The sequence below is a fragment of the Marinobacter panjinensis genome (genome assembly GCF_005298175.1).
Taxonomy (GTDB): domain Bacteria; phylum Pseudomonadota; class Gammaproteobacteria; order Pseudomonadales; family Oleiphilaceae; genus Marinobacter; species Marinobacter panjinensis.
The window spans coordinates 3279564-3337234 of sequence record NZ_SZYH01000001.1; the positions used below are offsets into that span (position 1 = coordinate 3279564).

Annotated in this window: 53 protein-coding genes (2 of these 53 cut by a window edge); 36 read left to right on the top strand and 17 right to left on the bottom strand. The window is 57.4% G+C overall.

Translation table 11 applies throughout. From position 1 onward, the window contains the following. Positions 1-1292, top strand: partial view of an FAD-binding and (Fe-S)-binding domain-containing protein gene (locus tag FDP08_RS15005; protein WP_137436931.1) — the 3' portion only. It extends 1513 nt beyond the left edge of the window; the window shows 1292 of its 2805 coding nt (coding positions 1514-2805); the start codon falls outside the window, past its left edge; its stop codon occupies positions 1290-1292. Here the strand turns inward: FDP08_RS15005 and FDP08_RS15010 are convergent. Next, positions 1286-2359 (bottom strand): mechanosensitive ion channel family protein, encoded by a 1074-nt coding sequence (locus FDP08_RS15010; RefSeq protein ID WP_137436932.1) that lies wholly within the window; start codon positions 2357-2359, stop codon positions 1286-1288. The two genes, FDP08_RS15005 and FDP08_RS15010, sit on opposite strands and share 7 nt — an antisense overlap. A 141-nt stretch (positions 2360-2500) precedes the next feature. Here FDP08_RS15010 and FDP08_RS15015 point away from each other — a divergent pair, with 141 nt between their 5' ends. From FDP08_RS15015 to FDP08_RS15085, 15 genes are all read left to right on the top strand, one after another. Then, complete coding sequence (locus FDP08_RS15015; RefSeq protein ID WP_137436933.1) at positions 2501-3175, top strand: NAD-dependent epimerase/dehydratase family protein; 675 nt, start codon at positions 2501-2503, stop codon at positions 3173-3175. Between the two features lie 19 nt (positions 3176-3194). Continuing rightward, entirely contained in the window at positions 3195-3833 is a 639-nt protein-coding gene (locus FDP08_RS15020; RefSeq protein ID WP_137436934.1) for a hypothetical protein, read from the top strand. Between the two features lie 169 nt (positions 3834-4002). Beyond that, positions 4003-4803, top strand: coding sequence for an SDR family NAD(P)-dependent oxidoreductase (locus FDP08_RS15025; RefSeq protein ID WP_137436935.1), 801 nt, complete (start codon positions 4003-4005; stop codon positions 4801-4803). Between the two features lie 10 nt (positions 4804-4813). After that, complete coding sequence (locus FDP08_RS15030) at positions 4814-6019, top strand: acyl-CoA dehydrogenase family protein (protein WP_137436936.1); 1206 nt, start codon at positions 4814-4816, stop codon at positions 6017-6019. Beyond that, positions 6019-7044 carry a phosphotransferase family protein gene (locus tag FDP08_RS15035; RefSeq protein ID WP_137436937.1) on the top strand — a complete coding sequence of 342 codons (1026 nt, stop codon included), beginning with the start codon at positions 6019-6021 and terminating at the stop codon, positions 7042-7044. The genes FDP08_RS15030 and FDP08_RS15035 overlap by 1 nt, the downstream gene beginning before the upstream one ends. Continuing rightward, positions 7041-7412 carry a DUF6285 domain-containing protein gene (locus FDP08_RS15040; RefSeq protein WP_137436938.1) on the top strand — a complete coding sequence of 124 codons (372 nt, stop codon included), beginning with the start codon at positions 7041-7043 and terminating at the stop codon, positions 7410-7412. Before FDP08_RS15035 ends, FDP08_RS15040 begins: the two co-directional genes overlap by 4 nt. Beyond that, the gene (locus FDP08_RS15045) at positions 7409-9019 is read left to right on the top strand and encodes a long-chain-fatty-acid--CoA ligase (RefSeq protein ID WP_137436939.1); all 1611 of its coding nucleotides are present in this window, start codon (positions 7409-7411) and stop codon (positions 9017-9019) included. Before FDP08_RS15040 ends, FDP08_RS15045 begins: the two co-directional genes overlap by 4 nt. Before the next feature lie 133 nt (positions 9020-9152). After that, a complete protein-coding gene (locus FDP08_RS15050) occupies positions 9153-10376 on the top strand; it encodes an ABC transporter substrate-binding protein (RefSeq protein ID WP_137436940.1) in 1224 nt (407 codons plus the stop codon). Between the two features lie 78 nt (positions 10377-10454). Further along, a complete protein-coding gene (locus tag FDP08_RS15055; protein ID WP_137436941.1) occupies positions 10455-11324 on the top strand; it encodes a branched-chain amino acid ABC transporter permease in 870 nt (289 codons plus the stop codon). Continuing rightward, positions 11321-12268 (top strand): branched-chain amino acid ABC transporter permease, encoded by a 948-nt coding sequence (locus FDP08_RS15060; RefSeq protein WP_137436942.1) that lies wholly within the window; start codon positions 11321-11323, stop codon positions 12266-12268. Before FDP08_RS15055 ends, FDP08_RS15060 begins: the two co-directional genes overlap by 4 nt. Next, the gene (locus tag FDP08_RS15065; protein ID WP_137436943.1) at positions 12265-13047 is read left to right on the top strand and encodes an ABC transporter ATP-binding protein; all 783 of its coding nucleotides are present in this window, start codon (positions 12265-12267) and stop codon (positions 13045-13047) included. Before FDP08_RS15060 ends, FDP08_RS15065 begins: the two co-directional genes overlap by 4 nt. Then, entirely contained in the window at positions 13044-13748 is a 705-nt protein-coding gene (locus FDP08_RS15070) for an ABC transporter ATP-binding protein (protein ID WP_137436944.1), read from the top strand. Before FDP08_RS15065 ends, FDP08_RS15070 begins: the two co-directional genes overlap by 4 nt. 100 nt (positions 13749-13848) lie before the next feature. Continuing rightward, positions 13849-14493, top strand: coding sequence for a TetR/AcrR family transcriptional regulator (locus tag FDP08_RS15075; RefSeq protein WP_228263321.1), 645 nt, complete (start codon positions 13849-13851; stop codon positions 14491-14493). A gap of 39 nt (positions 14494-14532) precedes the next feature. Next, the gene (locus tag FDP08_RS15080) at positions 14533-16002 is read left to right on the top strand and encodes an NAD-dependent succinate-semialdehyde dehydrogenase (protein ID WP_137436945.1); all 1470 of its coding nucleotides are present in this window, start codon (positions 14533-14535) and stop codon (positions 16000-16002) included. A 24-nt stretch (positions 16003-16026) separates the two neighbouring features. Then, a complete protein-coding gene (locus tag FDP08_RS15085) occupies positions 16027-17250 on the top strand; it encodes a CaiB/BaiF CoA transferase family protein (protein ID WP_137436946.1) in 1224 nt (407 codons plus the stop codon). Positions 17251-17266: 16 nt separating this feature from the next. Here the strand turns inward: FDP08_RS15085 and FDP08_RS15090 are convergent, their stop codons facing one another. Further along, on the bottom strand, positions 17267-18061 hold the full coding sequence (locus FDP08_RS15090) for an enoyl-CoA hydratase/isomerase family protein (RefSeq protein ID WP_137436947.1): 795 nt from the start codon (positions 18059-18061) through the stop codon (positions 17267-17269). A 248-nt stretch (positions 18062-18309) separates the two neighbouring features. Here FDP08_RS15090 and FDP08_RS15095 point away from each other — a divergent pair, with 248 nt between their 5' ends. The 6 genes from FDP08_RS15095 to FDP08_RS15120 all read left to right on the top strand — a co-directional run bounded on the left by FDP08_RS15095 (position 18310) and on the right by FDP08_RS15120 (position 24945). Beyond that, positions 18310-19125 carry an ABC transporter ATP-binding protein gene (locus tag FDP08_RS15095; RefSeq protein WP_137436948.1) on the top strand — a complete coding sequence of 272 codons (816 nt, stop codon included), beginning with the start codon at positions 18310-18312 and terminating at the stop codon, positions 19123-19125. Beyond that, entirely contained in the window at positions 19125-20003 is an 879-nt protein-coding gene (locus FDP08_RS15100; protein ID WP_137436949.1) for a branched-chain amino acid ABC transporter permease, read from the top strand. Before FDP08_RS15095 ends, FDP08_RS15100 begins: the two co-directional genes overlap by 1 nt. 1 nt (position 20004) lies before the next feature. Next, positions 20005-21048, top strand: coding sequence for a branched-chain amino acid ABC transporter permease (locus tag FDP08_RS15105; RefSeq protein WP_137436950.1), 1044 nt, complete (start codon positions 20005-20007; stop codon positions 21046-21048). 71 nt (positions 21049-21119) lie between these two features. Then, positions 21120-22328 carry an ABC transporter substrate-binding protein gene (locus FDP08_RS15110; protein ID WP_137436951.1) on the top strand — a complete coding sequence of 403 codons (1209 nt, stop codon included), beginning with the start codon at positions 21120-21122 and terminating at the stop codon, positions 22326-22328. A gap of 8 nt (positions 22329-22336) precedes the next feature. After that, on the top strand, positions 22337-23146 hold the full coding sequence (locus tag FDP08_RS15115) for an ABC transporter ATP-binding protein (protein WP_137436952.1): 810 nt from the start codon (positions 22337-22339) through the stop codon (positions 23144-23146). Continuing rightward, complete coding sequence (locus tag FDP08_RS15120) at positions 23143-24945, top strand: AMP-dependent synthetase/ligase (RefSeq protein WP_137436953.1); 1803 nt, start codon at positions 23143-23145, stop codon at positions 24943-24945. Before FDP08_RS15115 ends, FDP08_RS15120 begins: the two co-directional genes overlap by 4 nt. A 35-nt stretch (positions 24946-24980) precedes the next feature. On the opposite strand, the gene FDP08_RS15125 is transcribed toward FDP08_RS15120, so the two are convergent. After that, positions 24981-25973 carry a lipid A deacylase LpxR family protein gene (locus FDP08_RS15125; protein ID WP_345789449.1) on the bottom strand — a complete coding sequence of 331 codons (993 nt, stop codon included), beginning with the start codon at positions 25971-25973 and terminating at the stop codon, positions 24981-24983. A gap of 414 nt (positions 25974-26387) precedes the next feature. Here FDP08_RS15125 and FDP08_RS15130 point away from each other — a divergent pair, with 414 nt between their 5' ends. Next, a complete protein-coding gene (locus FDP08_RS15130) occupies positions 26388-26840 on the top strand; it encodes a TM2 domain-containing protein (RefSeq protein WP_228263323.1) in 453 nt (150 codons plus the stop codon). A 141-nt stretch (positions 26841-26981) separates the two neighbouring features. Here the strand turns inward: FDP08_RS15130 and FDP08_RS15135 are convergent, their stop codons facing one another. From FDP08_RS15135 to FDP08_RS15150, 4 genes are all read right to left on the bottom strand, one after another. After that, entirely contained in the window at positions 26982-27833 is an 852-nt protein-coding gene (locus tag FDP08_RS15135; RefSeq protein WP_137436955.1) for a hypothetical protein, read from the bottom strand. Further along, positions 27830-29398, bottom strand: coding sequence for a hypothetical protein (locus tag FDP08_RS15140; RefSeq protein ID WP_137436956.1), 1569 nt, complete (start codon positions 29396-29398; stop codon positions 27830-27832). Before FDP08_RS15140 ends, FDP08_RS15135 begins: the two co-directional genes overlap by 4 nt. Positions 29399-29448: 50 nt before the next feature. After that, positions 29449-30840, bottom strand: coding sequence for an OmpA family protein (locus tag FDP08_RS15145; protein WP_137436957.1), 1392 nt, complete (start codon positions 30838-30840; stop codon positions 29449-29451). Between the two features lie 276 nt (positions 30841-31116). Beyond that, positions 31117-32007, bottom strand: coding sequence for a LysR family transcriptional regulator (locus tag FDP08_RS15150; RefSeq protein ID WP_137436958.1), 891 nt, complete (start codon positions 32005-32007; stop codon positions 31117-31119). A gap of 124 nt (positions 32008-32131) precedes the next feature. Here FDP08_RS15150 and FDP08_RS15155 point away from each other — a divergent pair, with 124 nt between their 5' ends. Genes FDP08_RS15155 through FDP08_RS15180 form a run of 6 tightly spaced genes read left to right on the top strand, consistent with a single transcriptional unit; the run spans position 32132 to position 39158 of the window. Then, positions 32132-33574 (top strand): aldehyde dehydrogenase family protein, encoded by a 1443-nt coding sequence (locus tag FDP08_RS15155; protein WP_137436959.1) that lies wholly within the window; start codon positions 32132-32134, stop codon positions 33572-33574. A gap of 10 nt (positions 33575-33584) precedes the next feature. Continuing rightward, on the top strand, positions 33585-34586 hold the full coding sequence (locus FDP08_RS15160) for a membrane dipeptidase (RefSeq protein WP_137436960.1): 1002 nt from the start codon (positions 33585-33587) through the stop codon (positions 34584-34586). 47 nt (positions 34587-34633) lie between these two features. After that, positions 34634-36256, top strand: coding sequence for a BCCT family transporter (locus FDP08_RS15165; RefSeq protein WP_137436961.1), 1623 nt, complete (start codon positions 34634-34636; stop codon positions 36254-36256). A gap of 3 nt (positions 36257-36259) precedes the next feature. Continuing rightward, positions 36260-37990 (top strand): protein kinase family protein, encoded by a 1731-nt coding sequence (locus tag FDP08_RS15170; RefSeq protein WP_137436962.1) that lies wholly within the window; start codon positions 36260-36262, stop codon positions 37988-37990. After that, positions 37987-38754 (top strand): DUF3726 domain-containing protein, encoded by a 768-nt coding sequence (locus FDP08_RS15175; protein ID WP_137436963.1) that lies wholly within the window; start codon positions 37987-37989, stop codon positions 38752-38754. Before FDP08_RS15170 ends, FDP08_RS15175 begins: the two co-directional genes overlap by 4 nt. 14 nt (positions 38755-38768) lie before the next feature. Beyond that, a complete protein-coding gene (locus FDP08_RS15180; RefSeq protein WP_137436964.1) occupies positions 38769-39158 on the top strand; it encodes a RidA family protein in 390 nt (129 codons plus the stop codon). Positions 39159-39195: 37 nt separating this feature from the next. Here the strand turns inward: FDP08_RS15180 and FDP08_RS15185 are convergent, their stop codons facing one another. Next, entirely contained in the window at positions 39196-40296 is a 1101-nt protein-coding gene (locus FDP08_RS15185; protein ID WP_137436965.1) for an oxidoreductase, read from the bottom strand. 168 nt (positions 40297-40464) lie between these two features. Between FDP08_RS15185 and FDP08_RS15190 the strand changes: the two genes are divergently transcribed. The 5 genes from FDP08_RS15190 (at position 40465) to FDP08_RS15210 (ending at position 47627) form a co-directional block, all read left to right on the top strand. Then, positions 40465-40674: a DUF3565 domain-containing protein gene (locus tag FDP08_RS15190; RefSeq protein WP_137436966.1), complete on the top strand. Its 210-nt coding sequence runs from the start codon at positions 40465-40467 to the stop codon at positions 40672-40674. 657 nt (positions 40675-41331) lie between these two features. Then, positions 41332-43443: a putative bifunctional diguanylate cyclase/phosphodiesterase gene (locus tag FDP08_RS15195; RefSeq protein WP_170979043.1), complete on the top strand. Its 2112-nt coding sequence runs from the start codon at positions 41332-41334 to the stop codon at positions 43441-43443. A 74-nt stretch (positions 43444-43517) separates the two neighbouring features. Further along, positions 43518-46241, top strand: a complete 2724-nt coding sequence (locus FDP08_RS15200) for an EAL domain-containing protein (RefSeq protein WP_137436968.1) — start codon at positions 43518-43520, stop codon at positions 46239-46241. Next, positions 46238-47005, top strand: coding sequence for an FkbM family methyltransferase (locus tag FDP08_RS15205; RefSeq protein WP_206077298.1), 768 nt, complete (start codon positions 46238-46240; stop codon positions 47003-47005). The genes FDP08_RS15200 and FDP08_RS15205 overlap by 4 nt, the downstream gene beginning before the upstream one ends. Before the next feature lie 82 nt (positions 47006-47087). Next, a complete protein-coding gene (locus FDP08_RS15210; RefSeq protein ID WP_137436969.1) occupies positions 47088-47627 on the top strand; it encodes a cytochrome b in 540 nt (179 codons plus the stop codon). Positions 47628-47635: 8 nt separating this feature from the next. Here the strand turns inward: FDP08_RS15210 and FDP08_RS15215 are convergent, their stop codons facing one another. The 9 genes from FDP08_RS15215 to FDP08_RS15250 form a co-directional block, all read right to left on the bottom strand. Then, the gene (locus FDP08_RS15215; protein ID WP_137436970.1) at positions 47636-47890 is read right to left on the bottom strand and encodes a sulfurtransferase TusA family protein; all 255 of its coding nucleotides are present in this window, start codon (positions 47888-47890) and stop codon (positions 47636-47638) included. Continuing rightward, the gene (locus tag FDP08_RS20590; RefSeq protein WP_257791961.1) at positions 47883-48008 is read right to left on the bottom strand and encodes a hypothetical protein; all 126 of its coding nucleotides are present in this window, start codon (positions 48006-48008) and stop codon (positions 47883-47885) included. Before FDP08_RS20590 ends, FDP08_RS15215 begins: the two co-directional genes overlap by 8 nt. Beyond that, positions 48005-49177 (bottom strand): formate dehydrogenase subunit gamma, encoded by a 1173-nt coding sequence (locus FDP08_RS15220; protein WP_137436971.1) that lies wholly within the window; start codon positions 49175-49177, stop codon positions 48005-48007. Before FDP08_RS15220 ends, FDP08_RS20590 begins: the two co-directional genes overlap by 4 nt. Before the next feature lie 85 nt (positions 49178-49262). Beyond that, a complete protein-coding gene (fdh3B, locus tag FDP08_RS15225; protein WP_099617849.1) occupies positions 49263-49871 on the bottom strand; it encodes a formate dehydrogenase FDH3 subunit beta in 609 nt (202 codons plus the stop codon). 18 nt (positions 49872-49889) lie between these two features. Then, positions 49890-52775, bottom strand: coding sequence for a formate dehydrogenase subunit alpha (locus FDP08_RS15230; protein ID WP_137436972.1), 2886 nt, complete (start codon positions 52773-52775; stop codon positions 49890-49892). 90 nt (positions 52776-52865) lie between these two features. After that, complete coding sequence (locus FDP08_RS15235) at positions 52866-53057, bottom strand: twin-arginine translocation signal domain-containing protein (RefSeq protein WP_137436973.1); 192 nt, start codon at positions 53055-53057, stop codon at positions 52866-52868. A 42-nt stretch (positions 53058-53099) separates the two neighbouring features. Further along, positions 53100-53711, bottom strand: a complete 612-nt coding sequence (locus FDP08_RS15240) for a TorD/DmsD family molecular chaperone (RefSeq protein ID WP_137436974.1) — start codon at positions 53709-53711, stop codon at positions 53100-53102. Positions 53712-53837: 126 nt separating this feature from the next. Next, complete coding sequence (locus FDP08_RS15245) at positions 53838-54479, bottom strand: DUF3306 domain-containing protein (protein ID WP_137436975.1); 642 nt, start codon at positions 54477-54479, stop codon at positions 53838-53840. Continuing rightward, complete coding sequence (locus FDP08_RS15250) at positions 54479-55057, bottom strand: DUF3305 domain-containing protein (protein ID WP_137436976.1); 579 nt, start codon at positions 55055-55057, stop codon at positions 54479-54481. Before FDP08_RS15250 ends, FDP08_RS15245 begins: the two co-directional genes overlap by 1 nt. 170 nt (positions 55058-55227) lie before the next feature. Here FDP08_RS15250 and FDP08_RS15255 point away from each other — a divergent pair, with 170 nt between their 5' ends. Next, a complete protein-coding gene (locus FDP08_RS15255; RefSeq protein ID WP_137436977.1) occupies positions 55228-57207 on the top strand; it encodes a 4Fe-4S binding protein in 1980 nt (659 codons plus the stop codon). 20 nt (positions 57208-57227) lie between these two features. Further along, on the top strand, positions 57228-57671 hold the 5' portion of the coding sequence (locus FDP08_RS15260; RefSeq protein ID WP_137436978.1) for an Mrp/NBP35 family ATP-binding protein. 402 nt of this gene lie beyond the right edge of the window; the window shows 444 of its 846 coding nt (coding positions 1-444); the start codon lies at positions 57228-57230; the stop codon falls past the right edge of the window.

Below are 57671 nucleotides of genomic sequence, written 5' to 3' on the forward strand. Positions count from 1 at the left end.
AGAACCTGCTCAATCCGGATGTGGTTCTTTCCCGGGATCCTGATATTCACCTGAAAAACCTAAAGCCGCTGCCCGCCGCCGATCCTTTGATCGACAAATGCATAGAATGTGGTTTCTGCGAGCCGGTGTGCCCGTCCGAAGGGCTGACCCTGTCGCCGCGCCAGCGCATTGTGATCTGGCGGGATATCCAGGCAAAGAAACGGGCGGGGAAAGATACCTCGGAACTGGAAGCGGCCTACCAGTATCACGGTATCGATACCTGCGCCGCCACAGGGTTGTGCGCTCAGCGCTGCCCGGTGGATATCAACACCGGCGACCTGGTGCGCAAGCTGCGGGCGCAGCAAACGGGCCACCCCGGCACGGCGAACTGGGTGGCCGACCATTTTCGGACGGTACTGCGTGGGACACGCTTCGTGCTGACCATGGCATCCGGTGTGGAAAAACTGCTGGGCGCGCCCAGACTGGCCAAGTTGAGCGCGGGTTTAAGTAAAGCGTCCGGGCAGCGGCTGCCGCAGTGGGACCCGACCATGCCGCAGCCCATCCGGTTTGTGCCACCTTCGCCGGCCCCGGAGAGTGACGCCCCACGAGTCGTGTATCTGCCAGCCTGCGTTTCCCGGGTCATGGGGCCTGCCAGTGGCGACGCAGAACAAACAACGTTGCAGGACAAGACCCGCCAGTTATTGGAGAAAGGTGGCTACCAGGTGGTTCATCCCCACGGGCTGGATGCCCTGTGCTGCGGCCAGCCCTTTGCCTCGAAAGGGTATCCGGAACAGGCAGAGCGCAAGAAATCCGAATTGCTGCAGGCGTTGCTCGCGGCCACCCGTAACGGCAAGGACCCGGTGTACTGCGACACCAGCCCCTGCACCCTGCAGATTCAGGAGGCAGCGCGTGAGCTGGGCCTGGACCTGTACGACCCGGTGAAATTCATTCGTGAGAAGCTGGCGGACCGCCTGGTGTTCAAGCCTGAAGACACGGCGATTGCTGTCCACGTGACCTGCAGCACCCAACACCTGGGTGAATCTCAGGGGCTGATCGACATCGCGCGGCGCTGCAGCACCAATGTGGTTATTCCGGAGGATATTCACTGCTGCGCCTTTGCCGGCGACAAGGGCTTCAATGTGCCGGAGCTGAACCGTCACGCCCTGCGGACGCTGCCACGCCAGATAGAGGGATGCACGGAGGGGATCTCCACCAGCCGCACCTGCGAGATCGGCCTCAGCCGCCAAGGCGGAATTGATTACCACGGGCTGGTCTACCTGGTGGACCGGGTAACGGAGGCTGCGCCTTACTGATCGGGTTGCTCTACCAGCCTTGCACGAACGCGGGGCAGTTGGTCAGGGAACTGCTCCTGAATGAAGGTGATCATGCCTTCGCGAATGGCGCAACGGAGATCCCATAGCCCGGAGGAGTCTTTGGCGCTCATCAACAGGCGAACCTCGATGTTGGTGTCGCCGGCATCAGTGACCTGAACTGTGGCAGTGTGTCCGTTCCACTGCGGTGCCCGGTGTAGCAAGCGGTTGAATTCTGTTCGCAGCGGTTCAATCGGCATGGAATAGTCCACGTGGATGAACACCGGCCCCGTCAGTTCGGTGTCGTTTCTCGACCAGTTCTGGAACGGGTTCTCGATAAACCATTGCAATGGCACCACCAGACGCCTCAAGTCCCAGACCCTCAGTACCACGTAGGTAGCAGTCACTTCCTCCACCCAGCACCACTCACCCTGTACATGCAGGACGTCGTCTATGCGGAAAGGCTGGGTCAGGGCGATCTGCATGCCTGCCAGTAGATTGCTGAGCACCGGCTTGGCGGCAAAGCCGAGGATGATGCCGCCAATACCCGCCGAAGCCAGCAGGCTGCCGCCAAGGTGTTGAACCGGTTCGAAGGTCATCAGGGCGGCACCCAGGCCCAGGATAACGATGAGAATATTCAGTATCCTGACCAGAAACCGGGTTTGCGTTTCCACCTTGCGGGCGCGTTTCCACTGGCCCTCCAGTACCGGATTCATGGCAACAATCACATTGCCGATGGAAGACGTGCACCGGACGACTGCCCAGGTGAGGGCAATAATCAATAACAGCGTCGCTGCATGTTGAACGTGGCTCAGCAACGGTAGTTCGGGAGAAGCGGTCTCCAGAACGCCATTGAGGACCAGGAGCGCGATAACGATGCCCAGTGCCGTGGCAGAAGCGTCCAGAAAAATCCGCGGGACGGTTTTGCTGCGGGTGAGGCGTTGAATGATTGCCAACACACCCTTGTACACCACAAAGGTAACAACCACGGAAAGCAGGGCAGTGACACCGGGCCGAAACCAGTCTTCAAGGCCTGCCTGGAGCACGTTCAGGGTTTCAAAATCATTCATGGGTAACCGGCATTGAATCAGCGGGTGGGTCAGCTTTTTATTGTGGTCAGTTTAAACTGCTTTTTAACGTCGTGATATGGTTGCGGCCTGTTCCCTGGCACTAAACTGCATATATGAAACGTCGTGGTTGAGGAAGATCGTATGAAAGTGATGCTACTGGGTGCCACCGGCCTGACGGGTGGCAAGGTACTGGAAGGGTTGCTGTCCAGGGATGAGGTTGCATCCGTGGTTGCGCCGGTGCGGCGGAAACTGCCATTGAACCATGCAAAACTCGAACAGCACGAGATCGATTTCGACCGCCTGGACGAGCACGGCGAATTGTTCGCTGTGGACGCTATTATCTGCTGCCTGGGTACTACCATCAAAAAGGCCGGTTCCCGGGACCAGTTCCGCAAGGTGGATTTCAGTTACCCCCTGAAAGCGGCCGAGCTTGGCCGGGCAAAGGGCGCAACGGCCTTTGTGTTGATGTCAGCCATTGCTGCTTCGTCATCGTCCACCGTTTTCTACAACCGGGTGAAAGGGGAGCTGGAAGACGCGGTGAAAGCGCTTGGTTACCCTGTGCTGGCGATCTACCAACCCAGTCTTTTGCTCGGGGAAAGGGACGAGCAGCGCACCGCCGAAGCCCTGGGAATGAAAGCCATGCCCCTGATCAACCGCGTACTGATTGGCCCGCTGGAAAGGTTCCGGGGCATTGAAGCGGCGACCGTGGCCAGTGCGATGGTCAACGAGGTATGCGCTCTCGCTCAGGAAACGCCCGCTGCGCCAGTGGTCCGGGTACACGAGTACCCGGACATTGTGGCGTTGGCCAAGGTTTGAAGAGGAGGGAGAAGGTCAAATGGACTACATCGGACCCATCAGCAGCGCCGTTATGGCCGTCATCTGGATTGTCTATTTCCAGTTGTTCTTCTTCCAGTACAAACGCAACAACCGTCCCTACCTGGTCATTCACCACGCCCAGAACGAGAACCCGGATGCCCTGTGCCTGCTCGTAAATATGGGCAAGGAAACCGTGCATGTGCAGTGTGTGCAGGTGGTACTGCGAACTAGGGCCGGCGAAGAGAAAACGCTGACGGTAACCGAGTATCGCCGGGTTGGCGCAGACGACAGCAATGTACACCAGGTGCTGCGGCAGGGGCCGTTGCAGTCCGGTGGCTACCTGGTGCTGGGCTCGTTCCGCAATATCATTCTTGGCCGGCGAAGTGAGGATAGCGACAGCGACTACCTGTTTGAGGACATCACAGCGGTAGAGATACGCGCTGCCGTGGTTCATGGTCCCAGCCGATACCCGGTAGGCGTGCGCAGGAGCTTCCGGTTGGAGCACGAAGGGGAAACGGAAATATTTCCCCGCAACATCCACAGCGAACAGCTTAACCGCCGCCGCGACCGGCATGAGATTCGCCGCTGGCTTGAGTCAGAGCTTTGCCCCGAGAGGAAAGGGCAGTCGGAGTCTGACAGTTCTGATCAATCCGGGTAGTCTGTTTGGCGGGGCAAGGAAGCTGTCGTTCCCTTTAATCGTCTAATCGTCCGAGAATAACCCTCTCCACTAACTGGGCTGATGGTGAGATGCACCGGTTGGTCGATTTTTAACCTTTTTCTTGAATATTTCGAGCGCTCGTTCTATTTTGTATGAAGGAGGTCGGAATATGAACAATTACAAGAACACGAACCCTGGCAACACAAACTGGTCCCTGGGCGTCGATGGCAAGACTGCGCTTGTCACCGGTGCCGCTGGCGGCCTGGGCCACAGCTTTACCCGGTGCCTGCTCGAGGCCGGCGCAGAGGTCATTGTCAGTGGCCGCCGCCGCGAGGCGCTTGAGTCCCTCAAGGGTGAATTTCCCGAGCATGCCGACCGGATCCATGTCGTTACCATGGATGTCACCGATGAGGCCAGCGTCACTGAAGCGTTCGACACGATGGCGGATGACATCGCCGTTCCGGATGTGGTGGTTTCCAATGCCGGTGTAGCCACCAGCAAGAAATCGTTGGACCTGAAGAGTGCTGACTGGGACCAGGTGATCGACACCAATCTCAAGGGCTGCTGGCTGGTGTGCAATGAGGCCGCTCGTCGCCTTTCTGCGATCAACCAGGGCGGCAGCATCATCATGATCTCTTCCATTCTCGGCCATCGCGTGGCCGGCAACGTGGCGCCCTATGCTGCCGCCAAGGCCGGCGTTGAGCAGCTGACCCGTGCCCTGGCGCTGGAATGGGCCCGTTACGGTATCCGCGTCAACGCGCTGGCACCGGGTTATATCGAAACCGACCTGAACCGTGAATTCTTTGCCAGTGAACCTGGCCAGAAAATGATTCGCCGCATTCCCCAGCGTCGTCTGGGGCAGGCCGATGATCTGAGCGGTCCGTTGCTGCTTCTGGCTTCAGGACTTTCTGACTACATGACCGGCAGCACCCTCGTGGTGGATGGCGGCCATCTTCAATCCTCGCTGTAAGGAGTGGGCTGTGGACTTCAATTTGACCCCCAGGAACGAATCGTACCGAAAAAGAATCCGGGACTTTGTGGAACAGGAGTTGCTGCCGCTGGAGCAGAATCCCGAGGCCTACGATGAGCATGAGAACATTGCGCTCGATCACCTTGAGCAGGTGCGCGCCAAGGCAAAGCAGCAGGGCCTTTGGTGTCTTCAGCTCCCTGAGCACCTGGGTGGCCAGGGGCTCGATGTTTCCGGCATGGCGGCCAGTTACGAGGAAATGAATCGCTCGATATTCGGTCCGGTGGTGTTTAATTCCGCGGCGCCGGACGACGGCAACATGACCGTTCTGGCGAAGGTGGCGACTGAGGCACAGCATGAGCGCTGGCTCAAGCCCATCGTAGAGGGAAAAGTCAGTTCGTCGTTTGTCATGACTGAGCCGCCCCCTGGCTGCGGCTCGGACCCCGGCATGATGCAAACCACGGCTACACGCAAGGGCGACCGGTGGGTCATCAATGGCCACAAGCACTACATTACCGGCGCCGCCGCGGCATCCCACTTCATCCTGATTGCGCGGACGTCTGACGATACCCGCAAGGGCCTGAGCGCCTTCATGTTCCACAAGGATGATCCGGGCTGGGAAATCGTCCGGCGGATTCCGATCATGGGGCCGGAAGAGCACGGTGGCCATTGTGAGCTCCGGTTTGATGGCCTGGAAATCCCGGACGAGAACCGACTGATGGAAGTCGGTGATGGCCTCAAGCTCACGCAGATCCGCCTGGGCACGGCCCGTCTGACCCACTGCATGCGCTGGCTGGGACTGGCGCGCCGTTCCCTGGAGATCGCAACCGAATACGTGGACACCCGGGAGTCCTTCGGTCAGACACTGGCTCAGCGCGAAGGTGTTCAGTGGTTACTGGGCGAGGCTGCGATGGAGATCCAGGTCGGCCGGCTGCTGACCATGCACGCGGCCTGGAAGCTGGACCAAGGTGATTTCGCCCGGAAGGAGGTTTCCATGGCCAAGGTCGCGGTGGCCGACACTCTGCACAAGGCGGTGGATACGGCCATTCAGCTGTGCGGTGCCCGGGGATACTCCAAGGATACCCCGCTGGAATGGATTTACCGTTATGCCCGTCAGGCGCGTTTGGTTGATGGTGCCTCGGAAATACACAAGATGGTGTTCTCGAAGACCCTGCTGGCGGAGCGGGCAGACTTCTGGCACTGGGGAGTAAAGGCCTGATGTCTGCGCTTGCCGACACCTTCAGCGCCTTCATTGCCCGGCAAACCGGTGCCCGGAGTGCCCGCGTTATTGATTTTGACAAGCTCTCCGGAGGCGCCATCCAGGACAACTTCGGGTTGACCCTGGACCTGGAGGGCGGAAGCCGCCCGGATCGGCAGGCATTTGTGGTCCGGCAGGACGCTCCCTCCGGTGTAGCGGAGAGTTTGTCCAGGTCGGAGGAATTCCGAGTTCTTCAGGCAGCGTTCAAAGCCGGGGTTACGGCTCCAGAACCACTCTGGCTGTGCGAGGACCCTGAGGTCAGCGGGCGGGTGTTTTACGTCATGACCCGGGCAGCAGGGAGTGCGTCTCCGCGCAAGCTGGTCAAGGCGGATTTCACCGAAGAGCAGCGTCGGAACATTGTGCGTCGGCTGGGTGCCGAGCTCGCCAGGCTGCACAAAGTGAGACCGCCACAGGAGTCCCTCAAGTTTCTGGCGTTACCTGACCCGGACAATGCGGCCCTGAGTCGGGTAGCGCTGTATCGCCGCTATCTGAAAGAAATCGGTGAACCTCACCCCGTGCTGGAGTGGGCGTTGAACTGGCTGGAGGATCATGCGCCGGAACCGGGCCCGACGGTGCTTTGCCACTGCGATTTCCGGACCGGCAACTACATGATGAACGGTGACGAGCTGACCGCCGTCCTGGACTGGGAATTTGCCGCATGGAGCGATCCCGGTGAGGATCTGGGCTGGCTCTGTTGTCGCAGTTGGCGGTTCGGGGCTGATGATCGGGAAGTCGGTGGCATCGGAGACAAACAGGATCTTCTGGACGGTTACCGGGAGGCAAGTGGCATCGACCTTGACCCGGCGGCGGTGAGCTATTGGGAAGTCATGGGGCTGGTGCGTTGGGCCATGATTGCGTTGCAGCAGGCGCGCAGGCATATGTCCGGCGAACAGCGTTCGCTGGAGCTGGCACTGACTGGCCGCATGGTGGCCCAGATGGAATTCGACCTGCTGAACCAGATTCAGGAACTGGAGGACGGGCAATGATCAATCAACCGGAAACCCAGGATCTGCTGACGGAGGCCCGCCAGGTGTTGCTGGATTCAGTGGCACCAGAGCTTTCGGGCGAGCGCAAATATCAGGCACTGATGGTTGCCAATGCTATGGGTATGGCAATCCGGGAACTTGAACAGCGCGAGCATGGCCAACCAGAGCAGACCGACCGGACAGTACGGGCATTCCTGGTGGAGCGATCCCTTGAGGCTACCACCGGTGATGCCGAGGAAGGTCTCGCCCGGGCCATTCGCGAGCATCATCTGGATGGGGCCGATCCGGCCCTGCGCTCCGTGCTCCGAACCCTCACGGAGGCCCGGTTGCAGATCAACAACCCCCGCTATCTGAAGCGTGAATCATGAATAAGTATGACAGCCTCGAGAAGAAAACCGCCAACCATTCTGCGCTGACACCGCTGAGTCTGCTTCAGCGCTCGGCACAGGTCTTTCCGGAAAAATGTGCAGTCATTGACGATGACCGGTCATTGTCCTACCGGGAGCTCTACCAACGTTGCCGCCAGGTGGGTGATGGGCTTCGTCATCGCGGCATTAAACCTGGTGATACGGTTGCCATTCTGTGTCCCAACAGCCATGAAATGCTGGAGTCCCATTATTCCGTCCCGATGGCCGGCGCGGTGCTGAACTCGATCAATATCCGCCTTGATGCAGCAACGCTGTCGTTCATCCTGGCTCATGGTGAAGCCCGGGTGCTGTTCTATGACACCCAATGGGAGAGCGAGGTGAGGGCGGCCATAGCCGAGCTGGAGCTGCCACCTTTGCTGGTTGCGATTGAGCGCAAGGCGGGCGTGAGCGACGGCCTGGCGGACCTGGACTACGAGAGTCTGTTGGCGGAGGGTGATCCGGAGGCTTCCTGGCAACGTCCGTCCGACGAATGGAGCGCCATTTCTCTGAATTACACCTCCGGTACCACCGGTAATCCCAAAGGTGTTGTCTACCACCATCGGGGCGCCTACCTGGCGGCCATGACCAACGCGATGGTGTTCAACATGACCGCCGAGACCGTCTACCTGTGGACCCTGCCGATGTTCCATTGCAACGGCTGGGCCTATACCTGGGCGATCACCGCCGTGGGCGGTACCCATGTCTGCCTGCGGGAGGTGGACACCAAGGTAATCTACCAACGGATTGAAGACCACGGTGTGACCCACATGTGTGGCGCGCCAATTGTGATGAACCTGCTGCTGCAGGACCTGGGGCGTGAGGGCCTGACCCTTTCCCGGCCTGCCCACTTTGCCCTGGGTGGTGCGGCGCCCCCCAGCAGCGTTATCCGTAAGGCAGAGGAAATCGGCTTCCAGATTACCCACCTGTATGGACTGACAGAAACATTTGGACCATCGACGCTGTGTGTGCCCCAGCCGGAATGGCAGCAGCTCCCTCTGGAAGAGCGGGCGATGAAAATGTCCCGTCAGGGCGTCCCCACCCACGGTCTGGACGAGGTCACGGTGCTGGATATGGCCAGCGGGGAACAGGTACCCGCCGATGGCAATGCCCTGGGCGAGATATGTATCCGCGGTAACACCGTGATGAAGGGCTACCTGAAAAATGCGGAAGCCACGAATGAGGCCTTCAAGGATGGCTGGTTCCATACCGGTGACCTCGCCGTCATGCACCCGGACCACTATGTTGAAATCCGGGACCGGGCCAAGGACGTGATTATCTCTGGTGGCGAGAATATCTCCAGTCTGGAGGTAGAAGAGGTTCTCTACCGGCACCCGAAAGTTTCCGAGGCGGCGGTGGTTGCCATGGCCGATGAAAAGTGGGGCGAAGTGCCTTGTGCCTTTGTCAATCCGGTCGACGATGGCGAGAACCCAACCGCCGAGGAGATCATCGCTTTTTGTCGGGAGCACATGGCGCACTTCAAGGCGCCGAGGAAAGTGGTGCTTGGTGAGTTGCCCAAGACCGCCACTGGGAAGATCCGCAAAAACATTCTCCGGGACTCGCTGTCCTGACGATTGGGCTGGCCATGGTCAGCAGGAGGTTGCCATAACGCGAATAACGAATTCGGAAAAACGAAACCGGCCCAGATGAAAATGGGCCCGCAAGTTCCAGTGACAACAAAGACAAGAAAACAGGAGCACAACCATGAAAAAAACAAGCATCAAGAATCTGCTGGTTGCGATGACCGCAACCGCGACGCTTGGTACCGTCAGTGTCAGCTATGCCGAGGATCCTATCCGGATCGGCGGTCTCTACATTCTCTCTGGCAGTGCCGCCACTTACGGTGAGTTTGCCCAGAAGGGCATCGACCTGGCAGTGGATGAAATCAATGGCTCCGGTGGCATTCTGGGTCGCCAGGTCGAAATGGTTTATGAGGACAGCCAGGGCAAGGCCTCGGTGGCCATCCAGGCAGCCCGGAAACTGGTTTATTCCGAGGGTGTCGACGCCCTGGTGGGTCTGGACAGCTCGGGTGTTGCCCAGGGTATGGTTCCGACCATGCCGGAGCTGCAGAAGCCACTGATCATCACCCACGCCGCCACACCGGACGTCACCGGCAATCTGTGTAATGCCTTTACCTACCGCATCAGCGTGAACGTGGCCCAGAACATGAAGGCTGCGGCCCTGGTGGCTGCAGAAACGGATGCCACCAACTGGACCACCATCGGCCCGGACTACGCCTTTGGGCACCAGTCCTGGGAGTTCTTCGGCAATTACCTCAAAGAGCTCAAGCCGGATGTGAACCTGATGTCGGAGACCAATTTCCCGCGCTTTGGTGCCGAGGATTTCACCCCGTTCATTGACCGGGTCATGGACTCTGATGCCGAAGGTGTGCTGATTTCGGTCTGGGGTGGTGATCTGGTCAACTTTATCCGCCAGGCCAATACCCGTGGGTTCTTCGAAAAGGACATGGAGGTGATGTTTACTGTGGGTGCCGCGACCGAGGTGCTCTCTGCTCTGGGCGAGGAAATGCCAGAGGGTGTGCATCTGTCCACGCGCTATTGGTATGAAGCCTATGACAACCCCGTGAATGATCGCTTCGTTAAGGCGTACATTGACGCCTACGGCACGCCCCCGAGCTACAACGCCGAGGGCGCCTACGCAGCGATCTATGCCTATAAAAAGGCCATGGAAACAGCCGGTACCACCGAAGGTCCTGCCGTCGCCAAGGCGCTTAGCGGTATGAGCCTGGAGGCACCGAACGGTACGGTGACGTTCCGAGAGGGTGATCACCAGGCGATGGTCAGCCCGAACTGGGGTGTTTCCGGCCCCATGCATCCGGAGCACGGCATTCGCACGCTGACGAACCTGCAGATCTTTGACGGCGAAAAAGTAGCCCGAACCATTGAAGAGACTGGTTGCAAGCTTTGATCTGATTGTTGATTTTTTCGCTTGCCGTGGCGCCCTCCGGGGCGCCACGAAACCGGCTTAAATCTAATGAGGTAATCCATGTCTGGCATCGGAGCGGCGTTGCTGAACAGTCTCGATATCGGCCTGCTACTGTTCATTATCGCAGTGGGCCTGAACATCGTGTTCGGTGTACTGAATATCATCAACTTTGCCCACGGGGCACTTTACATGCTGGGGGCCTACCTGGCCTTCACCCTGATTAACATAGCGGGAATGCCCTTCTGGGCGGCTCTGCTCCTGGCTCCGGTTGGCGTTGCCATTCTGGCGGTGGTCATCGACCGGGTCTTGTTGCGCTTCATCTATTCCAGGGACGTGGCAGACAGCCTGCTACTGACTTTCGCTATCCTGCTGATCATCAACGAGAGCGTGAGAATGATCTGGGGTAGTGGTATCCATGTCGTCCAGCCGCCGGATTTGCTTTCAGGTTCGGTGCGCTTGCTGGGCAGTTCCGTCGCCACCTACAGCCTGTTTGTGATCGTCATCGGCCTGTTGCTGCTGGCCGGTCTCTGGTACCTGTTCAACCGCACCCGCGTTGGCCGCATCATGCGAGCAGCGGCACTGGACCGCGATATGGCCGAGGCACTGTGCATCAACACCCGGCTGGTGGTGACCGGCGTTTTTGCCTTTGGTGCCTGGCTGGCAGCTGTCGGTGGTGTCATGGCCGCACCCATGCGGGCACTTGATCCCGGTATGGGGGACAAGATCATTATCGAGTCGTTCATCGTAGTGGTGATCGGCGGCCTTGGGAGTTTCCCGGGTGCCTTGTTTGGCGCCATCATCCTGGGCCTGATTCACGGCTTTGGAGGCCGCTACCTGCCGGAAGTGAACCTGTTGTTGCCGTTCGTGGGTATGGCACTGGTTCTGTTGTTCAAACCAAACGGCATTATGGGCAAGGGGGCAAACGCATGAAGACCAAGGTTCTGATGGCCATTCTGGCTGTGGTGATTGCCGGGCTGATTGCGGTGCCCTGGATCGCTTCCTATTTCTATGTGTTTATTTTTACCGAGATCCTGATTTTGGGCCTTTTTGCGGCCAGCTTTAACCTGATTTTCGGCTATACCGGTATGTTAAGCTTCGGGCATGCGGCTTTCTTCGGCATTGGCTCTTACGCCACGGCCCTGGTACTGATCCACCTGGAGTGGCCGTTCCTGGCTTGCCTGTTGGTCTCCATGGGCGCGTCCGCACTGCTGGCGCTGGTGATTGGCTTTATGAGCGTCCGGCTCAACGAGGTGTACTTTGCCATGCTCACCCTGGCCTTTGGCATGATGGTCTTTGCCATCGCCTATCAGTGGCGTTCGGTGACCAACGGCAGTGATGGTCTTGCCGGGTTTACCCTCGGCTCATTCGGCCTCGGCCTTGATCTGACGCTGGCTAATCCATCGGTCTATTACCATGTGGTGCTGGCTATTGTGGCCATCGCTTCGGTAGTGCTCTACGTGATCTGTCGCAGCTCCTTCGGCATGATTCTCAAGGCCATTCGGCAGAATCCCGAGCGAGTCTCCTTCGCCGGGTTGAACGTGAGGACCTACCGTCTCGTGGCTTTCGTTATTGCCGGTACCTTTGCAGGCCTGGCTGGTGGTCTGATCGCTCCGTTCCTGCGGGTAGCAAGCCCGGAACTTCTCCATTGGTCCATGTCCGCCGAACCCATCCTGATGGCTATTCTTGGTGGCACCGGGTTTTTCCTGGGCCCATTCATCGGTTCTGCGGCGTTCGTATTGCTGGAAACCTGGATCACCACTTATACCGAGTCCTGGATGCTGGTTCTGGGGATTATCCTGGCAATGATGGTGATCTTCTTCCGCAAGGGGCTGCTGGGCACCGCCATTGACTGGTGGATGGAGGTGAAGAAATGAGTAATCCGGTTCTCACGATTTCAAACCTTACCAAGCGTTTTGGCGGAGTTACCGCGGTTTCCGATATCAACCTGGAAGTCATGCCCAAGGAAACCATCGCAATTATCGGTCCCAACGGTGCCGGCAAGACAACCTTCTACAACATGGTGTCCGGCCGGATGCAGCCGACTGAAGGCAAGATTATGCTGGACGGCAAGGACATCACCGGCATGCCGCCTCACAAGATCAGCCGGCTGGGAGTATCCCGGTCGTTCCAGATCAATAACATCTTCCCCGAGATGACGGTGCAGGAGAATGTGGAAGTGGTGCTGTCGGCCTACCACGGCCACAGCCGCAAGCTGTTCAATATTGCCTCCCGCAATACCGGAATCCAGCAGGAGGCGGTTGAGTTTCTGAAGCGTCTGGGCATCGACAGCCTGAAGGCGCAGCGTGCTGAAGTGATCAGCTACGGCGACAAACGATTGCTGGAAATCGCCATGGTGCTGGCAACACAGCCCAAGCTGGTGCTGCTGGACGAACCCACCGCCGGCATGACACCGGATGAAACCCGGCGCACCACGCGGCTGATCAAGAAGCTTGCGGACAGTGGTGACTATACGTTCATGATTACCGAGCATGATATGGACGTGGTCTTCAACCTGGCGGACCGCATTCTGGTCATGCACCGTGGCGAAAAGCTGTTTGCCGGTTCACCCGAGGAAGTGAAAAACCACCCTGAGGTTCGTGTCGCCTATCTGGGTGAGGAAGAGGACGAGGCGGTCGAGGAGGCCAAACCATGATTCTTGATGTCCGCAATATTCAGACGTTTTACGGTGAGAGCCAGGCGCTCCAGGGTGTTACCCTTCAGCTCGAAGCCGGTGAGACGGTTTGCATCCTCGGCCGGAATGGGGCGGGAAAGAGCACCACCCTGAAAAGTATTATGGGTCTTACGCCCCCGCGCTCCGGAGAGGTCATCTATGATGGCAAGGCTGTACAGGGCTGGCCAGCGCACCGGATTGCCCGCGCAGGCATCGGTTATGTACCGGAAGACCGCCGGATCTTTCCCGGACTGACAGTGCGGGACAACCTGGATGTGGCCTCCTATCAACGCAAAGGCAGTACCGCCCGCTGGACGGTGGATGGCATCCTCAAGAAATACGAGATGCTGGGCGAACTGGCGGACCAGGACGGTGCCACCCTCTCCGGTGGCCAGCAGCAGATGCTGGCGGTGGCGCGCTCGCTGATGATCCAGCCACGGCTGTTGTTGCTGGACGAGCCCAATGAAGGTCTGGCGCCGGTTATCGTGCAACAGATTGGTGAGCTGATTGATGACCTGAGCAAGACCACAACTATCCTGTTCACCGACCAGAGCGTGCGGTTTGCCCTCAAGCACGCACAGAGAGCCTATATCCTTGAAAAGGGCCAGGTAGTGCATGAGGCAACCAGTGACGAGTTGCGCACTGATCAGGCCACACAGGACCGGTATCTCTCGGTAGCATAGTCTGGCGGTGGCATAATCTGGCTTATAATCACCGCCGCAGGAGCAGGCAGTCGTGGTACCAATGATTGAAAATTATGAGGCATTTCGTGACGAATTGAGCATGTCTAAGGAGGACGTGGTCCGGGAGGTGTACCGCCAGAACAAGGACAGAATCAGCATCAAGAAAGAGGCAACGGCGGTCAAGAACCTGATCCGGATCATCGAATCGACGTTGAGACTGGCCAACTCCAAGGGCTTCCACGCCATGACCCTGAGAGATCTGTGTGCGGATTCGGGCATGAGCATGGGGGGGCTGTATGCCTACATTCGCAACAAGGACGACTTGATCCACCTGATCCAGAGCCATGGATTCACCATTACCCGCCGCACCTTGTTGCACTACACTGGCGGGGTGGACAACGTACGTGACAAGCTGTTCTCTGCGATCAAGGCGCACCTGTACCTGAGCGAGCTGATGCGGGCCTGGTTCTATTTCTCCTATATGGAAGCGAAGAGCCTGCCGGCGCCGGAAAAGCGCGATGCGGTCGCCATCGAGCTGGAGATCGAGGATATCTTCCTGAGCGTCATTGAGGACGGCATCAAGGCAGGGGTGTACCGGCCAAGGAACGCCCGCCTCGTAGCTTCAATGATCAAGGCCCTGTTGCAGGACTGGTACCTGAAGCGCCGAAAATACCGTGACCAGAATGTTGCCGTTGATGACTATGCGGCGTTTGTCAGAGATGTAATTGAAAGCTATCTGCTCTGAAGGCGCTGGTTCCTTCCTTTGAGGATCGAGAGGACTGAAATGACTGTCGGATTGACGAACCCGGAACTCTTGCGCGAAAGCGCGTACATTAATGGCGAATGGGTCCAGGCGCGTTCTGGTAACCAATTGCCGGTCACCAATCCTGCCAGTGGCGAGCACCTGGCAAATGTGCCGGACATGGGCGCAGAAGATGCCCGGCGGGCCATCGCAGCGGCTGAGGCCGCGTGGCCTGAATGGCGCGCGCGCCCGGCCAAGGAGCGAGCTGGCGTTCTGCGTCGTTGGTTCGATCTGGTGATGCAACATCAGGAAGACCTGGCCCGGTTAATGACGGCGGAGCAGGGCAAGCCGCTGGCGGAAGCACGCGGTGAGGTAGGTTACGGCGCCAGCTTTATTGAGTGGTTTGCCGAGGAAGCAAAACGCGCCTATGGCGATGTGATCCCGGGCCATGGCAGGGATAAGCGAATTGTTGTGATCAAGCAGCCCATCGGGGTAGTGGCGGCGATCACGCCCTGGAACTTTCCGGTGGCAATGATCACCCGCAAGGTGGCCCCGGCTCTCGCCGCCGGCTGCCCGGTGGTGGTCAAGCCCGCGGAGGATACCCCGCTGTGTGCCCTTGCCCTGGCGGTGCTGGCAGAGGAGGCCGGTGTTCCCCCGGGAATCCTCAATATTATCACCTGCTCAAAGGCCCGGGCGCCGGAGGTGGGCGAGGAACTGAGCACCAATCCGGTGGTTCGCAAGGTGTCGTTCACCGGCTCTACCCCAGTGGGCAAACTGCTCATGCGTCAGGCCAGCGGCACGGTCAAGAAAGTGAGCCTGGAGCTGGGTGGTAATGCCCCCTTTATTGTGTTCGACGATGCCGATCTCGATGCCGCTGTGACCGGACTGATGGCCTCCAAGTACCGGAATACCGGTCAGACTTGTGTCTGCGCAAATCGCGTCTATGTTCAGTCCGGTGTGTATGACCAATTTGTTGAAAAGCTCAAAACAGCGGTTGGTCAACTGGTGGTGGGCGCCGGTCTTGAAGGCGAGACTCAACAGGGCCCACTAATCAACCAGGCGGCCCTGGATAAGGTCAAGCGACACATCGCCGATGCGACCAACAAGGGCGCCAGGGTGGTCCTGGGGGGCAATGCACACGCGCTGGGTGGCACCTTCTTCGAGCCAACCATCCTCACTGATGTCACTCAGGATATGCTGGTGGCCAATGAGGAGACGTTTGGGCCGGTGGCGCCGCTGTTCCGGTTTGATACCGAGGAGCAGGCGATCGCCATGGCCAATGACACGGAATTCGGTCTGGCCGCCTACTTCTACAGCAATGACATCCGGCGCATCTGGCACGTGGCTGAGGCCCTTGAAACGGGTATGATCGGTATCAACGACGGGATCATTTCCACCGAGACCGCACCCTTCGGTGGCGTCAAGGAAAGTGGCCTTGGCCGGGAAGGTTCCCGGTATGGCCTGGACGAGTTCATGGAACTCAAGTATCTGTGCCTGGGCGGCATGCGCTAAGCCCTCGTTGGCAAGGAGAGTCGAATGGCAGGCCCCCTGTCTCATCTGCGCATCCTCGATCTTTCCCGGGTTTTGGCCGGCCCCTGGGCCGGTCAGGTCCTCGGAGACCTGGGTGCGGAGGTTATCAAGATCGAGCGTCCGGAAACCGGCGATGACACCCGCTCCTGGGGACCGCCTTATCTGCAGGGGACCGATGGCAGCTCTGAGCTCTCCGCCTACTTCCTGGCTGCCAACCGGAACAAGCAGTCCCTGGCGATCGATATCGCCCATCCCGAGGGGCAGGAACTGGTCCGCAAGCTGGTGGCTGAATCGGATGTTGTACTGGAAAACTTCAAGGTGGGCGGCCTCAAGCGCTATGGTCTGGATTACGACAGTCTGAAGCGAGTTAACCCGAAACTCATCTATTGCTCGATTACCGGATTCGGCCAGGATGGCCCCTATGCGAACCGGCCCGGTTATGATTTTCTGATCCAGGCCATGGGCGGGCTGATGAGTATAACGGGGCAACCAGACGGCGAGCCCGGGGAAGGGCCAATGAAGGTCGGTGTGGCGCTGACGGACATCGTGACCGGGCTCTACGCCACCATCGGTGTACTTGCCGCTCTCAGCCACCGGGACCGGACCGGGGAGGGCCAGTATGTGGAGACCGCCCTACTGGATGTGCAGGTGGCCTGCCTGGCCAACCAGGCCATGAATTACCTGACCACAGGTAAGGCACCGACAAGGATGGGGAACGCTCATCCCAATATTGTGCCTTATCAGGATTTTCCCACGGCAGACGGCAATATGGTGCTGACAATAGGCAATGATCAGCAGTTTTCCCGGCTGGCTGATGTGCTCGGGCACCCGGAGTGGGCGGGCGATGATCGCTTTGCGACGAACCGCGCCCGGGTGGCCAATCGCAAGGAACTGATCCCGAAGCTACGGCAGGCTACAGTGATGCGTTCCACCCGGGAGTGGGTCGAAATCCTCGAGCGGAAAGGCGTGCCCTGCGGGCCAGTGAATACCCTGGATCAGGTATTTGACGACCCCCAGGTTCTCGCGCGGGGCATGAAACAGACGGTGTCCCATCCGGATCTGGGCGAGGTGCCAATGGTCGGCAATCCAATCAAGCTGAAACTGACACCCGTAACCTACCGCACGGCACCGCCGCTGTTGGGGGAGCAGTCGGATCATGTCCTGCGTCAGGTTGCGGGCCTTTCTCCCGGGGAGATCAAAGTACTAAGGGAGCGGGGGGTCGTCTCTTGACCCACACCATGCATCTTTAAAGTCCCTGGAAATGCGCAGGCCGCTTGGCCAGAAACGCTGACACACCCTCTGCAAAATCCTCAGTCCGGGTCATTTCCAGAAAGGCCGCTCGCTCTGTTTCCAGGTGGGCGGCCAGCTGATTGCCGTTGGCCCGGTCGGTAAGCTGGCGGAACGCGCCAAAGGCACGGGTAGGTCCGCTGGCAACTTTGCCGGTGATCTCGGTCAACAGATTTTCATAGCTGTGCTCCGGGGCAAACTCGGTAATCAGGCCCCAGTCTTTGGCTTGCGCAGCACTGAGAGTTTTCCCCAGCAACATCAGCTCCGCTGCCCGACCAGCGCCGATCCTGTGGGCCAGAAACCAGCTGCCGCCACAGTCAGGTACAGCGCCGATGCCGTTGTAGGCCACCAGGAATTTTGCATCCTCCCGGGCGATCACCAGGTCTGACATCAGCGCCAGGCTGAGCCCCGCGCCAGCGGCGACGCCCTTGACCGCGGCGATCACCGGAGCATCCATGCTGCGCAACAGCAGGATGGCCGGGTTGACCGCATCCAGGATGGCACTGATGGCATCACCCGCCTGCTCTGGAGAGCCTGCCATACTGGATACATCACCGCCTGCCATAAAGGCACGCCCCGCCCCTGTCAGAACAACACATCGCAGGCCCGCTAAGGATGTCAGCCCCTGGACAGCGGCCAGAAAGGCCTCCGCCAGGGGCACATTGATCGCGTTCAGGGCCTCCGGCCGGTTGAAGGTCAGTGTTGCTATACCGGTCTCAGGGTCAAAATCGGTGGTTACCAGTTGTTCTGCCATATCTGATTTTCTCACGCCATGGTGCATCTGAAGGTCAGTTCCCTGCGTAATGTCGTTATCAGTCCTCAGGTAACAGCGTAGAAGGGTTTGCCTAATGGTGCCTGCATGGACTACTTTAAGTCTGGGTCGGGGCGTGCCCTGATCACAAGAAAAAACAAGAATTACAATCATCTTTAGGCGTAAATGGGGTAGCTGCAAGGCGTGTTCACATGCCTGTGTTCCCGTCGCCAGGGGTGCCAGGAGGTGAAGTGAGCATCCTCGATATCAGCAACCTGTCCCTGTCGTTTGGTGGTGTGACGGCCTTGCAGGACGTCAGTTTCCGCGTGCCTGAAAGCACCATCACCACCATCATCGGCCCGAATGGCGCCGGCAAGACGTCACTTTTCAACTGTATTTCCGGTTTCTACAAACCCCAGCAGGGCACGATCAGCTACGAGGGCCAGGTGCTTTCAAGCGCTATCAAGCCGCCGCGCCGGGCCGCACTGGGCCTGGCCCGAACCTTTCAGAACATTGCCCTGTTCCGCGGTATGACCGTTCTCGACAACATCAAGCTCGGCGCCCACGTTCACATGAAAAGCGGCTTGTTGAGCGCACTGGCCTATTTTGGTCCGGCGCGCCGGGAAGAGATGGCGGTTCGCAAGGATGTGGAACAACGGATCATCGACTTCCTGGAAATCGACCATATCCGTCGCCAGCCGGTAGCGAGCCTCTCCTACGGATTGCAGAAACGGGTGGAGCTGGCCCGGGCACTGGCCATGCAACCGAAAGTGCTGATGCTGGATGAACCGGTCGCCGGTATGAACCGGGAGGAAAAGGAGGATATGGCCCGTTTTATCCTGGATATCCGGGAGGAGTGGGGCATTACCGTGCTGATGGTGGAGCACGACATGGGCATGGTGATGGATATTTCCGACCACATCGCGGTGCTCAATTTTGGTCAGGTTATTACCGAGGGCCTGCCATCGGAGGTTCAGAAGAACCCCGAGGTGATCAAGGCCTACCTGGGCAACAGTGACATCGACAGCCTGCGCAAGAAGCTCAATCCGGAAGAGGAAGCCGCCTGATGGATTGGATCTTCTTTGGTGAGATCAGCCTGGCGGGTCTGGCTATGGGCGGCTTGTATTCGCTGATCGCCCTGGGGTTTGTGATCATCTACAAGGCTACTCGGGTGATCAATTTTGCCATCGGCGAAATCATGATGTTTGCCGCCTACCTGTTCCTGGCCTTTGCTGGCGGTATGGAGATGTCGGCCTGGATTGCGCTGCCGCTGGCGGTGATCGGCGGCAGCCTTCTGGGCGGGGTGATCGAGAAAACCATGATCCGGCCGATGCTGGGTGAATCGCCCATTTCGGTCGTGATGGTGACCATCGGTATAGCCAGTATCCTGGTGGGCCTGGTGGAATTTATCTGGACCGCCGACCCGCAGTTGCTGCCCAGCTTCCTGCCCCGGGAGCCGGTGTTTATCGGTGAACTCTATCTGGCTCCGAAAATCGCCTACGGCTTCCTGATCGGGGCTGCCCTGTTGATTATTTACCTGCTCTATTTCCGTTTCTCGCGGGGTGGAGTCGCGCTGAGGGCGACGGCCTCGGACCAGGCGGCGGCCTATTCCATGGGTATTAACGTGCGCCGGGTGTTCAACATGGCCTGGGTGTTCGGTTCCCTGGCCGCGTCGCTGGCCGGTGTGCTGGTGGCCGCCACCGGCGGCCTCAGCCCGCAGTTCGGGATCATCGGGCTGAGTGTGCTGGTGGTGGTGATTGTCGGTGGTCTGGACAGCATCCTCGGAGCACTGATCGCTGGTGTATTCATTGGCTGGCTGGAGACCGTGGCTGGTGCCTATCTGGGTGGCGAATACCGGATGCCGGCGACCTTCCTGGTGCTGGCAGTGATCCTGGTGATCCGGCCCTACGGCCTTTTTGGCACCCACGAAATAGAGCGAGTGTAAGATGCGCATCGGTGACGCAAAACAGAGTTATGAGGCCGATGAGGCGATCTGGACCACTTCAACCCAAAAACTGTGGTTTGGTCTTTTCCTGCTGATTCTGCTGGTGTTTCCATTCATGGCGGATTCCTATTTGCTGTACCTCGGATGCCTGGTTGGCATTGCCGTGATCAGCACCACTGGCCTGAATATCCTGACCGGCTTTACCGGCCTGATTTCCCTGGGGCAGGCGGGGTTCATGGGCGTTGGTGCTTATACCGTGGCCTGGCTCTCCGTTAATACCGGCCTGCCATTCCCGATAACCCTGGTATTGGCCGGGCTCATGGCAGCCGCGGTAGGTATTCTGGTGGGCCTGCCCTCGCTGCGGGTCAAAGGGTTGTACCTGGCCATTGCCACCCTGGCGGCCGGTGTTTTCCTGCATTTCATCTTTGCCGAGTGGGAATCAGTCACCGGCGGTATGGGCGGCCTGAGCCTGGAGCCGGCGCATCTGTTCGGGCTGAGTTTCCAGAGCGATTTCATGATGTATTTCATCATCGTGCCGCTGGCGGTGCTGATGGTACTTGCCGCCGCGAATGTGTTCCGGACCCGTATTGGCCGGGCCTTCATTGCCATACGCGACCGGGATATTTCTGCCGAAATTCTGGGTATTGATCTGCTGCGCTACAAGCTGATGTCCTTCGCGCTCAGTTCGTTCTATGCCGGGGTAGCCGGTGGTCTGTTCGCCTATTTTTACCGGGTGGTGACGCCGGAGAGCTTCCCGCTGTCCATGTCGATTTTCTATCTTGCGGCGGTAATCGTGGGCGGCATGGGCAACCTGCTGGGAGGCATACTCGGCGCGGCCTTTATGACTCTGGTGCCGGAAGCGCTGAAACTGCTGACCGCAGCCCTGACGCCGTTTTACCCCAACGCCCCCGTGTTCATGTCGCCAATGCTGGAGATTATCTTCGGCGCGCTGATTGTGGGCTTCCTGATTTTTGAACCCCATGGCCTCGCGGAGATGTGGCATCGCATCCGCCGTTTTTTCCGCCTGTGGCCCTTTAAAAACTAACGGTTTCTCAACGAGCCTTTCACCAGGAAACCGTGCAACACCAACAACAAGAAGCAGCAAGGAGAATCAATATGTTCAGAAACATCCTCAACAAAGGTCGCCGGCTTGCCGGGCTTGGTAGCCTGGTCGCTGCATTGACCGTGGCCACCCCGGCCATGGCCCAGGACAAGGAACCCATCGTCTTCGGTGGCTCCATACCACTGTCCGGCGTATTTGCTTTTGCCGGCATTCACATCCATGCAGGCCTGACGGATTACACCGACTGGATCAACAGTGAAGGCGGTATCAATGGCCATCCGGTGAAGTACGTGATGGAAGATACCGCGTACGAGGTGGACCGTTCGGTGGCTGCTTTCAAGAAGATTTCCGGCAGTGAATCTCCGGCCACCTATTACGGTGACAGCACCGGTTTTATGAAGGCCATTGCCTCGGAGCTGAACAGCCAGGGGGATACACTGATGAGTGGCGCGTCGTTTGCCACCGCGCTGACGGATAACGAGCAGTACCCCTACCAGTTCATCCCGGGTCCCAACTACAGCCAGATGTTCGGCATCATCCTGGAGTACATTGCAGACCAGGGTAAGGACGGCGACATGCCGACCGTTGCCTTCGTCTACAGCGATACCGAGTTCGGCAAGGATCCCATCGAGAATGGCAAGGCCCGGGCCGCGGAGCTGGGTATAGAAGTGGTTGAAGATATCGTCACCAAGCCCGGCAGCGTGGACGTGTCCGCAGAAGTCCTGAAGTTGCGCCGGGTACGCCCGGATTTCGTGGTGTTCCACGGCTATGTGCTGTCGCCGATCAACGAGTTCATGGTGCAGATGCGCCAGATGGGGCTGGACACCCAGTTCATGGGTACCTTCTGGTCTTCTGACAAGCTGATCATCGACAAAATGGGCGCGGATGCGGACGGCTACATGGGTGTTATGCCCTACAACTACTATGACAGCGAAGAAAGTGGGCCGATGCTGGACGCACTCAGGGCTCAGGCCGAAAAGAGTGACCCGGAGGCCGATTACCGCCCGACCGGCTACATGCAGGCCTGGTTCAACGCCATGGTGTGGACCGAAGTGATCAAGCGCACCCTTGACGCCGACAAGGAGCTGACCGGTGAAAACATGGCCGCGGCACTGGCCTCGATTGAGGACTGGGACACCGGCGGCATCATCGGTATTCCGGTTACGGTCAGGGACATGTCCTTCCCGGTTGGCCGTATCTGGCGGGTCAATGCCGAAAAAGGCCGTTACGAGCCGGTATCGGACTGGATTCACCTCGACTGAGGGGCTGTATGGAAGCCTTACTGGAAATCGATAACATCGAGGTGGTCTACAACAAGTCGGTGCAGGTCCTCCGGGGCCTGTCACTGCGGGTGCCGGAGGGTGCCATTGTGGCGCTCCTCGGCTCCAACGGCGCCGGCAAATCCACCACCTTGAAGAGTGTTTCCGGCCTGTTGACCCTGGAAGACGGCGAAGTGACCGCCGGAGAAGTCCGTTTCCGGGGCAAGGATGTGAAGGGAACGCCGCCTGAGAAGCTGGTGCGCAATGGGTTGTTCCATGTGATGGAAGGTCGCCGTGTGTTCGAGGACCTGACCGTCGAGGAGAATCTGGTTGCCGCCACCTATGCACTCAGTGGCACCAAACCCTCCCTGAGTGACAGTTATGAACTGGTTTACAACTATTTCCCGCGACTGAAAGAGCGTCGCAAGCAACTGGCGGGGTACTTGTCGGGCGGGGAACAGCAGATGCTGGCCCTTGGCCGGGCGCTGATTGCCCAGCCGAAGCTGATCATGCTGGATGAACCTTCGCTGGGGCTGGCGCCGATGCTGGTGGAGGAAATCTTCACCATCGTGGCGCGAATCAATCGCGAGCAGGGCACGGCCATTCTGCTGGTGGAACAGAATGCTGCGGTCTCACTGGCGATAGCCTCTTACGGTTACATCATGGAGAACGGCAAAATCGTGATCGATGGCCCGGCGGACAAACTGACCGCCAACGAGGATGTGCGGGAGTTCTATCTGGGGGTGGGTGGCAAGGAAGGCGAAGCCCGCAGTTACCGTGACATCAAGCACTACAAACGCCGTAAACGGTGGCTTTCATGACAACACCATCCATACCCGAACTGACCCTGACGCAGATGTTGCGGGCCCATGCCAAAGAGCGGCCCGAGAGATTGGCACTGCGCCAGAAAGACTTCGGTATCTGGCAGGCTTACTCCTGGCAGGATTACTACGAGCGCGCCCGGCATTTCGGGCTGGGGCTCCGTGCCTTGGGGCTGAAGGAAGGTGGCCATGTGGCCATCATCTCGGAAAACCGGGTGGAGTGGGTCATTGCCCAGATGGGTATCGGCATGGTCCGGGGCATCTGTGTTGGCGTTTACCCGACCAGCCCCTGGAATGAGGTGGCCTACGTTCTTGAGCACAGCGATGCAGAGTTCGTGGTGTGCGAGGACCAGGAGCAGACCGACAAGGTGCTGGAAGCCTGGCCGGAACTGCCCAAGCTGAAGCACAACATCGCCATTGATATGAAGGGGCTGCGTTATTATCCGGAACCGCCAGCGGCGTTCGAGGATATCGAGGCCAGGGGCCGGGAATTCGAGAAAGCGCACCCGGGGCTGGTGGATGAATTGCTGGACAGCCAGCAGATGGATGACACCGCCCTGATGATCTATACCTCCGGCTCGACTGGTCGCCCGAAGGGCGCCATGATCAGCTGGGGTAACCTCCATGCCGCGGCGCCCGGCCTTATTGAGCTGCTACAGGCAGACGAGCATGGTTCCAGTCTGTCCTATCTCCCGCTATGCCATGTGGCGGAGCAGGCGGTTACCAACATTGCGCCGGTTTATGTGGGCAGTACGGTCAGCTTTGGCGAGAGCCTGCGGACGATCCAGGAAGATCTGCGTGAGATCGCACCGACCTTTTTCCTGGGGGTGCCCAGAATCTGGGAGAAGCTGCATTCCTCCATTTACATCAAGATCCAGGAAACCGGACGGGTCCGGCAGGCGTTATTTAACCGGACAATCCGGGCTTGTGCGCCAATGGCGACCAAATCCCGGACCCAATGGAGCCTGAAAGAAAAGTGCCTCTTCAGCCTCAGTTACTGGCTGGTGTTCCGTGCGCTACAGAATTTCATCGGCCTGCGCCGGTGCACCCTGGCGATGACCGGCGCTGCACCCATTTCCACCGGGATTCTCGAGTTTTTCCGGACTATCGGTGTTCCCCTGGTGGAAGTCTACGGCCAGACGGAAAGCACCGGTGTTGCAACGGCCCAGCAGGTGGATGATGTACATCTCGGAACCGTGGGCGTTGCCGTCTCCGGCGTGGAGGTCAAGCTCGGTGAACACAACGAAATCATCATGCGCGGCGGCAGCATGTTCAAGGGTTATTACAAGAACGACGAGACAACCGCCGCAACTCTGAAAGACGGCTGGCTGCACACCGGGGATGTGGGTGAATGGCGGAGCGGCCAGCTCAAAATTGTTGATCGCCTGAAAGACATCATCATTACCGCCGGGGGCAAGAACCTCTCACCCACCGAGATTGAAAACACCGTCAAGGCCAGCCCTTACATCAAGGAATGCATCGTGATTGGTGAGGCCAGGAAGTATGTCTCTGCCCTGATCCAGATCGACTTCGACACGGTGGCCAAATGGGCCGAACAGGAGCGGATTGCCTACACCACTTTCCGCAGCCTGACCGAGCACGAGCGGGTGAACGAACTGATTGAGGCCGAAGTGAACAAGGCCAACGAACAGTTGCCCCAGGTGGCGCAGATCAAACGTTTCCACCTGCTCACCAAAGAGCTCGACCACGACGATGATGAAGTGACGGCCACCATGAAGGTGCGCCGCAGCAAGATCTATGAAAAATACACCGATGTCATTGAGTCGCTATATGCCTGACGGGTGTGCGTCCTGAAACACCCATCGCGGTTACATCAAAGGGCCCATGTCATCGAGAGGCTGCCAAAGTTGAAGTTGTCTTTGTTGGAATCTTCCTCGCCAGTCGTTGCTCGCAGAATCAGGGCTAACTGCAGCTGATTCCACTGCCAGGTTCCGCCGATGCCAGCCTGACCCTGGACCAGGCTTTCGTCGAACTGGTAGGGAGCGGAGTTTGCATCAAGATAGGAATAGGGCACAAATTCCAGCCCCAAACCGATAAATACGGACCATCCGTGGCGCCGCGCACTCAAAGCTCCCGGCAGCCCTATCGTGGAGGCTGTGCCGGCGTAGTCGGGTACGAAATTGACCGGCAGGTGCTGCCCGATACGCCAGACCACTCCGACCCTGCCGTCCGTTCTGAAGCTGGAGAGCCTGGCCGAGCTGATCAGCGAAACCTCCTGCTCCAGGCCATCTGGTGAACCGCTTTGCGCTACTTTTCTGGCATGTGCTGCCTGCACGCCGCCAACGACATCGGTTCCGAGTTGGAAGTCCCAGCCGTTGGGTTCTTCACTTCCAGTCAGCTTGTGCACCCACTTCTGGGATGCTGCCGCGCCGCTTTCCGGGCCTACAACGCCGAGGTGGGCACCGTAACCGGTAATACTGTTGGTATCCCAGCTCCATAGTGTGGTGCTGACAGCGAGATACCCTGCATAGGGGAGGTCGTTCAACCGGGGCTCATTGGCGCTGATATCCTCCGGAGTGACTATCAGCTGTCTCAAGCTGACGGCAAGCGCCTGTTTCTTTTCGAGCTGGTCTATACCGGGCAGGAAGCCGAGGGAATCCGATGCGTAACGTGCAAGTCTGGAAGATTTCCTTTGCCGGTTATCCGCGGTTGCCGTCAGGTAGGAGAGCTTTACACCATTGGTGTATCCCCTGTCTGAGCCGGTAAGTAAGTCGTTATCCCAGGCAATGTTGAAAGTGTCGGCCTGAGCGGTAACCGAAAACGTCAAGAGTGCCAGGCTTACAAATAAAGTTGGCGAGGCTCGCATTAGCACATGCGAGAGAGATAAAGGGGGCTTCAGGGGCACGGAGCACTCCAACGTAACATCGATTGGCATTTTATAACGTAGTCATTGGATTAAATCCAGGCATTGAGCCTCGAGTGTCAATGGCTTAATGACTTGTTTATGAACTGAGGTGTTTTGGTTGAATGTTTCCTTTCAAGGGGCTTTTTATATTTGTTCGCCAAATTTTTAAATTGCCTGGTGAAGTTCTATTTTTCAATAGTTTACATTTAATTTCAGACATATAGTGTATTGTCTGACAGGCCTGTTTTGGCGTTATATTTTTTGGGGAAATAGTTCTCAAATAAAATTTGTGTCAATGCTAATGTGTTTAAAATATTAGAGTATCTAAATACTTCTGATCTGTTTTAAATGGAAATCTACCAATAAAGAAGGATGATGACATTGAAAGGTAAAATTCTTGACTTTAATAGTGAAGATCGGACTGGTTTGATTTCCGGGGATGATGGCAACCGTTACAAAGTTGATATCGCTCATTGGAAAGGGAATGCGCTGCCTGCCCAAGGGACTGTTGTGGATTTCGGAGTTAATGGCGAATACGCGGAAGATGTTTATCCCGATGGTGGCGTTGCGTCAAAAGGGTCGTCGAAGAAAATCGGTGCGGCGCTGTTTGCGTTTTTCCTCGGAGCATTTGGTGCTCACAAGTTCTATCTTGGCTACACCAAGCAGGGTGTGATCATGCTTCTGACTTTTCTCTTTGGCCTGATTCTCTTCGGGATTCCTTCAATGATCATTGGGGTAATCGCCTTTATCGAATTTGTTCTGTATCTCGTTAAATCGGATGAAGAGTTCGAAAGGACTTACGTGACTGGAAATAAAGCCTGGTTTTAAATCCCTGAAAACGGATTTTGATAACTGTTTTTCCGTTCATCGGTGACCGCACAAGCGGTCACCGATTTTATTATGAACTCTGAAGTTGTGGCGTTGGATTCAGATATTAAATTGCTCGTTGTGGTTCGCCGGGCCGGGGCCTCAGCGTAGGGCTTCAAAAAGCTCTGGCTGCCCCCAGCCGGTGAGGGTTCCTCCGGATCGCTCGAAATACCCGGACCAGAAATCTTTCATCTTGCGCATGGTCGACTGGCTGAGATAACCGTCGTTACCTGAGATTCCGGCACCCACGATATTGACACTGGCACCGCCAAGGTTTGAAAGAAGGCCATGCTTGGAAGCTTTCTCCAGGCTCGACTGGACATTGAGATTGTTAATGCCCCCGGCGCCATAGAAGGATATCGTTTCTGAGTTTTCCATCATGTCAGATACAAGCAAAACCACCTTCCGCTCTGCTTCCGACTGGCTGATGACCCCGTTGCTGAAATTTGCCAGCGAGCCCATCAATTCAGTTTTCGGCAGATCAGTGCTGGCTTGCTCGAACGCTTCCTTCATGCTGGCGTCGATACGTTTGCGCACAAACATGTTTTGCCTGGCCATGCAGTCATCGAATGCTCGGAGCTTCTTTGTGCCAATCACATATCGTTGATCATCTGCGAGTGCGTAGTCGATCTTTCCGGTCACTGGCATTGATGCATAGCGGCCTTCGGCATAGGCACTGAATGTCAGTAGTGTGAAACGATCACCCGGATTCAAAAACTCATGGATTTTCTGATGGGAGTGTCGTTTCAGATCGACATCCAGCTTCAATGTCTGGTCAATGATCACAAACAGCTCGCGTGCTGGCGCTTTCGATTCAGGTGCTTGATTGCCGAGCACTGAGTAGCAGCTTGGAAAGTCATCCCTTGGACTGGCAGTAGCGACTGACGTCGATACTGCCAAGGCTACGAATGAGAGAGTTCGACCAGTGATCGTCAGAAGATCTCTGAAGCTCATTTGTCTGCAGCCTCAAGCATGCGTAACGCTTCCTCTTGGGATACGGCCGGCTTTTTTGCCTGCTCCTTCTGTTGCTGTTTCACCAGTAGGGCGACCGTTTCCTCTCGGCCCCACCCCAGCTTATCCATCCACTCCTGTATGGCCTCTTCCGGGATTTGAGACTCACTGGTAGCAGAAGACTGAGAGGAAGGTTCCTCTACCTTTGGAGCGCTCTGAGTCGGCGCATCATGCGTCGGTTGTGGCTTCTGGATACTGGCCATCTCTTCATCCCGAGCGTGGCGACCCTTGGAGGAATCAACGTGGTCGGAACTATGATCCTTGCGCACAGTTTGGGCATAGGCAAGGAACGTTCTTCCGTTGCCAGACTCAAGTGCCTTGAGCGTAGAGGTATCGATCGCCGTGTCTGACAGCTTCTTCGCCATCTTGCCCTGCAGCTTGGTCAGGTTGCGCTGCGCAATTTGAGAAACGACATTCCGTTTACGCTCCTGGTAGACCTGGAATTCCTCCCGATTCTTGAATTTACCGGTGAACTTGGCAGCCACGGCTGATTCGGATCCGGCAAAGCCCTTTTTGATGCCGATCAGAACACCCACGATCTGCAGAAAAATAAAGATGACAGCAAGCACGATGAAGGTGCCCCAGCCGCCCTTGAGCGTGGCGTCTTTGATGGTTTCGTCAACTCTGCTGTCCACTTCTTCCTGGCTGGACCTCAGCTCAGCCGGGATCGCATCTGCGTAAGGATCAGCAGATTGTGAGCTGGCAACTGGATCGTGGGCACCAGCCAGCTCGGACTCAAGCACCTGGCCGCGAACAAACGTTGCCCCCAGTGCGATAAGCACAACCATTATGCCGGTCATGACCGTCACCTTGTAAGACGGAGTAACGCTGTGGTTTGCGTCAATGCGGCTCAGCAGTTGGCGCCAGGCGGGCTCATTGTCATCAATCTCGTTATTGTCGAGCGAAACTTCCGTGTTGGGCATCATGGCTTTATGCTGACCGTTCTCACTCTGCCGGAACCATGCACGTACCTTCTTCACCATTTTGTTGTGGTGAAGCTCATGACCAGTAGCGTGAGTCATAAAGACCAGCAGCATGGAGATCAGCAGGGCAATACCAACGGCCCCCTGTTGTTTCAGCGCCTCACTGGCTCCCGGAATGGTGAAGCCTGCCAGAACGTAGGAGAAACCCATCGCCTCGATGAAGACCATTACAGCGATGGCGACCCAGCCGAAAAAGCCCAGCTTGGAGCGGCCCAGCTCGGTTACCTTTCGAAGATAGCTTCGACAGCTATCAAAGAAATCCGGTCCTTTATCAACTTCCTGGAAATACGGCTGAAACTCACTGCACAGTGACTTTTCGGCGGAAAACCAGCCAGAGTCTTCCCGACTTCCGCTGTTGGAGAGCCTGGCGATTTTGCCAAAAACTGGCATGTTCATGCGTAGACGCAGTATGAAGAACGAGACTTCATCCCAGTATTTCCTGATGAGCAAAGTCGCCAGAATGGTCAGGACAATTGCCCCGAGGATTATTCGGTACTCATCAATTGCGGTCAGAATTGATTCCATGGTGATACCTTTTCCTTATTATCTGATATTTGCGTCTGGTCGAGAGCTGTTCAATTCAGCCGCTTGAGTTGGATATTCTGTTCGAGCAGATGGTCGCCTGCCGAGTAGTAGAGCTTTCCTTCCTTCGCTGCTTTCAGGCTGGTGTTGCCCATCACTACGTCCATGCATTGAACCGCCCGGGCATCGTGGAAGTATGCTCTGACCAGAAGGCCGGCCTCTCCTGGATAGGCCTCTACGTGCGGCTTCAAGGTGTGGTCGGCTGTCTTGTCACTGGCAACGTTTTCGTACACGGTTACCGTTGGTGATCCCTGTGGCGCTCCGGTTTCGCGCAGAATGTACAGGTCCTGAATCGCAACCATGTGTCCATTGACCGTATCGAGCCAGACACTTCCATTCAGGCCGGGCCAGTAGTTCGACATTTCTCGCTCTTGAATGCCGAGCTTCTTCCCCGACGCGAGATTTTGTATGTCACCGATCTTGCGTGGGCCATCCATGAAGCAGGGAGACAGCTCCACTGGTTCGCTCGCTACGGCTTTCCTGAACATTGAGAAACCAATGCCACCTTCGTCGCTTGCCGGTTGGCCAGTGGCTTGAAGGATTGTGTTGAAATCGGATGTTGCCTGGGTACCACCAAAATCAACGGCTGCATATTTGGCGAGGTCTTCCGCTCGCTCCTGCTGCGAAGGTTCTGGTGTTTTCTCAACACGCTTCAGAATCTCGGTTTTTTCCTGACTGGTCCGGTTGGAGTGTGCAAGGTAAGCTCGATTATTCTGGCGCTGCAGATTGTAGGCCGCCAGTGATTGCTCTGAATCTATTTCGACGATTTCCACGCGGCGGTTGGTGGCTCGACCATCGGCAGTGTCGTTGGTTGCAACGGGCTGGGATTCACCAGCACCCTGAAAGTAGATTTGATCAGCGGGGACACCAACCTCCTGAAACAATTTTGCTACCGTTCGCGCACGACGCTCAGACAGTTGCTCGTTGTAGCCGTCGTTTCCCGTTGCATCGGTATGACCGATTACCAGAATTTTCTGGGGTTTTTCGCGGTAAACGGTCGCGACACTCATGAGATCCAGACGAGCTTTGGTTTTCAGTCCTGCGGAGCCGACCTCAAACATCCCGCCCTCATTGATGGACAACTCCAAACCATTCTCTCTGTCAGAGTTAAAGGTTTTGACCTTTTTGGTTTCCAGCGCAATATTTTTTTCTTCGGCAATTTTCCGAAGCTCGGCCTGTCTTTGGTCGTACAGTTCACCGAGAAGGAGCCCGCCTATTGCGCCGGCAGCGATACAAGCTGGATCGCCGTCACATGCCAGGGCACCTGCAACCATTCCACCGGCAGCGCCGATGACCTTGCCCCCATGCTTTTCCATGAAGGCACATCCGGGCAGAATCGCTATCGAACTAACCGATACAGCAAGCGCAATCTGCTTTTTGTTCATTGTCTTTCCTTTTTATTGCTTTGGTTCGTAGATCCGGATTCAGTCAATGTTCAGAGCGCTCGGGAAAAAACGTAATCGTGAGCATTGGTCCAGGCAGGTGGGCAAGGATATGCAATTCAGGCTTTAAACTGTTAAAAAATATTCATGAAATGTGGGAATTCTTTTAAATTTAACGACCTTTGACATTTATTAGATTTATATTGATTGTTTTTTAACCGTGGGGTGGGCCTGCTGCGGTCCTTTGTTATATATCGACACCCCGGCCGCCAGCGGTCTTTACGCCTGAATGGCCGAACCTGCCAGGCGCTTCATTATGAGCCGCTCCAGTACCTGGGCCGACGGTGACAGCGATCGGTTGGCCAGTTTGATGATACCGATCCGGCGGACGAGCTTGGGCTCACTCAGGGGTACAAAGCGCAATTTCAGGTTATCGACGGGAAAGGCCAGTCGCGGCAGTGTAGTAATGCCGCTACCAGCCTCGAGCATGGCGAGCAGCGAAATCATGTTGGAAATATAAAAGTCGTTGTTATTCACCAGGCCGGCGGCTGCGGTATGTTTGAGAAGCCGCGAGGTACCGTTGGCGATGCAACGCTCGTTCTTCAGTTCCTGCCACTGCAGGCTTTCCCGGTTTGCCAGCCGATGATCCCGATGCAGGACTACCCCGATATTGTCTTCGAACAGGTGGGTGTAGCTCAGGTGTTCGTCCTGCGCCCACACGCTGCTGATGCCCAGGTCGACCTCGCCGTTGGCGACCATCCGGCAGACAAACTCGGCATTTTCGTCGTGCAGATTTATGTTGATGTGCGGGTACTCGGCAATGAATGCCGCGAGAACTTCCGGCATCAGACGGCTCGCAACGGATGGCACGGTAGCCAGCGTGACTCGCCCTTGCTGCCCCTCGGCGGCATGCTGTAAATCGCTTGCGAGACGGTCGTGCTGCTTGATCAGCTCCCGGAACCTGGGCAGGCAATACTCGCCATAGGGTGTTAACTGTCCCTTCTGATTCTTTTCGAACAACGGCTGTCCCAACCGTTCCTCCAGATCCCTTATAGCCATGGACAACGCCGGCTGGCTGCGATGCAGCTGTCGCGCAGCTCCGTGGAAACTGCCTTCCTCCCATACTGCCAGCACGTAACGTAGTTGTTGAATCTTGAGTTCGAGCGCCATGCGTTTTCTACCCCGACCCGGTTCTGCTGAAACTATAAATATATCTTATCAAAAATGCGATATTTTTGATTATCCTTATATATGAAAGAGGTCTAGGGTGTGGGTAATCACTAAGGAGGAACCCATGTCACAGTCATACGCACTCTACATTGGTGGAGAGTGGGTTAAGGGCGAAAACGCCGCCCTGCCTAACCGGAACCCGTCAGATCTGAATGACATTGTTGGCCATTTCGATCAGGCCAGTGCCGGCCAAGTCAAGCAAGCCATTGCTGCGGCAAGGGAGGCTCAGAAGGCGTGGGACAAAACAGGGCTTGAGGCCCGTTACAGCGCGCTGATGGCTATCGGTAATGAGTTGATTACCCGCAAGGACGAACTCGGTGAGCTGCTTTCACGTGAGGAAGGCAAGCCGCTGGTGGAGGGAAAGGGCGAGGTGTATCGCTCTGGCCAGTTCTTTCATTATTACGCCGCTGAAGTGCTGCGCCAGATTGATGACCGTGTGGCGTCAGTGCGGCCCGGTGTTGAGATAGAAACACGCCGCGAGCCGCTGGGCGTTGTCGGGGTGATCAGCCCATGGAACTTCCCCATGGCGACGGCCGTTTGGAAAATCGCCCCGGCCCTGGCTTTCGGGAACGCAGTGGTTTTCAAACCTGCCAATCTGGTCCCGGCGAGCGCCTGGGCGCTGACAGAAATTATCAGTCGCCAGGGACTGCCCCCCGGTACGTTCAACCTGGTCACCGGCAGTGGTCGCGAAGCGGGCGAAGCCCTGATTACGAGTTCGCATGTCCATGCCATTACCTTCACCGGGTCGCTGGAGGTTGGTCGCCGTGTAGCGGCCGCTACCGCTGCCAACCTGGTGAAGTGCCAGCTGGAGATGGGCTCCAAGAACGCCCTTATCGTGCTGGACGACGCTGACCTGGATGTCGCGGTTGATGCAGCCTTCGCCGGTGCCTATTCCGGTTCTGGACAGAAGTGCACCGCCTCTTCACGGCTGATTGTTACCGAAGGCGTGCATGATGAATTCGTCGCCAGGCTGACCGCAAAGCTCGCAGATGCAAAGGTTGGCCCGGCGCTGGCGGACGGCACGGTCATCGGCCCTATCGCCAGTGATAGCCAGCTGGCAGCGAATCGCCGTTGGGTGGATGTTGCATTGCAGGAAGGCGCCACGCTGGCTTTCGGCGGCAAGGATGTGAAGGTCGGCAGTGAGGGCTATTACATGCAACCGGTGTTGTTCACAGACACCACCAATGACATGACCATCAACCGGGACGAGGTATTTGGTCCCGTCGCCTGTGTGATCCGGGTTCCGGATTACGAAGCGGCACTGACCACCCTCAACGATACCAACTATGGCCTTACTGCCGGTCTGATCACCCGCTCCCTGCATTGGGCGACGGATTTCAAGGCAAGGGCGGAGACCGGTTGCGTCATGGTGAATCTGGCCACTGCCGGCACCGATTACCACGTGCCCTTCGGTGGGCGTAAGGATTCCAGTTTCGGGCCGCGGGAACAGGGCCGATACGCCCGGGAGTTCTACACAGTCGTTAAAACCTGTTACACCAAGGCCTGAGGTTGCCACCATGTCAAAGTCTGTTCTGACCATTGATGGTTTGCAGTACTCGAACTGGTCACGAGCCATCTTTGAGGAAATGCGGGAAGGTGGTGTTGATGCTGTGCACGCCACCCTGGTGTATCACGAGAACTGCCGCGAGACCTTACTGCGTTTCGGAGAATGGCAGCGGCGCTTCGAGATACATCAAGACCTGATCGTGCCGGTGCGCCAGGCCAGTGACATTGAGCTTGCAAGGGAAAGTAATCGCGTGGGCATATTCTTTGGTGCCCAGAACTGTTCTCCCATCGAAGACGATATTGATCTGGTCGCCATCATGCGCCGGTTAGGCCTGATGATCATGCAGCTCACCTACAACAATCAGAGTCTGTTGGCCTGTGGCTGTTACGAAGCTGAAGACAGTGGCATCACCCGTTTTGGCAGGCAAGTGATTCGGGAGATGAACCGCGTCGGTATGTTGATTGATATGTCACACAGTTCGGAACGTTCAACGCTTGAGGCCATCGAATTGTCGGAGCGGCCAGTGATTATTTCCCATGCTAACCCGGCGAGTTTCCATGCGGCCAAACGCAATAAGTCCGATGAAGTATTGCGGGCAGTGGCCCAGAGCGGCGGCATCCTGGGATTCTCCGTGTACCCATTCCATCTCAGGAATGGGCCGGACTGCACGCTGGACGAATTCTGCGGCATGGTAGCTGATACCGCAGAGCTGATGGGAATCGACCACATTGGCATTGGCACCGACCTGTGCCAGGGGCAACCGGAATCGGTACTGACCTGGATGCGGAACGGCCGATGGACCAAGGCCATGGACTACGGCGAGGGCAACAAGGCGAATGCCGGCTGGCCGAGGCCACTGTCCTGGTTCAGCGACAACCGCCACTTCAACAACATTGCAGAAGGTTTGTACCTGAAAGGGTTTAATAACGATGAGATCGAGAAAATCATGGGCCGTAACTGGCTCCGGCAATTAACCGAGGGTACACGGCCTCAGGCAGGGGCGGTGTACTGAATTTTGTTCCAACTATACAGTTCCAACAACAAAAACAGGTAAGCGCCATGACAATCTCAGCCAGTACTACCGCGACTTCGGAAGCGGGTATCAAGCGCTTGGGGGACCCGATCGTATTGGGCCTGAGCATCGGATTCATACTGCTTTTTCTTGGGCTCTCACTGTATGACATTGAGTGGACCGCCGGGCTAATTTCCAGCGGTTTCGCCTGGACGGCCAAGACCCTGGGATCTTACTTTCAGCTTCTACTGTTGCTGACCTTTCTGATCGGGATGGGTGTGGCCATATCGCCTGCAGGTAGCGCCAAGGTGGGCAACCGGAGTACCCCGGAGTTGAGCACCTTCAAATGGTTGTCCATTATCATGTGTACGCTCCTGGCCGGTGGTGGTGTGTTCTTCGCCGCCGGCGAGCCAGTCTATCACTTCGTAGTGACACCTCCGGTATTTGATACCGAGGCCGGTACTGCGGCGGCGGTTGCACCGGCCCTGGCGCAATCGTTCATGCACTGGGGATTTCTGGCCTGGGCAATTCTGGGCACGCTGTCGGCCATCGTGCTGGCCCATGCCCATTATGTGAAAGGTCAGCCACTGCAGCCCCGAACACTGCTCTATCCGGTGTTTGGCGACCGGGTGATGCACGGCTGGTTTGGTGGCCTGGTGGATGCTGCCTGTGTAATAGCTGTGGTTGCCGGCACCGTGGGGCCGATCGGATTCCTCGCCACTCAGGTCAGCTTTGGCCTCCATGAGCTATTCGGTTTCCCCCAGGGGTTCGGCACGCAGCTGATGATCCTGCTGGTGCTGGCAGCGGTTTACGTAACGTCAGCCATGACCGGTATCCATAGGGGGATCCAGCTTCTGAGCCGTTTCAATGTCTTTCTGGCTCTGGCGATCGCGGCGGTTATTTTCATTTTCGGTCCTACCCTCTTCCTGACCAATGCCTATACTCAGGGTTTCGGGGAGTACGTCACGTCCTTTTTCGCCATGGCAACGGTTACGGCTGGCACTGCCGAGGGCTGGTGGATGCAATGGTGGACAGTGTTCTTCTTCGCCTGGTTCCTGGGTTACGGTCCGCTGATGGCGATCTTCGTCGCTCGCATATCCCGTGGCCGGACAATCCGCCAGATGATCCTCGCCGTGGGCGTGATGGCGCCCGTGGCGACCACCATCTGGTTTACCCTGCTGGGGGGCTCCGGTATTTTTTACCAGCTAACGGGCGCCATCGACCTGACTGATGCACTGAACAATTTCCAGTTTGACGTTGCCACGCTCACCATCGCCCAGGCGCTCCCCGGCGGTACGCTGATGGCCCTCGCCATTCTTGTGCTCACCACCATATTCGTGGCGACCACCGGCGATTCCATGAGCTATGCCATTGCTGTAGTCAGCGCTGGGCATGACGACCCTGACCCCGTTGTGAGAGCCTTCTGGGGTGTGGCGATGGCATTGATGGCAGCGGTACTTCTCTACATGGGGGCAGGGCAGATCAGTGCCTTGCAGCAGTTCATTGTTATTACGGCAATACCGGTCTCGCTGATTTTGCTGCCGTCGCTGTACATTGGCCCGAAATCCGCCTATGCCATGGCAAGGGAGCAGGGCATTGTGCCTCCCAAAGGCGAAGTGGCCCTGGTGGGCGCGACCACGGGCTCAGCTGAATCTGTTTCGGAGGACTGACCGATGGCTACCCAGTTGGATGTGCAACCTCAACTGAAATTGCGGCCCGCCGCCAGAGTAATGAACCTGGTGCGGCTGGGTAGTCTGCACGCCAGCCGCCTGAGCTTCTCACGCAGCCTGGTTCGCCAGATGGCACGTGAGGACTGGACTGTAACAACTGTGCGGAATGATCTGGATGAGCACGGCCACGGTGTCATGATCTACCGCTTGCAGACGCCCCATCATACGTACCACGGTGTGATATTTTCCCAGCACCTTGAGCCTGAGCGGCGGTCCGATCGAGTTATTGCCGAGGCATGGGACGTTACGTTCGCGCTCGTCGAAGGGGCGGTTGAGGGCAGCCTACTGGCCCAGATGGCTGCCAACGTTCCCTTGCAGGAGGCCGGCCGGCAGCATCCGAGGCTGCTGGTGCTGTCCCGGGCGAACAAGAGCCTGCGTAACTTCAGTCATTTTATCGATGCCCTTGCCTCCGGGAGACAGCCAGATCCGGCCTGGCTGACCCGCGTGGGCTATCTCTATCGAACTACGGCTGTCTATGGCAATGGCAAGTTCGGCATTGCCGACTACGCGCGCCTGCAGAAGAACCCGGATTTCCACCGGCCGTTCTCGGCGCAGATGTTTGCCGTCTATTTGTTGCGACATTTCTCCATACAGCAGGTGGAGCATCTGGCCCGATCGCGTGCGCCGGATCGGGCGGTCGGGCTTGCCCCTGCGCTGCAACGCTACCTGGGCATTGGTAACTCCACCGGTCTGGGCATGGCACCTTTCCTGATCAATCATCCGCAACTGATCCAGCAATGGGTGTATTGCCGTGAACGAGCGCTGGCCTGGGCTCGCGAGCAACCTCCTGCCGATAACGTGCGCCGGGATTTGTTGTCGCTGCTGCAACGGGCTCACCGGCACTTTGTGGAAACAGTGACGGAAGACGCCGAACAAACCCAACGAAATCTCGCCACGGTGGAATCGATTGCGGCAGTCATTGATTGGCTGGAACGGACATCGGCGAGATCCAGTCTCTGGAGCGATCTGCTGGCATGGGCGGACAATCATTGTTCGCTCGAAGCCCAGGAGTTGATTAATACGTTGTTGATCGAACTTTACCCGGACCTGATCGATGCCGTTGAGGATGAACTTGGCTGCGAGGAAATCCTCGAGTTACAGCCGGAGGTAAAAGCTGCTGCGTTGAAACAGACCATTGAGACCCGCTTTGCCTGGGCGCTGGACTACGATCCCAAGAACCCGGAGCACCGGCACTGGTTCTGGTATCGCTCCGCTGAGAAGGAAGAACCCCGGTTGGGGGTGCGTGCGGAAGAACCCGGTGCCGAGAAGGAAATGCAGCTCGCCATGGGGCCTCGAATTCACCGCACCTACCAACTGCTGGATGCGTTCCTGGACCGCAGCCCCCGGGGCTCTGTTGTGGAATTTCTGCTGGCGCATCCTGGTCAGAAGGAGTGCGTGCGGCGTATCCAGACCATGGGTGCGACGCCTTATGGCGAGATACGGGCCAACCTGTGGCATCGGGATATGAAGCCGATGCATTTACTGCGCACCAAACTGTCTTTTTTCGGCGCCAGCCGATTTGACCCCAAGTCTGACCGCTGGGTGAGAGTGACGCTGTTTCAGGGCGCGCCCCTGTTTTGCGAATTGTTCAGCGATCACGGCACCGATAAGGCACGCCTGAAGGCGCTCGACGACTGGAGCTTTCCCGTGGAACCGGATCTGAACGCGTTATGAAAGTGTCTTTCAATGAACTGCAGGGTATGGGCCGCAAAGCCTTTATCGGGATAGGTTTTGAAGAGGGAGACGCCATCGACGCCGCCGAAATGGTGGCCTGGATGGAAGCCCACGGCCTGGGTGGCGTGGCGGCCCTGAAAAAAGGGCTCGACTACCTATTGAATGAGGATCCCGCTGAAACCCCGACCCTGGTGTATCAGGACGCTGACTTCAGTGTACTGGACGCTCACAACCACAGCATCCTGGGCAATGCCAGCCTGGCAGTGGAACTGGGCTATGCCCGGGCGAGAGCACGCGGACTATCCATCACCAAGGTCCGCCATTGTCACAACAGGGTCCTCGTCATCGGCTACCTCTCCAGACTGGCGCGCCGGGGTATGAACGTGACGGCCTTCTGGCGCAACTCGCACGAACCCCTGATTGAACAGGTGGTTGGTTTCAAAGCTGGCCATCCCGTGCCCGAGATCTGTGTTTACAGCCTGGAGGAGTTGCCCGACGATACCGAGAGGAACGACGGCATCACCCTGATCATGGCCAACCATGTCGACCTGCTGCCGAGCCTGCGCTCGGACTACGCCCTGACCAATCTCATGCGGCAAACCGAGGAGGACCTCGAGCGACAGCGTGACCGGGCCCTGGTGGAAGGTCTGGAAGTGGACGATGAGCTTTGGAAAACTCTCAAAACCCTGGCCGACCGGCTGTTGGTCGAAGCCTCCGAGGCTTCTCGCAGTGGCGCAGGCGCAGGAGCCAGCGACAATGATTGAATGGAGAACTGCCGATGACCACAGCGCCCGTCATTACACCGATAGCCACTGATCTGCCACGCTCGAAGGCGCCGCTGGAATGGGCAGTCAGCGCCAATGGCATCCTGTTCACCGCCCAGATCCCTATTGACGCGAGTGGTCAGGTGGTCGCTGGCGGAATTGAAGCCCAGGCCCGGCAAACCATGGCCAATCTGGAACACACGCTGCAGTGCGCGGGCGTGGGTATGGCGGGCCTGACCCAGGCGCTGATCTATGTGACCGATAGGGAGCATCTGGCGGCAGTCAACCAGGTTTACGCGGAGTACGTCGGTGAACCCTATCCTAATCGTGCCGCGATCATTGTCTCCGGCTTTGCCAGGCCGGAGATGCTGGTGGAAATCGTGGCTTATGCTGCCGTGTCTTGATAGGCGGGCACCGCCAATGTGGCGGTCGCCCTCGCTATCAGTGGTTTCTGCTCTCGCGCCAGGCCAGTTCATTGGTGATGGTGGCCTTGGGTTGTAGCATTCCGAAGTCCAGATCGGCAATGTCCTTGCCGTCCTTGAGGCGCTGCACAAAATCCGGATTGGCCAGCGCTTTTTTGCCTACTGCCAGCAAGGCGCCAGGGAACTGGTTGGCCACGTCCTGCAAGTTGGTTTCTTCAATACCACCATTTATGATCAGCTCGATGCCCTGCACATCGGCCGCAACACTGGCCAGGCTTTGGTCACCACTGATGAAGTGCTGTCTATTAACATCTCCGTCGGTTGTGTGGACGAAGTCCGCACCGGCATCACGAACTGCCTGGACAATCTGGCGGAAGCCTGCCGCACCTTCTGGCAACTGATAGTCGGGGTCTGTCACGGTACCCTGAGAAAGTCGAATCCCCACGGGGTAGTTATCGCCAACAGCGTTCCGCACGGCCTGAACAACTTCCACCGTCAGGCGTAAGCGGTTCTCCAGAGAGCCGCCATAGTTGTGCTCCCGCGTATTGAAATACGTGCTCAGGAACTGGTTAAGCAGATAACCGTTGGCACCGTGAATCTCGATACCGTCGAAGCCAGCGGCTTTGGCGTTCGCGGCGGATTGGGCGAAGCCGTCAATAGCTGACCGGATATCGGCATCAGTCATGACGCTGGGTGTCTGCCAGACCGTTTGATCTCCGTAAAAACCAAGTGGAGCACCTTTTGGGGTAACCTCGCTCGGGCCCAATGGCTGGTCGGTATAGCGGTTGGCCTGAAACTGGGCGCCGGCGTGCATGAGCTGAACAAACATCTTGCTGCCGGCTGCATGAACACGGTTAACAATTGTTGTCCAGGCTTCAACCTGGGAGTCATTGATGATACCTGGCTGGTTTGCATACCCTTGGCTGGCGTTGTCGTCAGTGTAGGTGCCCTCAGTGATCACCAGGCCGAAACCACCTTTGGCGTAGCCCTCGTAATGGTCTGCCATAAGAGTATTTGGCGTGCCATCGGCCTCTGCGCTGGTGCGCGTCATCGGGGCCAGAGCAAACCGGTTCGGCACTTCAATGGAATGGAAACTGACAGGCTGCATTGCGTCGCTCATTGGAACCCCTTACTTTGTTGTGAAGCTATGAGGGTGCATTGTCCGTGGGACAAGAAAATTCTTAAAGCGAAGATAATCGACCTAGCCCGTCAGTATTTTTGAATGAGTGCTCATGGGGCTATTTTTCCTGAAGCATCGGAATTCCGGTATAGGTTATAGACTGGACGTATGAAACAACCCATCACCGGCTACCATAAAGACGATGAAGACCACTGGGTCGCCCAGTTGGCATGTGGCCACAATCAGCATGTGCGCCATACACCACCGTGGGTGAATCGCCCCTGGGTCACTACGGCAGATGGCCGGGAGTCAATGCTGGGGTTTGAGCTCGATTGCAGGAAATGTGAAGAGGGTGCGCCGCCGGATGGCAGGCCCTGAGCGTTTGGGGCAGGCGGTTATACTGTTTTCCCGATTGCCAGCAGGTCTGCCCTACATAAAAAACGGCCTGCGCTGAGAGCGAGGCCGGTGGAAAAAGGCTCTGGAGGGGGGCCATAGCCATCTTGCCAAAGCGGGGCCATTAACGGCCCCGGCTTACCGAAAGCCGAAAAAGGAAAGAATTGCCAAAACAATAACTACGGCGCCGACAATATATACGATTCTGTTCATGGGTAGGTCCTTTGCTTCTGAATCCTGAAATCTGGTTGCGCCTTCATCCTTGCGGCGCCTGATGTAACGTCCTGTTCAGGCTGTTCCTGTTCCATCGCCTCATCCAGGTTCAGAATGGGCTTTTGGTTTTGTCTGGTCTGTTCGCTGTCGCACTGAGTGCGAAGAAAGATGAAAGCGGTGAGCACCATTGAAAGTCTGTTACCGCACAGATGGAAGTCCACTAGGGCGGATAAAGTATATTTAACGAACACACATTCAGGACTTCTAGTACCGTAAGGGTCTTTGCGTAAGCACTCTCCGGCGTCTCGCTACCGGGTTTGGCATCGACCGGGCGACAAGTAGCGCTCAGAAGCTCTGATCTTCCTGAAGAGCATGGTGCGGCTGCGCAGATTAGCCACCGCCCACCTATCATGGAGGAGGCCTGTCGCTATGAAGCTGGCCCAATTTATCCAGACAGAAACGGAGCAACTGCTCGAAGACTGGGAAGAAGCCGCGCTAGACATAGCTCCGGAACTAAAGGGCGAAGGCAGACCTGCCCTGAGGGATCATGCCCGCTCGATGCTGGCGTTCATCTCCCGGGACCTCGTTACCTCCCAGACCAGTAAGGAGTCGGCCAGCAAGGCCCTTGGCAAGGGCGGGGGCTCTGTTTCGGACTCCGGAGGAGAGCATGGCACAGACCGTCTCAATCAGGGTCTGTCCGTGCTTCAGGTGGTGCAGGAGCTCCGGGCCCTGAGGGCCCGGGTTACCAAGTCCTGGAGCGATAAGCAGAGAGGCCTCACCGAAAAAGACATCGATGAATTGGTGCGGTTCAACGAAGCCATCGATCAGTTGATTGCCAACTCGGTGTCCAGCTACTCCGCGTGCAAAGATCAGGAAACACGCCTGATCGAAACCATACTGAAAGCCTCCCTTGATCCTGCCGCCATATTCGATCCCGCTGGCAAGATCCTGTTTACCAACAAGGCGATGGCCGATCTGATCAATGCGCCGCAGCGGGAGATTATTGGCAAAACCCCTCTTGAGCTGGGTCTGGAATTTGCCGCGGAGTTTCACGACGAAATAACCAAAACCGCTACTACCTGTGAGATGCAGCGCAGGGAATTTCATCACCGCTTACCTTCAGGCCGTGAGTTGTATTTTGACTGCCAGTTTGTGCCGGTCCTTAACGACCAGAACGAGGTTGAAGCTGTCGTCAAAACGTCGCGGGACATCACCGAACGCAAGCAGACTGAGTATCAGGCCTGGCGAAACGCCAATTACGATTTGCTCACCGGCCTACCCAATCGGCGACTGTTTCTTGATCGGCTTGAGCAGAACCTGTTGGAGGCTGAACGAAGGGGCAGCTCCTTTGCATTGCTGTTTATCGACCTGGACCACTTCAAGCAAGCCAACGACCAACTCGGCCACGAGCCTGGTGACCGGCTTCTGTCGCAGGTGGCTGAACGGGTAAGTACCGATGTCCGGGCCATGGACACCGTGGCCCGTCTCGGCGGAGACGAATTTACCCTGATCCTGAAGGAGACTGGCAGGGAGGGTGCGAAACAAGCCGCCAAGGCGCTTCTGACCGGTCTCGAACGGCCGTTTGATGTTGATTCCCACCGGATACACATTTCCGGCAGCATTGGCCTGACTGTTTTTCCCGATGATGCCAAGGATATCGACCAGCTGATGCACAATGCCGACCAGGCCATGTACGCTGCCAAAGAGCGTGGAGGTCAGCAGGTTCAGGTTTACCAGCCCTGGATGGCGCAGAGTGAATCAGAGCACATGCGATTAAGCAGGGAACTGGATCATGCCCTCAGGGAGAACCAACTGGAACTCTACTATCAGCCTATAATCGACGTCGGCACTGGCGCCATATCCGGCGCAGAAGCTTTGCTCCGCTGGAATCATCCGTACAGGGGGCTGTTGGCACCGGCTGCCTTTCTCAGCCTCACGAAACAAAGCGGCACGACGGACAGCATCAACGCCTATGTACTGGAACAGGCGGTGACCTGCTCACTCCGGTGGCGCGATCCGAGTGATGAGGCCTTTCCGATCAGCATTAACGAGTCACCGGCTTCCTTTCTTACCCGAACCCTTGTGGACGAATGGCGAGCGCGACTAACACGAGCTGGTCTTGATGATAGCCGCATTACTCTGGAGCTGACGCCAGCCTCCCTCAACAACATTCGTGCTTCCGGTTTCAATCCAATCGAGAGCTTTAGTCGGGCCGGTTTGCGGCTGAAGCTGGCAATCGACGATTTTGGAATGGAACCCTTCTCCCTGTGGGCTATTCAGGAGTTCAGGATGGACAGTGTCAAGGTGAGCAGGGAGTTGGTCAATGACGCTGGCAAGGGTGGCAATGCCGACCGCATACTGGAGGCGATCATCTCTATGGCTCACGCGATAAATGTCGAGGTGGTTGCAGTGGGCGTTGAAAAGGACGAGCAACTGGACTTTCTCTCCCGTGCCGGCTGTGACTATGCCCAGGGCTTCCTGTTCTCCCGGCCCTTATGCACGGAGGATTTCGAGTCATTGCTGAGCCGGCACCGCCAGTAGAAGCTGTCTTAGATGCGCCCGGCCCAAGATGGGGTTACCGGAGGCTTACTTCCGAATAAAGGGAACTCCATGAAATGACCCAAAGGACCCTTGCAAACAACGTGGCACGGCTCATTCGGTTGAGTGTGGTACTCGTCGTCCTCCCGGCAGCGTTTGTCGGTGTAGTTGCGGGCAGGCTGACAGGACAGCGTTCGAATCGCCAACTGAAGACCAGGAGAGACGTTCGCCACGAGGATGCGTTGCGCACACGCGAGGCGGAATTCCGGACGCTGGTCGAAACCATGCCGCAAATCGTTTGGGTCACCCGCCCCGATGGCCGCCACATCGATTTCAATCAGCACTGGCTGGATTATACCGGGCTGACGCTTGAAGAGAGTCTTGGGCACGGCTGGAATCCGCCGTTCCACCCGGAGGACCGCGGGCTTGCGGCGGAACGTTGGCTGCAAGCGATTAACAGTGGCGAACCCTATGAGATTGAATACCGGCTACGTCGGTGGGATGGGGTTTATCACTGGATGCTCGGCAGGGCACTGCCAATGCGAGATGCTGAGGGCAACATCATTAAATGGTTTGGCACTTGCACGGACATTGACGACCTGAAGCGGACGCAGGAACGCCTGGATGAGGCCCAGCGCGTTGGAAGGATCGGGGATTGGGAATACAACGTCGTCACCGAAGAGACCACCTGGTCACCGGAAGTTTACAGGATATTCGGAAGAGACACCCGGCTTGGCTCCCCGCGAACCTTCCATGACAGCGCAGCTCTCTTTGATGCTGAAAGCGTAGTTCTTTTGAAGGAAATGATAAGCCAGGGAGTCGCTTCGGGCGAAACTCAGCGAATTGACCTTCGCACAAAGGGAGGCGGCGGTAAGGAGTCTTATGTCCAGACAGTTGCAGTGCCAAGGAAGGGTGATAGTGGCGAGGTGGTAGGCCTCTTCGGTACGGTTCAGGATATTTCTGAACGAAAAAAGGCCGAACTGGCGCTGCATGCCAGGGCTCAGCAACAACTGCTCGCCGCCGCGCTTGGGCGGTATGCTTTGTCGGCCGCGAGTCTTGATGAGGTGTATGCGGAAGCGGCGGCGACAATCACGAAGGGTCTGAAGGTGGAGTTCAGCAACGTCCTGCTGCTGAACGGGCCTCAACAACCCCTGGTTCTGAAGGCCGGTATCGGATGGGAACCCGGCTGGATCGGTCGCCAGGTGGCGGACCCAATGGAGCAGACACAAACCTATCGTGTTCTTGCGTCCCGCGAACCGGTCATCATTCATGATTTCAGTAACGATTCGCGATTCACTCCGTCCGAACTTCTTACATCCCATGGTGTTGTCAGTGGTGTCGATGTACTGGTTGGCGGAACTGAAAAGCCTGTTGGTGTGCTGGGCGCCTACACCAGCACGCCCCGTAAGTTCTCAACCGATGATGTCGGTTTTCTGCAAGGGGTTGCCAATGTCCTTGGTGCGGCAGCCGAGCGCCAGCGGGCTAACGACCAGCTCAGCCACATGGCCCTTCATGATCCGCTCACCGACTTGCCAAATCGTCTGCTTTTAACCGATCGGCTCAACGTAGCGCTGTCGCACGCCCAGCGGCATGATCAACAGGTCGCGGTGCTTTTCCTGGACCTCGACCGGTTCAAGCATGTGAATGACGTATTCGGGCATGCCCTGGGCGACCATGTTCTTCATGACGTGGCGAAGCGCCTCTCCCACTGTGTGCGCTCCGAGGATACGGTGAGCCGGCAAGGGGGCGACGAGTTTATCGTGGCACTGACGGACATAGACGACGAAAAGGACGCCGCACTCATTGCCGATAAAGTTCTCGCTGCCATTACCTCTCCCTTTCTTCTGGAGGGTACTGAAATTATCCTGGGTGTCAGTATCGGGATTGCGTGTTTCCCCCGTGATGGACAGGATGCAGAAACATTGCTGCGTAATGCCGATGCGGCAATGTACGTTGCCAAGGATCTGGGCCGTAACCGTTACCAGTTTTACGCACCTGAGATGAACATGCGAGGGTTGGATCGTTTAACCCTTGAAAGCGACCTGCATCGTGCCATTGAACGTAATGAGCTGTTTCTTATGTATCAGCCACAGCTTGACCTCAACACCGGGAATGTTGTCGGTCTGGAAGCATTGGTTCGATGGCAGCACCCCTCCCGTGGACTAATATCCCCCGGTCAGTTTATCCCGATTGCCGAGATCTGTGGCCTGATCACCCCGGTGGGAAACTGGGTGCTGGAGTCGGCCTGCCACCAGCATGTTCGCTGGGTGTCTCAGGGGCTGATAAAAGGGACTATGGCGGTGAACATTTCCGCACATCAATTCCGACAGGCTGATTTTTGTGATCGGGTAAGCGATGTGCTTTTGCGTACAGGACTGGAGCCCGATCTACTGGAGCTGGAGGTCACGGAAAGCGTGGTCATGCATGGCATTGACCAGGTTCTGCACAAACTCAACGTACTTCGTGGATTGGGGGTCACGCTTGCCATTGACGACTTCGGAACCGGCTATTCAAGCCTGAGTTACCTGAAGCAGTTCCCGCTCCATCGCTTAAAGATAGATCAATCATTCACCTGCGGACTACCCGCTGACCTGGAAAGCAGCGCGATTGCCGAAGCGATCATCCAGATGGGACACAGTCTGGGACTCGACGTACTGGCCGAGGGAATTGAGACCAGGGCGCAGGTAACCAATCTCCAATCCCTTGGCTGTGATGCAGGGCAGGGCTTTCTGTACGCCAGGCCGCTGTCGGTCGAGGAGTGCGGGGACTACCTTCTTGCGGCCGTAGGCGACAGGAGGTGACCTCGCGCGTTGCCATTACCGATCAACTGAACCGCAGTCTGGGACTGCTACGTTCCCTGGTCATATATCGACGCCCCGGGCGCCAGAAGTCTCTACGCCGACTCTACAGTGAATTCGTCCGGCCCGGGGATCTGGTATTCGACATCGGCGCTCATCTGGGGGACCGCAGCTCCGCGTTTGCCGCGCTGGGGGCGCGGGTGGTGGCGCTGGAGCCGCAGCCACAATTGCTGCGCTGGCTGCGGCGGCTGACGCGGCATCAACCTGAAATAGTGTGCCTGCCACTGGCGGCGGGACGGGCCCCGGGCAACGCCGAACTGGCGCTGAGCTTGCGCAATCCCACCGTGGCGTCAATGGACAGCCGCTGGCGCGAACACCTGCGTACAACTACTGCCGGTTTCCGGCATGTGCGCTGGGAGGACTCGGTTACCGTGACGATCACTACCCTGGACGAGCTGATACGGCAGTATGGTCAGCCCAGCTTCTGCAAGATCGATGTGGAAGGCTTTGAGGTGGAAGTGCTGGCGGGACTGAGCCAGTCACTGCCGGCACTGTCCTTCGAATTCGTGGACGGTACCCTGGGTCAGGCCCTGCGATGCCTGGAGGAGCTCGAGCGGCTGGGCCGGCACGAGTTCAATGTTATTGCCGGCGAGCAACGCCGGTTTATATGGTCTTCATGGCAGGATCCGGAGTCGCTCAGGCAATGGCTTGATGCGGGAGCTGAGGGAATTGCTTCAGGGGATATCTATGCCCGGCTCGTCGCCTGATAACTGCTCTTGCGGAATACGCGAATAAATTCGATGATGGATTCAGCACCGAAGCGATAGGGAATAACGTGGAGGGGAAAGCATGCCGCAGATTCAGAAATACCCCGCAGGCTGGCGGGTGCTGCATTGGGTAATGGCGCTGATGGTTCTGACGTTGATACCCGTCGGGCTCTGGATGGCTTCGCGCGCGGAAGCAGAGATCTGGGGGACGCTGACGAACACGCTGTACAGTGTGCACAAAGCCATCGGCTTCAGCGTGCTGTTACTGATGATCCTGCGAATCGTGGTGAAAGTTCGGGTCAAGAGCCCGCCATACCCGGATGAGATGCCACGCACATTGCAGATTGCCGCCAGGACCGTCCATAACCTGATGTATGTACTGCTGGTGATAACGCCGTTGTTCGGCTGGGCCGGTGTGACTGCCTTTCCGGCGCTAGGCATAGTGGGCGATTACAAACTGCCAGCCATGCCTTTTGTACCGGAGGACGAAGAACTGGCTTCCCGCCTGTTTTATATACATGGATGGCTCGCCATAACCCTGGGTGTATTGATTGCTGGTCATATCGCGGCAGCCTTGCGCCATTTGTTGAGCAAAGACGGTATTTTTCAACGGATGGTTTAATGTGACGACTACGCCAGGCGGATCCTGTAACGGAGAACGCCGGCGTCCTCTTCGCGCACCCATTCAATCCTGTGGCCGGTCAGCTCACACAGTACCTGCAGATCCCGGCGGCCACTGGGGTCATCGGCCAGGAAGTCGACCTGTGTGCCGCTGGGTAAATGTTGAGTGCGTTTTTTAAAACGCAGAATGGGAAGCGGGCACACCAGGCCGACAGCGTCGACCAGGTGTACCTCCTCGTGTGCTTCTGATTGATGATCAGTCAAGCCGCACGCTCTCACTGCGGTATTGCTCGGCTGAAGACCACCCGAACTGATCAAGAGCGACCGGGGCGAGGGCGGCGATCACCAGGGCTGCGACAAATCCCAAAATCATGACTTTCACGGTGATTCTCCCTTGCCTTGTTTGGCCTGACGCTCTTCTACCCACAGATCGTGGTGTTGGCGAGCCCACGCCAGGTCAACCTGACCGTCACCCATGGCATCGTACGCGCCTTCCATACCAACCGTACCGATATAGATGTGTGCGATGATGGCCAGCATCATCAGGAACGCCACAATCGAGTGCCAGATGTTGGACAACTGCATCTCTTCATGAGGTGCCAGGGCTGTCGGGAAATCGGTTCCCAGGACACTGTTCATGACCTCAAAGGTTGAGGCAAACATCGGCATTTCAAACGGAAACAGCAGCGACAGGCCTGACAGGGACACTGAAAAACCCAGAACCATGACTGTCCAGAAGATGATCTTCTGGCCCGCATTAAATTTCTTTGCCGAAGGGTGGGACTTGGTAAAAATACCTCCGCCTGCCTTGAGCCACTGCCAGTCCAGTTTATTGGGAATGTTGTGCGCCACCCACATGACGAACGTCAACACCAGGCCCAGCATAAAGGCCCAGGCAATGTTGTTGTGAAGCCACTTGGCACCGATAGCCAGAGGGGAAAAGGCTTCTTTTCCTATCACAGGGATCAGGAAACTGCGCCCCATCAGGGTGAGCAGCCCCGTCAGAGCCAGCGCAATGAACGAGCCGGCCAACAACCAGTGGCCAAATCGTTCGATGGCCTTGAATCGCTCAATCTTGGTGCCTGAAGGGCCACCGTCAATCTCGATCCTGCCTCGAATAAAGTAGAAAATCACCAGCAGCAACAGGAAGCCCAGGATTGCGCCACCGCCATAGGTGATGACCGGTCCTCTCCGTAACTCATACCAGGGCATGCCTCCGTCCTGGATCAGGACGTCGACTGCGGGGCCCCGAACCTGGGTGTCGGTTTCAATCTCGTCGTAGCGAACGCCTCGCCAGCTGTCAGCCTGAGAACGTCCTCCGAGAGTGCCCAGTGGTTCATCGATGGGCGCCGCGTTGGCAGGATCACCCAGATTTTCGGACCGGAAGGACTCGTCAATATTCAACTGCTTCTGACGAGCCATGATGTCTTCCAGGGTTTGAGCACCCCCGGTACTTGTCCGATCAACCTCGGGGGCTTCTTGTGCCCAGCCAGGGTTGAGGAACAGTGTCGCCAATACGAGGATGGCGGCACCGAATATTTTAACGTTCATGAGAGCACTCCAGCGGAATGAACAAAAAGAATCCATTGCCTCAATGAATTCCGGGGCGCAGAGGCCCCGGAATTATCAGGTAGGCTTAAGCGCCCTTCTTCTCGTAGGCTGTGCCCCATCCCCAGGCGCCGGAACCGAAACCCCGGTTCACCACGCGTTGGCGATAGATGTCCGCCACCTCGTTGCCGTCACCGGCCAACAGGGCTTTGGTTGAACACATTTCCGCACAGATCGGCAGCTTGCCCTCGGCAATACGGTTGCGACCGTATTTGGAGAACTCGGCCGTGGAGTTGTCTTCTTCAGGACCACCTGCACAGAAGGTGCATTTGTCCATCTTGCCCCGGCTGCCGAAGTTGCCCGCTTGCGGGAACTGGGGCGCGCCGAAGGGGCAGGCATAGAAGCAGTATCCACACCCGATGCACAGATCCTTGGAGTGCAATACGATGCCGTCTTCGGTCTGGTAGAAGCAATCCACCGGACAGACGGCCATACAGGGCGCGTCTGAACAGTGCATGCAAGCTACCGAGATCGAACGCTCGCCAGGCTTACCATCTTCGATGGTCACCACACGTCGACGATTGATGCCCCAGGGGACCTCATGTTCATTCTTACAGGCTGTCACGCAGGCATTACATTCAATGCAGCGTTCGGCATCGCAAAGAAACTTTGCTCGTGCTTGTCCTTCAAGTGCCATGTTGTACACCTCTTATTGTTATGCCGGCATAATCGCACACAGGGTGCACTTGGTCTCTTGCATCTGCGTGACCGAGTCATACCCGTATGTCTGAACCGTGTTACTGGATTCACCCAGGACGTAGGGATCGGCACCTTTGGGATACTTGTCCCTCAGGTCCTTACCTTCCAGGTGTCCACCGAAGTGGAAGGGCATAAAGACCACACCTCTGCCGACGCGCTCTGTGATCATCGCCTTCACCTTGATGCGCGCGCCTTCAGGGCCGGAAACCCAGACGTCGTTGCCTTCACGAATGTTCAGGTTATTCGCATCGTACGGATTCACCTCGATGAACATGTCCTGCTGCAGTTCCGCCAGCCAGGGATTCGAGCGAGTCTCGTCACCACCACCCTCATATTCAACCAGACGGCCTGAAGTGAGAATGAGGGGGAAGTCCTTGCTGAAATCCTTCTTCTGAATGGACTCGTACAGGGTCGGGACACGCCAGAAGTGCTTGTCTTCATACGTCGGATAATCTTTGACCAGATCTCGACGGCTGGTGTACAGGGGTTCACGGTGGAGCGGTACGGGGTCCGGGAAGTTCCAGACGATAGCGCGGGCTTTGGCGTTACCAAAGGGTGCACACTCGTGTTTGATGGCAACACGCTGGATACCGCCTGACAGGTCTGTCTTCCAGTTGGTCTCGGGGCCGGCAACGGCATCAATACTGGCACGCTCTTCGGCCGTCAGGTCGCCATCCCAGCCCAGGTCCATCAACATCTGCATGGTGAACTCGGGGTAGCCATCCTTGATCTCGGAATTTTTCGAGTAGACGCCTTCGGCAAGCAGGTTCTCGCCGTCGCGCTCGACACCAAAACGGGCACGGAAGGTGAGGCCGCCCTGGGACACCGGCAACGACATGTCGTAGAGGTTCGGTGTTCCGGGGTGGTTCATCTCCGGGGTGCCCCAGCTCGGCCACGGCAAACCGTAGATATCACCGTCGCAGGGGCCGCCAACTGCGCGCAGGGTGGTCTTGTCGAAGTGGTGCTGGTTCGCCATGTGCTTTTTCAGGCGTTCCGGCGATTGGCCAGTATAGCCAATGGTCCACATGCCACGGTTGAATTCGCGCGTGATGTCTTCAATGACCGGCTCGTCGCCTTCAATGGCAATGTTGCGGAACATGCGATCGGTAAAACCGAACTTGTCCGCAAACAGCTTCATGATTTCGTGATCGACCTTCGAGTCGAACAGCGGCTCGATGACCTTTTCACGCCACTGGAGCGATCGGTTGGAAGCGGTTACCGAACCTGAGGTCTCGAACTGGGTTGTTGCAGGCAACAGGTAAGCGCCGTCCTTACGATCGTGCAGCACCGCTGACACGGTGGGGAAGGGGTCTACGACGACGAGCAGGTCCAGTTTTTCCATGGCCTCCTTCATTTCCAGCATACGGGTCTGCGAGTTGGGTGCGTGACCCCACAGAACCATCGCCCGGGTGTTATCGGGCTGCCCCAGGTTTTCCTTGGCCTCCAGAACACCATCAATCCAGCGGGACACGGGAATGCCTTTCTCGTTCATCATCGCGCGGGACTTGCCATCTTTGTCCCAGACCGCAAAGCGGCCTTTCAGCCAGTCCAGGTCTTCTTCCCATACTCGGGCCCAGTGGGCCCAGGAGCCAGCGGCCAGGCCATAGTAGCCGGGCAGCGTATCGGCAAGGACACCAAGGTCTGTGGCGCCCTGAACGTTGTCGTGTCCACGGAAGATGTTGGTGCCGCCACCGGGAACGCCCATGTTGCCAAGTGCCAGCTGCAATATGCAGTACGCACGGGTGTTGTTGTTGCCATTGGTGTGCTGGGTACCACCCATGCACCAGATCACAGTACCCGGCCGGTTGTTGACCAGAGTACGCGCCACACGCTCGAGTTGCGCCCCGGGTGCACCGGTAACACGCTCCACTTCCTCCGGGTTCCAGCGTTTTACCTCTTCACGGATGTCGTCCATGCCGTACACTCGGGTGCGGATGAACTCCTTGTCTTCCCAGCTGTTCTCGAAAATGTGCCACAACAGGCCCCAGATCAGCGCGACGTCTGAACCCGGCCGGAAGCGCACATATTCATCAGCGTGAGCCGCAGTTCGCGTGAAGCGCGGATCGCAGACAATGAGCGGCGCGTTGTTCTGTTCTTTGGCTTTGAGAATGTGCAGCAGCGACACCGGGTGGGCTTCTGCGGGGTTACCGCCGATCAGGAAGATCGCCTGGGAGTTGTGGATGTCGTTGTACGAGTTGGTCATCGCACCGTAGCCCCAGGTGTTGGCTACGCCGGCGACCGTCGTTGAGTGACAGATCCGGGCCTGGTGATCGACGTTGTTGGTGCCCCAGTAGGCAGCAAATTTGCGAAACAAATAGGACTGTTCGTTGTTGAACTTCGCACTGCCCAGCCAGTAGACCGAATCAGGGCCGCTTTCGTCGCGAATCTGCAACATCTTGTCGCCGATCTCGTTGATCGCCTGGTCCCAGGGAATCTTCTGCCATTGCCCGTTGACCATTTTCATGGGGTATTTCAGGCGGCGTTCACCATGACCGTGCTCTCGCACCGAGGCGCCTTTGGCGCAGTGGGCGCCCATATTAAAGGGGCTGTCCCAACCGGGCTCCTGGCCGGTCCATACGCCATTCTGAACCTCGGCTTCTACCGTGCAGCCGACGGAGCAGTGCGTGCACACGGATTTTTTCAGAACGACGTTACCACCTTCGGTTGATGGTGTGGCAGCTCTGACGCGCGTCGACGGCAGCGATAAAGCGGCCAGGCCTCCCACTGCGACGCCGGAGGCCGTCAGGAATCCCCTGCGGTCCATGGTCGTTGCGGCGAGGGATGAAAGTAAAGATCCCGCCCGGGAGCCTTTCGCTACCCCGTTTGTTTTCTTCCTCAACATGTCTCGTACCTCTCTCTTTTTGTTATTCTCGTTTTCCTGGAAATGCGGTCACCCAAGAGCCTTTCGCAACCTTGAATGACTCACGCTTCCTCAAAAGCGAGCCGATTCCAGATACTTTCTTGTGTGCTCAGTGTCACGTAGACCGCTGCTTTTGGGGGCGTCTGAAGAGACGACCTCGGCTGCGGCGTTCGGTGCTACTGCCACGGCAACGGCAGCTGGAACTGCTGTCGCTGCCATCCGCAAGAAGCGGCGACGGCTGTTATCACGCTGTTGGTTGTCCATAGGACACCTCCACCTGGGTTAAGGGATCAGGCAGATCCCCGGTTATTGAAGTGCAAATGCCTCGGCCTCTACCGCCATGAAAGCTCGCCCCAGCGAGCCAACAGGCGCATAGAAAATCGCGGTTTGCGCTTTCTCCAAATCGGTAAAAAACAACGCCGCCCACTTTGCCAGGTGAGCGTCAAAAAAGGTTTTCTGTGAAGACAGATCGCTGTCGCACTCGAACTCGCCGGTAATGATGCCTGCCATGATTTCACACAGCGTGCCGATGTGATCTTCAGGTTCTTTAACGTCGTCACTGGCTTTGATGCCCCTGGCCATCAGATCGCCACGCAAATCCGCAAGGGGCTTCTCATTGAGAAAACCGGTGAGGTAATAACTGGCGTAGGGGAGTAGCTCACCACGGCCGACTCCTATGAAGAGATTGTTGTATTCCCGGTTGGCGTCGTCAGGGGAGGTGCGCTCGGCGAGGGCAGCCACTGTCCTGGAGGCGGACCCCAGAGTGGTGTCATCACCCTGCAGGGATGCCAGCCCCCGAAGTAGCTCGCTCGTAGGTGGGCCGCTCAGCAAGACACCGAGCAACTGATACATCTGGGCCCGGGCGCGCTCTTCGTCGGTGATTGAGCGAGGGCACTGTATTTCAGCCGTGTTGTTCAAAGCTCTGTCCTTTACGTTATTGTTGTATGCTTTTTACGACATTAATTCATGAACACGTGTTCATTATATATACGCCCAATCAGGTTCGGGAGCAATTGCACTTGCAATCGCTCCTGATAGCGAAAACTAATGATCAAAACGCATCCGGGGGCGATAACGCGGTGCCGGTTCCGCCTCGGCCTGAGGAATTCCAGGGGCTGCGTTGCCAGCAATGGTCGTGTGCTCGGCGGCGACGTCGGGCTCGGATTTCTCCGGCAGCTCTTGTTCATCCTGCCCTTTATCAGCTATCCCGACGGGTGCAGTAACTTCCGACGCCTCGGCTGGCGCCTGAATCTGATCCCCGGCCTGGTCATCCGCTTTCTCATCAACCGCTGGTGTTCTGTCAAAACCCTGCCCCACCTTGTACAGGGTTTTGACGGCGCTGGTCGCAACAGCGGCGTCGGTAAAATCTTCATCGTAATCATTGAGGCCGTCCAACACCGCCAGTACAGGATTGGATTTCCAGAGTGAGCGCAGGGCCCGGCGGCGCAGAAGTTCCGGAATTTCTTTTCGCAGGAACCCGGTAATGTCTGTGCCCAGCTCGATGGCGTCCGGGTCAGGCAGGTCGTACTTTTCCAATACCTCCCGTTCCGGCAGGGCTTCATTGATGGCAAGTTCCTGCTCTTCGGGGGATGGCTCGGGTTCGATAGCCGAAGGAGGGGGGAGCTCGGCCTCTTTGCTGGCGCCGGTTTTCCTGCGCGACCAACGCTGTAATCGTGACTCAGCCATCAGTGCACTCTCGGTTTTTTCAAATTGGAGGGGGCGCGGAAAACGTCGCTTTCCTGACGAATGCGGGCATCGCCTTTTCCGTCCTCGCTACCATCAACACGGACTTCGTCACGGCGACGTTTCTTGAAAGGCTGTTCGACATAGTGCATGTCGACAAATTCTTTGATCCAGGCCGCCATGGACTCGGGAATCGGCACGGCCTCGACGATGCTTTCACCACTGTCCAGAGCATCCAGCGCTTCATGGGCACTGGCGGTAACGGTGCTGACAACCCACCCCGATGGAGACCGGTTGGTCTGGTCCCTGTCCATTACGATCCAGACGGAGGGGGAGGCCATGTTCAGGGATACAAGGTAGCCTTCTACATCGGCGCGAAATAATTCCATCGTCACTGTGCCCGCGTGGTAATCGACGATTTCGCCGTCACGGACCAATTCTTTCCAGAACGCCTCGGGCGCGCCGGGTATTACAGCAACTGGTTTCCAGACCTCACGAGCCCACTGGGTCACGCCCGGCGACCGGCGAACGACGGCACCGACTTTCAACTCGCGCTTCCAACTAGCTACGTTACGGCTCATGACAGATCTCTATACTGCGGCTGAGGCGACAGCTCTACTTTCTATGAAGTTAGCAGAGCGCCGGCAATTAGCCAATTATTCAATTGTCGAAGGACAAACGGGTGTGGCATCCTCGATGAACGGCATTGAATACGTATACGTATAAAAATAACTACAAGAGCAGAATTCTGATGAGTGCACATAAAACCCTACTGATATGCACCTGCGACAAGACTCAGTCTCTGGATCCTGAGGCACTGCGAACGGCCGCGTCAGCTGAGCAGGTGATCATGGTGGATCAACTGTGCGGCGCCGATATGACAATTGCGGCCGAGCACCTGGGCGGCAGTAATGAGCTGCTTATCGCCTGCCGCCAACAGGCCGCCCTATTCGAGCGTCTGAGCGAGGACGTAGAGGCCGAAACCGGGCAGTCCGCTCCGCTGAGTACCATCGACATCCGGGATCGCGCTGGCTGGAGTGCCGCGAGCGCAAAACCCGCGCGCTTGCACGCCAAACAGGCGGCCCTGATGGCCGCGGCCCAGATGCCGGCTCCTGTGGCGCCCGTGAAAACGATTCAGTCCAACGGAGTGTGTTGCATTGTCGGCCCCACTGAGCAGGCCATCAGGATGGCCGAACTGGTACAGGACGAACTGGGCGTTACCTGTATCGTCAATGATGCCGGGCCGATACAGCTGCCCTCCGCCAGTTATGATATGGCCAAGGGGCGGTTGACGGGCGCCTATGGCGCACTGGGCAACTTCAAACTGGAGTTCGCCCAGCTTCAGGCCCTGAATCCCTCCGGTCGCGGCGCTCTCGGGTATGGCGAGGTCAAAGCCACCGCCCATAGTGAGTGCGATGTATTTATCGATTTGCGTGGCGGTGCGCCCGCGTTTCCCCACCATGAAAAACGCAACGGCTACTTCTGGGCTGATCCGGCCAAAACCGGAGAACTGGAGCGTATCGCCCTGACGGCCAGGGACCGGGTCGGTGAGTTTGAGAAAACCGTGTATTTCAACCTGGAAACCTCCCTGTGTGCCCATTCCAGGGCGAATCAGACCGGCTGTACCCGCTGTCTGGACGTTTGCAGCACCGAGGCGATTTTCTCTTTCGGCGAGCATGTGCAAATCGATTCGGATATCTGCGCTGGCTGCGGGACCTGTGCAGCGGTCTGCCCGACCTCAGCCATTACCATGAACGAAACCCCCTTCGAGGCCCTGACCAAGGCCATGGACGTTATGGCCCGGGTTTATCGTGAGCACACAAACGAATCCCCGCGCCTGGTTATTCATAGCCTGAGCGCTGGTGCTGACGCCATTGCTTACCTGGCCCGGTACCACGATGGACTGGCGGACGATCTGATCCCGCTGGGGCTGGAGCAAGTTGACCGTATCGGCCACGCAGAGATTATGGCCGCGTTCGGCGCGGGTTATGCCGAAGTCCTGATCCTGGCTGACAGCGAGATCGATCGCCGGGCAGTTGCGGCGGAAGTTGAGCTGGCTCAGGCCATGCTCATAGGTACCAGAAACTCTCCCAGTCGGCTCCGCGTAATCGCTGCCGAAGAACTCGGCGAAGCCGGGGATAACGCCGGGCGAGTGAGCGAACCGGTCCTGCTGGTTGGTGGCCGCCGGGACATCACGCGAGTCACCGTGGGCGCGATGGCGGACAGGATCGAAGCACCGATCCCCCTGCCGGCGGGCGCACCCTATGGTGCCATTGAAATCAACTCCGACAAATGCACGCTCTGTCTGGCCTGCGTATCCCTGTGTCCAACCGGCGCCCTTGGCGATCACCCGGACCGGCCAGAGGTCCAGTTTACGGAAAACGCCTGCGTTCAGTGCGGCGTGTGCGAGAGCACCTGCCCGGAGACGGCGATCACCCTGGTGCCCCAGCTGGATGTGTCGAAAGAGGCACTGAGCCCTCGAGCATTGCATGGTGAAGACCCGTTTGAATGTATCAAATGTGGCAGGCCCTTTGGCGTAGCGAGCACCATTAACCGGATCGTTGAAAAGCTGGAGAACAAACACTGGATGTACAGCAAGTCTGATAATGTCCAGCTCATCAAGATGTGTGACGACTGTCGCGTCAATGCCCAGTTCCACGGGGATACCGCGCCCATGGCCGGAGGCGAGCGTCCCCGGGTCCGCACCAGTGACGACTACCTCGACAGCTGAAAAATCAAACAGGACTCAACATGGTTCAATACACCGAAGTGGGAAAATCCAACCTGATCGGTACCGACGCGCCCCGGCCGCAGGACAAAAATCCGAAGGGCATTGATCGCATCATCGCCATTGCCTCGGGCAAGGGCGGTGTAGGTAAGTCGACCGTGGCGTCCAATCTGGCGGTTGCGCTGGCCTCGAAAGGTCTCAAAGTGGGCCTGTTGGACGCCGATGTCTACGGCCCCAGCCAGCCACGCATGCTAGGTGTTTCGGGCCGCCCGTCCAGCCCTGACGGGCACACCATCCTGCCCTTGCGCAATCATGGCGTGACCCTGATGTCACTGGGGCTGATGGCGCCGGATGGCGAGGCCATCGTCTGGCGCGGACCCATGCTGATGGGGGCGCTGGAGCAGATGATGAATCAGGTGGACTGGGGTCGGTTGGACGTGCTGCTGGTGGATCTGCCGCCGGGTACC

Coding starts and splice junctions, on each gene's coding strand:
- FDP08_RS15010 (WP_137436932.1), bottom strand. CDS start 2,359: ATGAATGATTTTGAAACCCTGAACGTGCTCCAGGCAGGCCTTGAAGAC.
- FDP08_RS15015 (WP_137436933.1), top strand. CDS start 2,501: ATGAAAGTGATGCTACTGGGTGCCACCGGCCTGACGGGTGGCAAGGTA.
- FDP08_RS15020 (WP_137436934.1), top strand. CDS start 3,195: ATGGACTACATCGGACCCATCAGCAGCGCCGTTATGGCCGTCATCTGG.
- FDP08_RS15025 (WP_137436935.1), top strand. CDS start 4,003: ATGAACAATTACAAGAACACGAACCCTGGCAACACAAACTGGTCCCTG.
- FDP08_RS15035 (WP_137436937.1), top strand. CDS start 6,019: ATGTCTGCGCTTGCCGACACCTTCAGCGCCTTCATTGCCCGGCAAACC.
- FDP08_RS15040 (WP_137436938.1), top strand. CDS start 7,041: ATGATCAATCAACCGGAAACCCAGGATCTGCTGACGGAGGCCCGCCAG.
- FDP08_RS15045 (WP_137436939.1), top strand. CDS start 7,409: ATGAATAAGTATGACAGCCTCGAGAAGAAAACCGCCAACCATTCTGCG.
- FDP08_RS15050 (WP_137436940.1), top strand. CDS start 9,153: ATGAAAAAAACAAGCATCAAGAATCTGCTGGTTGCGATGACCGCAACC.
- FDP08_RS15055 (WP_137436941.1), top strand. CDS start 10,455: ATGTCTGGCATCGGAGCGGCGTTGCTGAACAGTCTCGATATCGGCCTG.
- FDP08_RS15060 (WP_137436942.1), top strand. CDS start 11,321: ATGAAGACCAAGGTTCTGATGGCCATTCTGGCTGTGGTGATTGCCGGG.
- FDP08_RS15065 (WP_137436943.1), top strand. CDS start 12,265: ATGAGTAATCCGGTTCTCACGATTTCAAACCTTACCAAGCGTTTTGGC.
- FDP08_RS15070 (WP_137436944.1), top strand. CDS start 13,044: ATGATTCTTGATGTCCGCAATATTCAGACGTTTTACGGTGAGAGCCAG.
- FDP08_RS15075 (WP_228263321.1), top strand. CDS start 13,849: ATGTCTAAGGAGGACGTGGTCCGGGAGGTGTACCGCCAGAACAAGGAC.
- FDP08_RS15080 (WP_137436945.1), top strand. CDS start 14,533: ATGACTGTCGGATTGACGAACCCGGAACTCTTGCGCGAAAGCGCGTAC.
- FDP08_RS15085 (WP_137436946.1), top strand. CDS start 16,027: ATGGCAGGCCCCCTGTCTCATCTGCGCATCCTCGATCTTTCCCGGGTT.
- FDP08_RS15090 (WP_137436947.1), bottom strand. CDS start 18,061: ATGGCAGAACAACTGGTAACCACCGATTTTGACCCTGAGACCGGTATA.
- FDP08_RS15100 (WP_137436949.1), top strand. CDS start 19,125: ATGGATTGGATCTTCTTTGGTGAGATCAGCCTGGCGGGTCTGGCTATG.
- FDP08_RS15105 (WP_137436950.1), top strand. CDS start 20,005: ATGCGCATCGGTGACGCAAAACAGAGTTATGAGGCCGATGAGGCGATC.
- FDP08_RS15110 (WP_137436951.1), top strand. CDS start 21,120: ATGTTCAGAAACATCCTCAACAAAGGTCGCCGGCTTGCCGGGCTTGGT.
- FDP08_RS15115 (WP_137436952.1), top strand. CDS start 22,337: ATGGAAGCCTTACTGGAAATCGATAACATCGAGGTGGTCTACAACAAG.
- FDP08_RS15120 (WP_137436953.1), top strand. CDS start 23,143: ATGACAACACCATCCATACCCGAACTGACCCTGACGCAGATGTTGCGG.
- FDP08_RS15125 (WP_345789449.1), bottom strand. CDS start 25,973: ATGCGAGCCTCGCCAACTTTATTTGTAAGCCTGGCACTCTTGACGTTT.
- FDP08_RS15130 (WP_228263323.1), top strand. CDS start 26,388: ATGACATTGAAAGGTAAAATTCTTGACTTTAATAGTGAAGATCGGACT.
- FDP08_RS15135 (WP_137436955.1), bottom strand. CDS start 27,833: ATGAGCTTCAGAGATCTTCTGACGATCACTGGTCGAACTCTCTCATTC.
- FDP08_RS15140 (WP_137436956.1), bottom strand. CDS start 29,398: ATGGAATCAATTCTGACCGCAATTGATGAGTACCGAATAATCCTCGGG.
- FDP08_RS15145 (WP_137436957.1), bottom strand. CDS start 30,840: ATGAACAAAAAGCAGATTGCGCTTGCTGTATCGGTTAGTTCGATAGCG.
- FDP08_RS15150 (WP_137436958.1), bottom strand. CDS start 32,007: ATGGCGCTCGAACTCAAGATTCAACAACTACGTTACGTGCTGGCAGTA.
- FDP08_RS15155 (WP_137436959.1), top strand. CDS start 32,132: ATGTCACAGTCATACGCACTCTACATTGGTGGAGAGTGGGTTAAGGGC.
- FDP08_RS15160 (WP_137436960.1), top strand. CDS start 33,585: ATGTCAAAGTCTGTTCTGACCATTGATGGTTTGCAGTACTCGAACTGG.
- FDP08_RS15165 (WP_137436961.1), top strand. CDS start 34,634: ATGACAATCTCAGCCAGTACTACCGCGACTTCGGAAGCGGGTATCAAG.
- FDP08_RS15170 (WP_137436962.1), top strand. CDS start 36,260: ATGGCTACCCAGTTGGATGTGCAACCTCAACTGAAATTGCGGCCCGCC.
- FDP08_RS15175 (WP_137436963.1), top strand. CDS start 37,987: ATGAAAGTGTCTTTCAATGAACTGCAGGGTATGGGCCGCAAAGCCTTT.
- FDP08_RS15180 (WP_137436964.1), top strand. CDS start 38,769: ATGACCACAGCGCCCGTCATTACACCGATAGCCACTGATCTGCCACGC.
- FDP08_RS15185 (WP_137436965.1), bottom strand. CDS start 40,296: ATGAGCGACGCAATGCAGCCTGTCAGTTTCCATTCCATTGAAGTGCCG.
- FDP08_RS15190 (WP_137436966.1), top strand. CDS start 40,465: ATGAAACAACCCATCACCGGCTACCATAAAGACGATGAAGACCACTGG.
- FDP08_RS15195 (WP_170979043.1), top strand. CDS start 41,332: ATGAAGCTGGCCCAATTTATCCAGACAGAAACGGAGCAACTGCTCGAA.
- FDP08_RS15200 (WP_137436968.1), top strand. CDS start 43,518: ATGACCCAAAGGACCCTTGCAAACAACGTGGCACGGCTCATTCGGTTG.
- FDP08_RS15210 (WP_137436969.1), top strand. CDS start 47,088: ATGCCGCAGATTCAGAAATACCCCGCAGGCTGGCGGGTGCTGCATTGG.
- FDP08_RS15220 (WP_137436971.1), bottom strand. CDS start 49,177: ATGAACGTTAAAATATTCGGTGCCGCCATCCTCGTATTGGCGACACTG.
- fdh3B (WP_099617849.1), bottom strand. CDS start 49,871: ATGGCACTTGAAGGACAAGCACGAGCAAAGTTTCTTTGCGATGCCGAA.
- FDP08_RS15230 (WP_137436972.1), bottom strand. CDS start 52,775: ATGTTGAGGAAGAAAACAAACGGGGTAGCGAAAGGCTCCCGGGCGGGA.
- FDP08_RS15235 (WP_137436973.1), bottom strand. CDS start 53,057: ATGGACAACCAACAGCGTGATAACAGCCGTCGCCGCTTCTTGCGGATG.
- FDP08_RS15245 (WP_137436975.1), bottom strand. CDS start 54,479: ATGGCTGAGTCACGATTACAGCGTTGGTCGCGCAGGAAAACCGGCGCC.
- FDP08_RS15250 (WP_137436976.1), bottom strand. CDS start 55,057: ATGAGCCGTAACGTAGCTAGTTGGAAGCGCGAGTTGAAAGTCGGTGCC.
- FDP08_RS15255 (WP_137436977.1), top strand. CDS start 55,228: ATGAGTGCACATAAAACCCTACTGATATGCACCTGCGACAAGACTCAG.